Below are 56,872 nucleotides of genomic sequence, written 5' to 3' on the forward strand. Positions count from 1 at the left end.
GCTCCTGGAGGCGGGCGTACCGACCTACGTCGACAAGCCGCTCGCCTACGAACTCGCCGACTCCGAACGGCTGGTGGCGCTCGCCGAGCGGCACGACGTGTCCCTCGCGGTCGGCTTCAACCGGCGCTTCGCACCCGGGTACGCGCAGTGCGCCGACCATCCGCGCGAGCTGATCCTCATGCAGAAGAACCGGATCGGGCTGCCGGAGGAACCGCGCGCGATGGTCCTCGACGACTTCATCCACGTAGTGGACACCCTGCGCTTCCTGGTGCCCGGCCCGGTCGACGACGTGACCGTGCGGGCGCGCGTCGAGGACGGGCTGCTGCACCACGTCGTGCTCCAGCTGGCCGGGGACGGGTTCACCGCGCTCGGGGTGATGAACCGGCTGAGCGGTTCGGCCGAGGAGATCCTGGAGGTGTCCGGGCAGGACACCAAGCGTCAGGTGGTCAACCTCGCCGAGATAATCGACCACAAGGGCCAGCCGACGGTACGGCGGCGCGGTGACTGGGTGCCGGTGGCCCGGCAGCGCGGCATCGAGCAGGCCGTCCTCGCCTTCCTGGACGCGGTGCGCGCGGGCAAGGTGCTCAGCGCCCGGGACGCGCTGGCGACTCATGAGCTGTGCGAGCGGGTGGTACGCGCGGTTCAGGGCTCGGCCGCCTGAGCCGCACCGCCCGAGCGCCCTCGAACGCGCACCACAGGGCGAGCACGAGGATCGCGCCGTGCACCGGCCAGTCGCCGAAGCGGACGTACGCCGTCGTGCCGGTCGCCAGCGGAATGTCGTACACCCGGGCCGTGCTGTCGTCCGTGCCGAGCCACGGGCCCAGGCGCTGTCCGCTCGCGCCGTAGACGGCGGAGACGCCGGTCAGGGTCGCGTGGACCATCGGGCGGCCGGTCTCGGCGGCACGCAGGGCGGCCAGCGAGGCGTGCTGCTCGGGGGCCCAGCTGTGCTGGAAGGACGACGTGGACGACTGGGCGATCAGTACGTCGGCGCCGTCCTGGGCGAGATGGCGGCTCATGTCGGGGAACGCCGACTCGAAACAGACCATCGGGCCGACGCGCAGGCCGTGCCCGACGTCCATCACCACCTGCTCGGTGCCCCGCTTGCGGTCCTCGCCGGCCGCCTTGCCGACCGAGGTCGCCCAGCCGAGCAGGGAGCGCGCCGGGACGTACTCGCCGAACGGCACGAGCCGCATCTTGTCGTAGCGGTCGCCGGTGAGGCCCTCCGGGCCGACCAGCACCGAACTCTTGTAGATACCGGGCTTGTCGGAGCGCCGCGCGTCCACGTTCACCATGATGTCGGCGCCCGTCTCACGGGAGAGCGCGGCGATCCGCCCGGCCAGATCGGGCCGGCCCGCCAGGTCGTACCCGACGCTGCTCTCGCCCCACACGATCAGGTCCGGATGCTGCGCGGCGAGCGCGCGCGTGAGCTGTTCCTCGCGGTCGAAGCGTTTGTCGACGCCGACGATGACGCCCGGCTGGACGACGGCGATCCGCGTCCGCCCGTCGACGTCGGGGCGCGGTGACCACACCCAGGCCGCCGAGGTGGCGGCCGCCGTCGCGACCAGACCGGCGACGGCGGGCATCCGGGACTCGCGCACCGAGACGAGCACGGCGACGCAGACGTTGACGGCCACCACCAGGAAGCTGAGCAGCCACACCCCGCCCACCGAGGCCAGCCGCAGCGCGGGTTCCACCTGCCACTGACTGGACCCGAGCATGCCCCAGGGACCGCCGAGCCCCTGCCAGGAGCGGACCAGCTCGACCATCAGCCAGCCCGACGGCAGCACGGCGAGCGCGGCCAGCACCCGCCCGGGCCCGGGCACCCCACCGAGGAAGCGGTGCACCAGCCAGCCCCACGGGGCCCACAGGGCGCCCAGCAGCGCGGCGATGAGGAAGATGAACACATGCAGGCTGGGCAGCAGCCAGTGGTGCACGGCCACCAGGAACCCGAACCCGCCCCACCAGCCGTCGTACGCCGCCCGCTTCCCGGTCGGCGCGGAACGGACCAGCAGCAGCCACGGGACCAGGGCCACGTAGGCGAACCACCACAGCGCCGGGGCCGGGAAGGCGAACAGGGGCAGCGCGCCGGCCAGCACGGCGATCGCCGAGCGCCGCCACGGGGAGGCGAGCCACTGACCGACGGTCTTCATACGCGCCTCCCTACCCCGTGGGTGGCTTCAGTGTGCGTGTTTTCGATCATCCGGGCCAGAGTGCCCCGGGTTCAGTCCGTCACACCCGCCTTCGCCGGCTCGGGCAGCCTGCGCCACTTTTCCTGCACGACCACCTCGGACAGCCGCCAGCCGTCGTACGTCCGCAGCAGCCCGAAGGAGTAGCGCCCGCCGCACACGAAGTCCGGCGCGGCCGACTCCGTCCCGTCCGCCGCGAAGCGCATCGGGTTGACGTAGTCCGCCCGCACGCGCGCGGTGTCGCCGGTGTCCTGGTCCAGGGTCCCGAACGCGACCCGGCGGTTGACGATCAGATGCTGCCTCATCGAGAACAGCCGCATGCTCTCCTCCAGCCACGCGGCCACCTGCCGCGCGTCCCCCTCGATCCCGCCGGCCGAGCGGTAGTCCGCACGCCCCTCGGGGGTGAACAGTCCTCGATACGCCTCCCAATCACCGTCGTCCACGGCCACCGCGTACTCGGTGACCACCTCGTCGACGGCCAGCCGGTCCATCACGGTCGCCAACTCCACGCGCTGCGTCATGCGATCAGTGTTGGGTGTGACGCGTGCCGGGCCAAGGGGCGCGCGACGATATTCGGTCGGCGCTCGATCAGCGCTCGGACGCGCTTTCTATACTGGCGCGATGATCAGCATCCCGATCGGCGCGCTCGAAGTGGCCATGATCCAGGCGGGTGCCCGAGCCGTCGACACGGTACGAGACACCGCGGCCTTCGCCCAGGGCGTCGAACAACTCGGCTATCAGCGGCTCTGGTACGCCGAGCACCACCACTCCCCGGCGATCGGCGCGTTCCCGCCGGTCGTCCTGACCGCGCACGCGGCCGCGTCGACGGCGTCGATCCGCCTGGGTTCCGGGGGAGTTCTGGCGCCGAACCACGCCCCGATCATGCTGGCGGAGCAGTTCGGCACGCTGGCCGCGCTGCACGAGGGACGGATCGACCTGGGCATCGGCCGCGGCCCCGGCACCTTCGACGAGCCGACCATGCGGGCACTGCGACGCGGCGCGGGACCGACGACGGATGCCGAGTACCGCGAGGATGTGTCCGAGATCCTGCGCCTCCTGGTGGACGAGGTGCCTCAAGGACCGCTCCCCGAACCGTGGTTGCTGTCCTCCAGCACGGCGGGCGCGAGCCTCGCCGCCGAACTCGGCCTGCCGATCGCCTTCGCCCACCACATCCGCCCCGACAACACCCTTGCCGCGCTCGCCCATTACCGCGAGCACTTCACCCCGTCCCGCTGGTGCGAGCGCCCCCGCGTGCTGCTGTGCGTGGAGACGGTGTGCGCCGACACCCAGGAGCGGGCCGCCTGGCTGGGCGGCCCGATGGACGTTGTCAAGGCCGGACTCCTCAAGGGCCAGAGCGACATCCCCTTCCCCACGCCCGAGGAAGCGGCCGCCCACGTCTTCACCGAGGGGGAGGCCCAGGCCCTGGCGGGCTTCCGCGCCGCGCAGGCCAACGGAACCCCCGAGACCGTCGCCAAGCAGCTGAGCGACCTGGCGGCCCTGACCGGCGCGGACGAACTCATGCTGGTGACGCCGGTCTACGCGCTGGCCGACCGCCTCAGGTCGTACGAACTCGTCGCGGGGTACGGCACGTTGGAAGCGGCTTCCTAGCCGGTACGGCACATCGGAAGCGGCTGGCTAGCTGTCGGTTCCCCACGCGGTCGAGTGGGGACCGAACCTGTTCTCGGTCATGTAGGCCGCCATACGGGCATTCCGCGCCCGTGCCTCCGGTCCGTCGGGCAGGTGGTAATCGCCGCCCGCCCGCGCCGAGTTGGCCTGCACGCGCGTGGCGGTCGACAGCCGCCGGTGCACGTAGCGGTCGAGGGCGTCCGGCACTTCGGCCGGTGTCGCGTCAGTCAGGGTCTCGCCGAGTACGGCCGCATCCATGATCGCCTGAGCCGCGCCCTGGGCCTGGAACGGCACCATGGCGTGAGCGCTGTCGCCCAGGAGGGTCACCCGCCCGAGGTTCCACCGGGTGAGGGGCGTACGGGTGTGGATGCCGTAGCGGAACACCCGGCCCGCGCGTTCGAGAGCGGCGAGGACACGCGGGTCCCAGCCCGCGAACTCGCGTACCTGCTCGCCCGGTTCGGCCTGCGCGGTCCACGACTCCTGGGCCTCCTTCGTGCCGAACACGCCCACGAGGTTGAGCAGTTCACCGCGGCGCACCCGGTAGTGGACGACATGCCGGCCGGGTCCGAGCCAGCCCGCGTACTCCGGCAGGTCCAGATCGGCCACCGCGTCGGCCGGCAGCAGCGCCCGATAGGCGGCGGTCTCCGAGAAGACGGCCTCGTCAGCGCCGAAGAGCCACTGCCGGGCCGCCGACCGCACCCCGTCCGCGGCCACGACCAGGTCCGCGTCCAGGCGCTCGCCGCTCGCGGTCGTCACAGTGGCCGAGGTGTCGTCCTGGTCGATGCCCACGACAGCGGTGTCCAGACGCACGGACTCGGGCGGCACCCTGGCGGCCAGGGCTTGGTGCAGATCGGCCCGGTGGACCTGGAGATACGGCGCCCCGAACTCCTCCTCGACCGCGCGGCCCAGGTCGTAGCGGCAGATCTCGGACCCGTCGGACCAGGTGCGGAAGCTCAGGTGGGAGGGGCGGACGGAGTGCGCGGCGACCGCGTCGAGCAGGCCGAGCCGGCGCAGTACGCGCGTGGCGTTGGGCGCGAGCTGGATCCCGGCGCCGATCTCGGCGAACCGAGCAGTCTGCTCGACGAGCGTGACCTCGTGACCGGCCCGACGCAGACTCAGCGTCGCGGCCAGTCCACCGATGCCCGCGCCCACGACGATCGCTCTCATGGCGTGCCCCCTCGCCCGTCGGGTGGGGCAGGCTACCGAACGGAACTCCCTTGCCGTACCAGGCATTTCGGCCGCAGTCGCGCGCGGGGCGGGCTCGGGTGGATTCCGCGTGTGACGGGCGTCGCACAAGACAGTCGCCCAAGGGTTAGGGTGATCGATGATCGATCATCTGCCCGATGTCTGGAGGTCCCCATGACCCGTCCTGTCACGATCGTCACCGGCGGCAGCCGGGGAATCGGCGCCGCGACCTGCCTGCGGCTCGCCGCGGACGGCCACGACGTGGTCGTCGGCTACGTCCGGGACGCCGACGCGGCCGGGCAGGTGGCCGAGGGTGTGCGCAAGGCCGGCGGCCGGTGTCTCACGGTGCGGGTGGACACGTCCGTCGAGGCCGAGGTCGAGCACCTCTTCGACGTGGCCGAGCGCGAACTGGGGCCGGTGACCGGGCTGGTGAACAACGCGGGCGTGACCGGTCCGCTGGGGCGCCTCGCCGACACGAAGACCGCCGACCTGCGCCGGGTCGTCGACGTCAACGTCACCGGCACGCTGTTGTGTTCGCGCCGGGCGGCGCAGCTGATGGCGGCGCGGGGGAGCGGCGTCATCGTCAACGTGTCCTCGGGAGCGGCCACGTTGGGCAGCCCCGGCGAGTTCGTCCACTACGCGGCGACCAAGGCCGCGGTCGACGCGCTGACGCTGGGGCTCTCCAAGGAACTCGGTCCGGACGGGGTCCGCGTCAACGCGGTGGCGCCCGGCGCCGTCGACACCGACATGCACGCCACGATGGGCGATGCCGAGCGCGCCTGGCGGATGGCCCCCGGCATCCCGCTGCGCCGGCCGGGGCGGGCCGAGGAGATCGCGGCCGCGGTCGCATGGCTGATGTCGTCGGAGGCGTCGTACGTGACGGGGACGGTGCTGCGGGTGGCGGGCGGGCGTTGAGTCGGGGGCGCCGGCGGCGCCCTCTACCGCGCGTCGCGGAGCCGTTCGAACGCCGTCGGGCGGGGCCTGCCCGGCAGGAACTCCTTGATGCGGACGGCGCATTCACGGGCCGTCAGCTCGGCGGTGTCGCACTCGATGTCGTAGATCCCGTGCGCGTGCACCTGTTCCAGCTGGCCGGCGGCGAGGCCGACCGGGCGGTCGCCGCGTTCGCGTTCGCGGCGCTCCAACTCCTCGGCGGGACAGCGCACCCCGACAAGTACGACGTCCTGCGGCACCAGGACGGACAGACAGTCCCGCAGCCGCCATTCGGCGCTGAATATGTGGTCCACGACGACGTTGTTCCCGGCGGCGGCCATCCCGGCGACCGCCCGGTGGAAGCCCCGCCAGGTCCGGTGCAGGACGGTGGCGAGTTCGTCGGGCGGGATCGGGTTGCGGGAGCGCATGGCGTGGAACGCGTCGACCGGCAGATGGAAGTACGGCTCGTCGAGAAGAGGCAGCAGTTCGGCCGCGATGCTCGACTTGCCCGAACTGGACGTGCCGTTGAGGAAGATGACGAGCCCTTGCCGGGGTGGGACGCTGCTCAGATGCTCCACGGAGGGATCATCGCAGACACCCTCCGCTCGGCCGCGGCTCGGCCGGCGCTCAGGCCGCCTCGATGACGGCGCCCCGGATCGCGGCCGCCCACTCGACCACCAACAGCTCGTACTCCGCGCGCTCCTGGGCCGACAGGGAGCCGCCGGCGCGGAGCCACAGGGCGCGGATCCGCTCGTTCACCTCGGCAGCGGACCGCACGGAACCAGGGGTCAGGGAATCGGGGGACATGCCGACAAGCCTAGGGGCAAGCACTGACAGTGCGCTACCAGGTGGCTACTCAACTCGTATGTCATTGGTCACGGGCAATGGATCACGGCCCCGCGTACTGACTCCAGGGTCAGCTCAAGTCCCTTGCCCCGCCCGGCGGTTCAGCCCGCGGACTCCGCGGCGTGCGGGCTCAGCGCGCCCGTCGAGACCAGCGCGATGATGACGATGCCGAGCGCGATGCGGTACCAGACGAACGGCATGAAGCTCTTGGTCGAGATGAACTTCATGAACCACGCGATGACGGCGTATCCGCAGAAGAAGGCGATCACCGTCGCGAAGATCGTCGGGCCCCAGTCGACATGGCCCTTCTCCAGCGCGTCCTTGGTCTCGAACAGGCCGGAGGCCAGCACGGCCGGGATGGCGAGCAGGAAGGAGTAACGGGCCGCGGCCTCACGCTTGTAGCCCATGAACAGACCGCCGCTGATGGTGGCGCCGGACCGGGAGACACCGGGGACCAGCGCCATCGCCTGGCAGATGCCGAAGATCAGGCCGTCCCGGACGCCCAGGTTCTCCAGCGACTTCCGCTGCTTGGGGGCGCGGTGCTTGCCGCCCGACTCGTCGCGCGCCGCGAGCCGGTCGGCGATGCCGATGACCACGCCGATGACGATCAACATCGTCGCGGTGATCCGCAGATCGCGGAACGGCCCCTCGATCTGGTCCTTGAACAGCAGCCCGAGCACGCCGATCGGAATCGAGCCGACGATCACCAACCAGCCCATCTGGGCGTCGTGGTCGGCCCGCATCTCCTTGTTGACCAGCGAACGGGCCCACGCCGAGATGATCCGCCCGATGTCCTTGCGGAAGTAGATCAGCACCGCCGCCTCCGTGCCGATCTGCGTGATCGCCGTGAAGGCCGCGCCCGGGTCCTTCCAGCCGGAGAAGGCCGCGGTCAGCCGCAGATGCGCGCTGGAGGAGACGGGAAGGAACTCGGTCAGCCCCTGGACGAGTCCGAGGATGAGGGATTCAAACCAAGACATGAAGTTACGGAGTCCAAGCGCTGATCGTGACGGGGCGAGGGGCACACCGCGCCGCCGGGCGCGGTGATCACGGTGAGTCCAAGGAAGCCTAGCGTCCCGCGAGGACAGGCCCGGCACAGGGTCTTCACCAACAGCTCCGGCGGATACCGGTCCTGGTTGCCGGCCGGCCGACCGCTCCCGCAACAGGGTGTTGACCTGCGATGGGGGCGCAGCTTACGTTTCAGGGGAGGGGAAAGCGCTTGCTGCGCGGTCGTCGTGACAACGGCCGTGCCGTTCGTCCTGCCCTCTCGTCGGCTCGTCGTCCCCGAGGAGTGCTGATCTCGTCCATGTCCACACCTGCGACCCCCCTGGCCGGCCGGCGCGTCCGGGCCGCCGTCATCGGTACCGGCGCCATCGGCCGCGGCTCCCACCTGCCCGCGCTCGCGCAGCTCGCCGAGGAGGGGGAGACGGAGGTCGTCGCCGCCGTTGACATCGATGCCATCGCGGTCGAGGAGTTCTGCCGGGAGGGCGGTGTCCCGAACGCGTACACCGATCTGGACCTGATGCTCCGGGAACAGCGCCCCGACCTCGTCACCATCTGCACCCCGCCGACCCTGCACCGCGCGCAGACGATCGCCGCGCTGCGTGCCGGGGCCTGGGTGTGGTGCGAGAAGCCGCCGGTGCCGACGCTCGCGGACTACGCGGCGGTGGAGGTCGAGGAGGGTACGGACGGCGGTCCGTACGCCTCGATCGTCTTCCAGCACCGCTTCGGCTCGGCGTCCAGCCATGTACGCGGGCTGCTGGCGAGCGGTGCGCTGGGCCGGCCTCTCGTGGCGCACTGCCAGACCACCTGGTACCGGGACACCGCCTACTACGCGGTGCCCTGGCGCGGCCGCTGGGCGACCGAGGGTGGCGGGCCCGCCATGGGACACGGCATCCACCAGATGGACCTGCTGCTCGACCTGCTCGGCCCGTGGCGCGAGGTGCGCGCGATGGCCGGCCGTCTCGTGCACGACGTCGAGACCGAGGACGTCTCGACCGCGCTGGTCCGCTTCGAGAACGGCGCAATGGCGACGGTCGTCAACAGCGTGCTGAGCCCCGACGAGGTCAGCCGCATCCGCATCGACTGCGAACGCGCCACCGTCGAACTGACCCATCTCTACGGCCACTCCAACGCGAACTGGCGCATCACCCCGGCTCCGGGCGTGCCGGCCGACGAGCTCGCCGGATGGCGGGACTTCGGTCCGGACGTGCCCAGTTCGCACCTCGCGCAACTGCGGGAACTGGTCGCGAGCATGCGCGCGGGGGAGCGGCCGCGCAGCAGCGGGGCGGACGGGCGCACCAGCCTGGAGCTGATCGCCGCGCTCTACAAGGCGGCGTTCACGGACGCGACGGTCGAGGCGGGCGAGATCGGCCCCGGCGACCCCTTCCACACGGCGATGCACGGCAACGCGCCCGGCTGGGCTCCCGCCGCCGCGAAGGCGGTGTCCGCATGACAGGACTGCGCCTGGTCCACGCCCACGGCGACCGGATCACCCTCACCGAACCGGCCACCGGCGTCGAGCTGTTGAGTTACGTGTACGCCGCCGAGGCCGCCTGGGAGGCGCCGAAGCCGTACCTCCACCCGATCCGCACCCTGGCCGGCGACATCGTCACCGACTACCGGCCCAACGACCACCGCTGGCACAAGGGTCTCCAGCTCACGGCCTCGCACCTGTCCGGCGCCAACCTGTGGGGCGGCAACTCCTACGTCCACGGCGAGGGCTACCTCGAACTCCCCGAGCGTGTCGGCTCGATGACGCACGTCGGCTTCGACGAGGTCGCCGCGCACGAGGACCGGGCCGTGATCGCCGAACGGCTCACCTGGCACCCGTACGACGGGGAACTGTGGGCCGAGGAGGAGCGCCGGATCGAGGTCCACGACGTGGATCCGGGCGCCGGCTCCTGGGCGCTGACCTGGACCAGCGCGGTCACCAACCGGCGTGACGAGCCGCTGCGGTTCGGCAGCCCGACCACCGCGGGGCGTGAATCGGCGGGCTACACAGGGCTGTTCTGGCGCGGCCCGCGCGCCTTCCGTGACGGCCGCATCATCGGGCCCGACGGCGAGGGACCGGACCTGATGGGCACCCAGGGGCCCTGGCTCGCCCTCTCCGGCGAGCACGACGGCACCGACGGCCACGCCACGCTCGTCTTCGCGCACGCCCCGGAGAACGACCACACGGGCGCCGAAGGCGCCCACCCCGCCCACTGGTTCGTCCGCAACGAGCCCTTCGCCGGCATCGCCCCCTCGTGGTCCTTCTACGACGAACTGGAGCTCGCCCCCGGCGACACCCTCACCCGCCGCTACCGGGTCGTCGTGGCCGACGGGGCGTGGGAGCGCGAGGAGATCGCCAAGTACCTCGCGGCGCACCCCTGGTGAGTCATCGTCGGTAGATCTGGATCGGACAGCCGCGGCGCTACGCAGCCGTAGGACCCTTCACCGTCCATCCCGGAACCTGGGGGTGGGCGGTGAGGTCTTCGTGGCGCACTTCGTCGCCGCAGGCCCGGCAGGTGACGACCGGGACCAGTTCGTTGCCGCAGACGTGCTCTATGACCATGGGGCGTTCGTCCTCCGTGCGGAGATGGCGGTCGCCCCACTCCATGAGGGTCATCAGGACCGGCTCCAGCTCAAGTCCTGCCTGCGTGGGTCGGTACTCGAAGCGCTGCGGACGCTCGCTGTAGACGCGCTTCGTCAGGATCCCCACGTCGACGAGCCGACGCAGCCGGGTGGTCAGGATGTCGCGCGGGGCGCCGATGTTGCGCACCAGCTGGTCGAAGCGGCCGTTGCCCAGGCAGACCTCGCGCAGGACGAGCAAGGAGTACTTCTCGCCGACGAGCGCCAGGGTGTCGGCGATGGAACAGGGGCGCGGGGTTTTGGCGGCGGACATACGCCCAGTGTAGGGGAGGGTTTGATTTTCCAACTCACGGAGCTATGGTGAGTTTGGATTTCCTACTCACTAGTAGGCGGCGTAGTCACAGGAGGCCGGCACCATGCGCGACGCAGTCATCGTCGAAGCCGTACGCACCCCCGTGGGCAAGGGCAAGCCGAACGGCTCCCTCGCCCACGTCCACCCGGTGGAACTCCTCGCCCACACCCTGCGCACCCTCGTCGAGCGCTCCGGCGTCGACCCGGCGCTGATCGACGACGTCATCGGCGGCACCGTCGACCAGGTCGGCGAGCAGGCCATGAACACCACCCGCTACGCCCTTCTGTCGGCGGGCTTCCCGGACACGGTCCCCGCGACCACCGTGGACCGGCAGTGCGGTTCCTCCCAGCAGGCGGTGCACTTCGCGGCCCAGGGCGTCATCTCGGGCGCGTACGACCTCGTCGTCGCCTGTGGCGTCGAGTCGATGAGCCGGGTGCCGATGTGGTCGAACGTGCCGCCCGGCAAGGACCCCTTCGGCCCCGGAGTCGCCGAGCGCTACCCGGAGGGCCTGGTCCCGCAGGGCATCAGCGCCGAGCTGATCTCCGCCAAGTGGTCGATCACCAGGGACCGGATGGACGCCTTCGCGGTCTCCTCGCACCGGAAGGCGGCGGCCGCCTGGCAGGCCGGCCTGTTCGACGCGGAGGTCGCGCCGCTGGACGGGGTGGCGCGCGACGAGTGCGTCCGGCCCGACAGCACCACCGAGGTCCTCGCCGGCCTCAAGCCCGCGTACTACGACCCCGCCTTCGCCGAGCGCTTCCCGCAGATCGAGTGGAACGTCACCGCGGGCAACGCCAGCCCGATCAACGACGGCGCCTCGGCCGTGCTCGTCACCTCCAGCGAGACCGCGGCCCGTCTCGGCCTGCGCCCGCTGGCCCGGCTGCACAGCTTCGCCGTCACCGGCTCCGACCCGCTGCTCATGCTCACCGGCGTCATACCGGCGACCGAGAAGGTGCTGCGCAGGGCCGGCCTGAACCTCGACGACATCGACCTGTTCGAGGTCAACGAGGCGTTCTCCAGCGTCGTGCTGGCCTGGCAGCAGGAGACGGGTGCCGACCTCGCCAAGGTCAACGTGCACGGCGGCGCGATCGCCCTCGGCCACCCGCTCGGCGCCAGCGGCACCCGGCTGACGACCACTCTGGTGCACGCGATGCGCGAACGCGGCACCCGCTACGCGCTGCAGACGATGTGCGAGGCGGGCGGGCTCGCCAACGCGATGATCCTGGAAGGGATTTGAGGGATCGGAGCAGGATGAGGGGGCGTCAGGGCTTGCGCAGGTGGTGGCGCTTGCGCCAGGCCATCACCGCGCCCGCCACCGTCGGCAGCGCGATGGAGGCCAGCGCGATCAGGAAGATCGGCGAGGTCGGTGCGGAGGCGCGGGCCCCGGCGACGACGTAGGCGGCCGTGTTCGGGATCGAGCCCAGCGCGGTCGCCACCAGGAAGGACGTCCACCCCATCCGCGAGACGGCGGCGGCGTAGTTCACGCCCCAGAACGGCAGCCCGGGGAACAGTCGCGCCGCCAGCATCGAGCGCATCCCGTGCCGGCTCAACTGCCCGTCCGCCGCCGTCAGCAGCCGCCCGCGCAGCAGGGGCCGCAGGGCGTCCTGGCCCAGCACCCGGCCCAGTCCGAAGGCGAGTCCGGCGCCCAGCACGGTGCCCACCAGCGCCGTGCCCAGACCCACCGCGGAGCCGAACACCGCACCCGCGGCCAGGTTCAGCAGCGGACGCGGTACGAACGCCACCGTGACCAGCCCGTACGCCGCGGCGAACACGAGGGCCGCCATGAGCCCGCCCACGTGGGGTGGCCACCCGTCGGCCAGCAGCTTCTGCGGCTTGAAGAGCAGCACGCTCGAACCGGCCGCCGCGAGCAGCGTGAGCAGCAGCGAGAACCGGGACCAGGGCGAGCGCAGCACTCTTCCGCAGCGCGCGAGCGGGCTCGTCGGTGCTGGGACGGTGACTACGCGCACGGGAAGGAGAAGCTCCGTGGCGGTGGCCCGGGGAGAGACCGTGGCGGTGTCACCAGAGCGGGTGGTGGCATCGAGCATGCCCGCGACACTAACGGACGCATGTGTGTGATCGCCGTATGGTTCGTCTCATGAACGTCACAGACACGAGCACATCGGACGTGCCGTTCAGCACACTCGCGGACACCGTGCTGGAACGGCTGACGGCCGCCTACGCCGGCGCGGCCGATCCGGAGCGCGCCGCTGCGATGCGGGCGTACATGAAGGACGTGGCCCCCTTCCTGGGCCTGACCACCCCCGTGCGCCGCGCCCTGTCCCGCACCGTCGAGGACGGCCTGCCGCGCCCCGCCGAGGCCGACTGCACGGCGATCGCCCTACGCTGCTGGCAACTGCCCGAGCGCGAGTACCAGTACTTCGCCGTCGACTATCTGCGCCGCCACGCGCGCGTGTGCACGTCCGGCTTCCTGCCGGTGGCCCGGCATCTCGTGTCGACCGTCCCCTGGTGGGACACCGTGGACGCGCTCGCCGCCCATGTCGTCGGCGGCCTGGTCGCGGCCGACCGGAAACTGGCCCTGGACATGGACGCCTGGATCGGCGACGACGACCTCTGGATCGCCCGCACCGCCCTGCTCCACCAGCTGCGCTACAAGGAACGCACCGACACCGAACGCCTCTTCGCGTACTGCCTGCGCCAGTCAGGACACCCCGACTTCTTCATCCGCAAGGCCATCGGCTGGTGCCTGCGCGAGTACGCCAAGACCGACCCGGAGGCCGTACGGGAGTTCCTGGCGCGGGAGCGGGAGCGGTTCGCGCCGCTGTCGGTGCGGGAGGCGCTGAAGAACATCGGCGGGGCCTGAACCGGGCGGGAGCCTGAAGCCCACGGGGTTCGAATTCGCCCGTGGAGAAAACCATTCGCCCCTGCGCGGGGCGTCGGCAATAATCGGAGCCATGTTCCGGTACGCCTTCCCTCTCGCAGCATCCGCAGGTGCGGATGCCCCGAAGGCTGCCGTTCCCGTCATCGTCGCCGCAGTCGACGGCGCTCGAAGCTGACCCTCTCCGGATCGTCCGGCGGACCCCGCAGGGGGAGGGTCGGCGAGTCCTTGGGGTCCCCGCTTTTCACCACTGAAGAGGCTTCGAGGTACAGCCATGCCCAAGACGGCATACGTGCGCACCAAACCGCATCTCAACATCGGCACCATGGGCCACGTCGACCACGGCAAGACCACTCTGACCGCCGCCATCACCAAGGTGCTCGCCGAGCGCGGCACCGGCACCTTCGTGCCGTTCGACCGCATCGACCGCGCCCCGGAGGAGGCGGCCCGCGGTATCACCATCAACATCTCGCACGTCGAGTACGAGACCGACACCCGGCACTACGCGCACGTGGACATGCCGGGCCACGCCGACTACGTCAAGAACATGGTCACCGGCGCCGCGCAGCTCGACGGGGCGATCCTCGTCGTCTCCGCGGTCGACGGGATCATGCCGCAGACCGCCGAACACGTCCTGCTCGCCCGCCAGGTGGGCGTCGACCACATCGTCGTCGCCCTCAACAAGGCCGACGCGGGCGACGAGGAGCTCACCGACCTCGTCGAGCTGGAGGTCCGCGAGCTGCTCACCGCGCAGGGCTACGGCGGCGACGCCGTACCCGTCGTACGGGTCTCCGGACTGAAGGCGCTGGAGGGCGACCCGCGCTGGACGGCGTCCATCGAGGCGCTGCTCGACGCCGTGGACACGTATGTGCCCATGCCCGAGCGGTACTTGGACGCGCCGTTCCTGCTGCCGGTGGAGAACGTGCTCACCATCACCGGCCGGGGGACGGTCGTGACGGGCGCGGTCGAGCGTGGAGTCGTGCGGGTGGGCGACCGGGTCGAAGTGCTCGGCGCCGGTGTCGAGAGCGTCGTCACCGGCCTGGAGACCTTCGGCAAGCCCATGGACGAGGCGCAGGCCGGCGACAACGTGGCGCTGCTGCTCCGCGGGGTCCCGCGGGACGCCGTGCGGCGCGGGCATGTGGTCGCCGCGCCGGGGAGCGTCGTGCCCAGTCGGCGCTTCGCCGCCCAGGTGTACGTCCTGTCCACGCGTGAGGGTGGGCGGACGACGCCGGTCGCGACCGGGTACCGGCCGCAGTTCTACATCCGGACCGCGGATGTGGTGGGCGATGTCGACCTCGGTGAGGTGGGGGTCGTGCGGCCCGGGGAGACGGTCACGATGACCGTCGAGCTGGGGCGGGACGTTCCGCTGGAGCCGGGTCTGGGGTTCGCCATCCGTGAGGGTGGTCGGACCGTCGGGGCCGGGACGGTGACCGCCCTTGTGTGAGGGGGGTTGAGGTGAGTGGGGGACTGCGGGCCCGCTGTGGCTGGTCGCGCCCGCGCGGCGGAGCCGCATGTGGACCGCAGTCCCGCGCCCCTTTCAGGGGCGTATCCGCGACGTCGACTTCCAGCACCGGAGACAATGAGGGCGTGAGCGAGCCCATACCCGTGATGCGCGATGTCGATCACGGCACCGCCAAGCTGATGCCCGACGTCGACCGGAAGCGGGCGTGGTTGCTGACGGTCGACGGGGCGCCGCAGTCGTACGTCGATCTGGACGAACCGGCGTACCTGGAGTTCGAGTACGTACGACGGCTGGGGCATGTACTGGACACCGTCGCCGAGCCGGGGCGTCCGCTGGACGTCCTGCACCTCGGCGGCGGGGCGCTGACGCTGCCGCGGTATGTGGCCGCGACCCGGCCGGGCTCCCGGCAGCAGGTCGTCGAGAGGGATCAGGGACTGCTGGACCTGGTCGTGGAACACCTGCCGCTTCCCGCCGGCGACGACATCGCCCTGCACACCGCGGACGCGCGAGCCTGGCTGGAATCGGCCCCAGCGGACTCCGCCGACGTCCTCGTAGCCGACGTCTTCGGCGGCTCACGGGTCCCGGCGCAGTTCACGTCCGTGGGTTACGCGCGCGAGGCCGACCGGGTGCTGCGCGGAACGGGCGTCTATCTGGCGAACCTCGCCGACGCCACGCCGTTCGCCTTCCTGCGCTCCCAACTCGCGACGTTCGCCACGGTGTTCGAGGAACTGGTCCTGATCGCCGAACCGGCCGTCCTGCGCGGCCGCCGCTTCGGCAACGCGGTCCTGATCGCCGCCCACCACCCCGTGAACACCGCCACCCTGACCCGCCTCACAGCCGCCGACGCGTTCCCGGCCCGGGTCGAACAGGGCGCCGCCCTACGGGATTTCATGCGCGGAGCACAGCCGGTACGGGACGAGGACGCGGTGCCGTCGCCTGAGCCACCAGAGGGGGCGTTCGGCATCGGCTGAGCCGGTTGCCCGTCGCCCTCGCTGTAGCCGCCGTCGATGGAGGCCCTACTGACCCATGACCCACCCGCGATAGGCCTCTCCATCGACGTTGCTCCCGCACACCACGGTGACCACATGGCGTCCGGCGAAGCGGGTGGGGTTTTCCAGGAGGGCTGCGATGCCGAGGGCGGCCGAGGGTTCGACGACGAGGCCGGCCTGGTTGAAGAGCATGCGCATGGCGGTGATGATCGAGGACTCCTGGACCAGGACGGCGTCGTCGGCGACCAGGAGGAGGTCGTCCAGGACGGCCGGGATGGGGCGGCGGCCGTCGACGCCGTCGGCGATCGTGTCGGTGGACTCTGTGGTGATGACTCGGCGGTTCCGCCAGGAGTGGGTCATCGCCGGTGCGCCCAGGGGCTGGACGCAGATCAACTCGACTTCGGGGGCGAAGGTCTTGAGGACATGGCCCACTCCGGTGGCCAGTGCCCCGCCGCCGAGCGCGATCAGGACGGTGTCGAACTTCGGCTCGGTGTCGACCAGTTCCAGGCCGATGGTCGCCGCGCCCTCGCAGGTCTCGATGTCCAGGCTGTCCTCGACCAGCCGGATGCCGTCGGCCCGCGCGATGTCCGCCGCCCGCTCGCGGGCCAACTCGTGGTCGCCGTCCACCAGTTCCAGCCTGGCGTCCAACGCGCGGATGCGATCCAGCTTGGCCGCGGTCGCGAAGCGGGACGACACGACGGTCACGTCGAGTCCTCGGGCACGGCCGGACCAGGCGAGGGCCTGGCCGAGATTGCCCGAGCTGGCGCACACCGCGGCTCGCCGGCCGCTGTCGGCGAGCAGACTCGCGACCACTTCGGTGCCGCGGGCCTTGAAGCTGCGGACGGGGTTGGCCGTTTCGAGCTTGATGCTCACCGCGCACCCGAGAGCGGGCTCCAGCGCCTCGCAGCGGTACAGCGGAGTGTCGAGGAAGGTCGGGTCGATCAACCGGCGGGCTGCTCGGATCCGTTCGGTGTCCAGGCGCGTCTTCTGCACGGGACGGAGCGTAGTGCCGACGGCGCCTCAGGCGGTGCTGTCGGTTCGTATGTCCGCGACCAGTGCGTCGAGTTGGCCCCGGACCCGGGCCCCGGTGAGGTGGTCGAAGTAGTCGCGGGACTCGATGATCTGGCCGTCGCGTACCCGTAGGACGAAGATGCCCGGCAGCCTGAAGGGTTCGCCGGTCTCCGCCACCGTTCCCTCGTACGCGAACTCGGCCACGATGACCTCGGGATCGGTCGTCTCGTGGATCGTGATGTCCGTTGCCCGGCGGTGCAGTTGGGGCACCTCGTCGGTCGGGGTGAAGTGCTCGCGCAGTTCCTCGCGGGTGCGGAGGGCGGCAGCTCGGAGCGGGTGGAAGGGGTGGACCACGTCCGTCCGCTCCGCGTACAGATCGGGCAGTTCGCTCCAGCGGCCCTCCGCGACGCCGTTGACGAGCGCGAGGAACACCTCGCGCGGGCTGAGGACTTGGGTCATGGCACTCTCCTGACGTCTGCGCCGACGGGCGGTGGCATCGAACTACTATCCGGAGTACGGACTCCGAGTATACGGAGTCGCGACTTCGGATAACGGCGTACGAAGGAAAGCGCGATGAGCAGCACCCCGGGCAAGCAGGAGACGGGCGGCCGGCGGCCGCAGCGCGTCGACGCGCGGTCCAACCGTCAGCGGATCCTGACCGTCGCCGAGGAGGTCTTCGGGAAGGGCGGACAGTCCGCGTCCACCGAGGAGGTCGCCCGCCTGGCGGGCGTCGGTATCGCCACCGTCTTCCGCCATTTCCCCACCAAGGCGGCGCTGTTGGAAGCCGTACTCGTGCAGCGCTTCGACCGCCTGCGCGAACAGGCCGAGACGCGGCTGCACGCCACGGACCCGGGCCCGGCGTTCTTCGACTTCTTCGGCCACCTCGTCGCGGACGCGGCCGGCAAGATCGCGATAGGCGAGGCGCTGCTCGACGCCGGTGGTGACCACGGCGGCGACGCCGCCCGTGCATCGGACGGACTGCGTGGAGCCGTCGGCGCGCTGCTCCGGCGCGCCCAACGCGCGGGCGCCGTCCGGGACGACGTCGAACTGCCCGAGGTCTACGCCCTGCTCGTCGCCACCTCACAGGCCTCCGCGCGCGCCCACCTTCACGAGGAGGTACGCGCGCGGATGCTCACCATCGTCTTCGACGGCCTCGCGCCACAGAAGGCGACGGTCACCCTCCGGTCGGCGTCCCCGCCAGACGTACCGTGCTGAGGATCTTCATGATCGTCGCGTCCGGGACCTCGCCCTTGACGCCCGTCGCCCCGTACAGGCTCCAGGCCACGAAGTCACCGGCGGAGTTCTTGAAGCCGAACGTGATGGCCTTGCCGTCGCTGTTGCACTTCGACTTGCCGATCTGCGGGCTGTTCTTGGAGCGGGCCCAGGCGTAGCTGCCCTCGATGCCGGCCTTCGTCGTGTACGCCTTGGCCTTCTTGTCGAAGGTGAGGCTCTTCTTGTCGGGCTGCGTGTAGCCGCCGAAGACCCACCAGGGCACCTGGTTCACGGCGACCTCGTTGGTGTCCTTGGCGCCGTCCGAGCCCTTGGTGCCGACGGCGGCGAGCGGGGTGTCGTCCGTCCGGCCGTCCTTGTCGTCGTCGGAGGTGCACCACTTGGACTTGAAGTACGCCGGCGCGGACATCACGATGAGCGGCTTGGCGTCGGCGTTCTTGGCGCTGTCCTCGAAGCCGATCGTCAGGCCGGGGGACTGCACCTCCCAGTCCGCCGGTACGTCGAAGGCCGTGCCCCACTTCGGGTTGGTGACGACCTTCCAGCCCGGGATGGTCGCCTTCACCGTGTCTCCGCCGCGCGGGTTGGCGTCGGAGACCGACGGGCTCGGCTCGGCGGGCGCGCTCGTCGAGGGCTTGGTGTCCTTGTCCTTGGCGTCGTCCGCCTTGTCGTCCTTGTCGCCGCCCAGGACCAGGAACCCGGTGACGCCCGCCGCCACGACGACGGCCGTGGCGGCCACGATCGCGACCAGTTTCGTACGGTTGCCGCCGCCACCGCTCGGCGGCTGGGGTGGGCCGACCGGAGCCGGAGAACCCCACTGCGGCTGCTGCGCATAGGGGTTGGGCTGCTGGAATCCCGGCTGCTGATACGGATTCGGCTGCTGATACCCCGGCTGCTGGTACGGGTTGTTCTGCGCTTGCGGGTTCTGCTCGCCCCCGGGCGGCTGCTGTCCTGGCCACATGGTGAGCCACCCTAGCCCCGCCCAGGACACGATTCGGTCACCGCGGCTTGTCAGGGCCGTAGCAAAACGAGGGCCCTCGGGTGCGGCATCGGGCACGGCATCGAGACAGGAGTCACCGCGCATATCTGGCCACCCGTCGCTACTCGTGGGTAACATGCCGGTCATGAGCGCAGATCAGATGTCCATCGGCGAGTTGCTCGCCGCCACGGTGCCGATGGTTCGCACGCTGAACCTGGAGTACCTGGAGACCACTCCGGAGCGTGCCGTCCTGGCGCTGCCGGACCAGAGCGAGTACCGCAACCACGTGGGCGGGCCGCACGCCGGAGCCATGTTCACGCTGGGCGAGTCGGCCAGCGGCGCGATCGTGCTGGCCGCGTTCGGCGACCAGCTCTCGCGTGCCGTGCCGCTTCCGGTCAACGCCGAGATCGCGTTCAAGAAGATCGCCCTCGGCCCGGTCAAGGCCACCGCCACCCTCGGGCGCCCCATCGCCGACGTCATCGCCGAACTCGACGAGGGCAAGCGCCCGGAGTTCCCCGTGACGGTCGCCATCCAACGCGAGGACGGAGCGGTCACCGGCGAGATGACGGTGCTCTGGACGTTGCGTCCCAACGGCTGAACTCGTGTTCGGCGCCCTCTACCAGCGGATTGCGTCCGGTGGCAGGGCCGGGTTCATGGCCGCCGCGAAGGCCAGCTCCTCGTCGTCGAGGAGTTCGGCCAGCCGGGACCATGGAAGATGCGGGTGGCGCGTCGCCGCGGCCCGCACGGCAGGGTCCGGATCCCGGGTGAGCCGCTCGACGACGGCCGGTTCCGTCCCGGGATCGCGGGCGGCCAAGGCCCGTACCTCCGGGTCCTCGTGGTCTGCGAAGGCGGCCAGTCCGTCGGTCGGGAAGTTCGGCCGGCTGGTGAGGTGGTCGCGCTCGGGGCCGGTGTATTCGAGGAAGCTGCGCAGCAGCAGGGGCGCGGGGGCGTCCGGGTGGTTCTGGGCCAGCAGGACGCGTACGCCGAGGTCGTCGTCGGTGGCGAGGCGTGCGACGAGGTCCGGTGGCAGCAGGTGGTCCCGTGCCGCCTCCCGGCGCAGCAACGGGTGGTTGGAGAGCGCGTTCCGGCGGACGGTCCCTGGATCCCGGGACACCTCGTACGCAGGGTGGAAGACGAAGGGGCGGTCCATGGGGACCGCGTAGTCGATCCGGGCCCGTTCCTCCTCGCTCAGCGCGGGGTGGACGGACACCGCCAGGCGGACCCGCGGGTCCGAGTCCGTCGCGAGTGTCCGGCGCTCGGCCGGTCCCAGGTCGGCGCGGCGCGCGACCGTCACGCGTACCTCCGGGTCCGGGTCGGTGGCGAGTGCGTGGCGCTCGGCGGCTCCAAGGTCGGCGCGGTGCGCGATCTCGCTCCGTACCTCCGGGTCCGGATCGGCGGCCAACAGGACCACCACGTCGGGCGGGAGGCTGGGGTTACCGGCGATCATCGCCCTGTCCTCCTTGCCGACGGGACTCGTGAGGACACCGTCCACCACAGCTCTGCTGAGGGGGGCGTGCAGCAGCATGTCGGTACGGCCGTGGCACGACCGGTCGGGGAGTTCGGCCTCCACCCACGCCGGATCGTCGAATTGAGCGCTCCGCCGCGCACTCTCCCGGACCTCGTCGTCAGGGTCCGTGAGCAGTGCGGCCCGGACGTCGGCGGACAGCGACCGCCACGCCATGCCGATGCCCCAGCAGCGAGCCTTCGGGACGGGGTGCGTGGGCAGGGATCGACGCAACCCCGGGGAGAGCTGCTGGTAGAGCAAGCCCCCCAGGGACTCGTTGTCGTACGTGCTCATCATGTGGACGACGGTCTCGTCGGGCAGGGGTCTGGGCTCGGCGGGGGCGTCCCACCGTGGTCCGTCGGCGAGGTGGGCGCGCACGAACCACTCGGGATCGTCCACCAGCCGTGCCCGTTGGGCCGGATCGACATGGGGATTACGGGCGAAGAAGCTGCGGGTGCGGGTGTCGGGGTGCGCGATCACCGCGTCGACGACGGCGTCCGGCAGGACCCGGTCCCGGCACAGCACCATCCGCACCGCCAACGGCGCGTCGGCGAGCAGCCGCAGCAGGACGGTCTCCGGCGTCGCCGGGTTGAGCGCCAACCCGGCGAGCCGACGAGCGGGGAGATCGGCGTCCGCCCAGATCTGCTCAGGCGTAGGCATGCCTTGTGCCCCCCCCATGTGTGTCGACCGGTCCCGTGAAGCTCCTGGTCGACGACCCTATCCGGGGGTGGGACGGGGGCAGCTCGGGACGGTACGAGGCTCCGGTCGGCTGCGCCACCAGCCGACCGCGCCCTCGACCGACTAGGCCACCAGCCGTCGCCCCGCCGCCGTACTCCTTCCCTCCCCGCTCTCCAGTCCCGCCACGAACTCCTTGAGCCACGCGGTGAATTCGGGGCCCAGGTCGTCGCGGTCGCACGCGAGCCTGACCACCGTGCGCAGATAGTCCGCCTTGTCGCCGGTGTCGTAGCGCAGGCCGTCGAAGACGACCCCGTGGACGGTGCCCTCGGCGGCCAACTGCTGGAGCGCGTCGGTGAGTTGGATCTCGCCGCCGCGGCCCGGCGGGGTGCGTTCCAGGGTGGCGAAGACGGCCGGGTCGAGGACGTAGCGGCCGATGACCGCGTACCTGCTGGGGGCGTTCTCGGGGGACGGCTTCTCCACCAGGCCGGTGACGCGGACCACGCCGTCCTCGTCGGTGGGCTCCACGGCCGCGCAGCCGTAGAGGTGGACCTGCTCCGGCGGCACCTCCATCAGCGCGACCACGCTCCCCGCGTGCCGGTCGCGGATGTCCAGCATCCGGCTGAGCAGGGTCTCGCGGGGGTCGATCAGGTCGTCGCCGAGCAGGACGGCGAAGGGCTCGTCGCCGACATGGCGGCGGGCGCAGAGCACGGCGTGGCCGAGGCCGAGCGGCTCGCCCTGGCGGATGTGGTGGATGTTGGCCAGCCGGGCCGGGTCGCGCACGGCGTCCAGACGTACGGCGTCGCCCTTGGCCGCGAGTGCCTGCTCCAGTTCGAAGGCGTTGTCGAAGTGGTCCTCGATGGCCCGCTTGTGGCGACCGGTCACCATCAGCACGTCGTCGAGGCCGGCCGCGGCGGCCTCCTCGACGACGTACTGGATGGCCGGCTTGTCGACCACCGGCAGCATCTCCTTGGGCGTGGCCTTGGTCGCGGGCAGGAACCGGGTGCCGAGGCCGGCCGTCGGGACGACGGCCTTGCGGACCGAGCGGGTCGTGCCGGCCGTGCGAGCCGGAGCGGGGACTGACGTCGGGGTGTTCGACGTGTGGGGGGTGATCATGCGGCCCATGCTTGCGCGGGCGGATGAGAGCGGGCCGAGAGGCACCTCGGAGGTCGCTGTGGAGCCGTCCGGGAACTTGGAGATTTGGTGTGCCAACCGTCTTTGCGTGCACACATGTGGAGGGCCAACCGGCAGGTAACTCGAATATGGGTGCGGATACCGTCGGTAACTTATCTGAAGTTTCCGCGTTTTGAACTTTGGTCACTCGAACTTCTTGTTTCCTGTGAAGCGATTGTGCGAAGGTGAGCGGCCTTATAGCACACCGCGTCAGGCGTGTCGTAGGTATGCACCATTCAGGCAACCTGCTTTCCGGTGGACAGGCATTTGCCTTGCCGGTCCTGCGGCTTGGAAGGAATTGGTTCAGTGCAATCCCCTTACCCCCCACTCCCTCCGTACGCGCCCCGCCCCGGGTCGGACCCCGGCGAGTCCGACCGCGAGCTCCTGGCGCAGGCGGCTCAGGGCCCGGCGAGTGTTCCCGGCGCCCGCGCGAGCGCGTTGCTGCTGGCCCGGCACTGGAGGGCGACTTACGAGTACGCCGTCATATGCCTGGCCACGGTGGAGCACCCCGCGTCCATGGCCGCCACCGCCGCCTTCCACCGGGTGCTCGACAAGACGTCGGGCGGCGCCCTGCGCCCCCAACTCCTGGTGGCTGTGCGGGAGACGGTCAAGGAGTGGGTCGCGGACGACCGGATATCCGCCGCCCTGCCGGAACTTCGCAAGCCCACCGGCGGTCGCGGGCTACGGGCCGCGCGGGCCGAGACGTCCGAAAGGCGGCGGCTCGCCGAGCGTGCTTTCCGCAAACTTCCGGGCGCTTCCCAATGCCTCCTGTGGCATGTGGAGGTCGAGGCCGAACCCATAACCGTACCGGCCGGTCTGTTGGGTGTGGACCCCGGTACCGCCTTGACCGCGCTGGACCAGGCGCGCGAGCAATTCCGCGTCGGCTGCGTCCGCGCCCACCACGATCTCGCGCCCTCCAAGGAATGCCGTTTCTACAACCGTCTCCTCGATGTCCCGCTGCGCCGGGGCGGCGCCCTGCTGCCGGACGTCCGTCAGCATCTGGTGCACTGCCGTTACTGCCGCTTCGCCGCCGAGCAACTCAGCTATTTCGAGGGTGGGTTGGGGGCGCTGCTCGCGGAGACCGTGCTCGGCTGGGGCGCCCTGCGCTATCTCGAATCGCGTCCCGGCCGCAGTGCCGAGCGGGTGGCGCCCGGGCGACCGGCCCCGGCCGCGGTCATCGGCCGGCACCGTCCCGTCATGCCGCGCAGGCACACCAAGGCGGCCGTTGTGGGTGTCGGTCTGACCTCACTCGCCCTGCTCGCGACGGTCCTCGTCGCCAAGGGCTGGTCCGACGACAACGGTGTCCCCGACCCGCACGCCACCTGGGGCGCTCCCAGCGGCAACACCACCCTCCCGCAGCGCTCGGCGGAAGGTGCCTCGGCCGACGGATCGTCACCCTCGGCCGCCTCGGTGGGCCAGCCCGTGGAGGTCGGCCGCGGCCGGCTGCGCAACCCCGCCGACGATCTCTGCCTCGACATCAAGGGCGGCCGGGCCCTGCCGGGCGTCGCCGCGGTGCTGGCGGACTGCTCCACCGCCGCCTCCCAGCAGTGGTCCTACCAGGACGACGGGCTGCTGCGCAGCGGCGCCGACCCGACGCTGTGCCTGGACGCCGAAACGGGTTCCGGCGGCGGCTCGGTCGTCGTGGCCGGCTGCCTCGTTCACGCGGGCGAGGTGCGCTACGACCTCACGGTCCGCGGCGAGTTGCTGCTGCGCGGCGGCAAGGGGCTCCTCGTCGCGGCCGGCCAGGGCAAGAAGGCGGGGGACGTCGTCGTCGCCGGACGGGACGGGTCCGCCCGGCAGCGGTGGGTGCTGGAGGCGGGCGTCGGCGGCGACGGCAGTGCCGCCGCCGGGAACTCCGGGGGCGCGGAGACCGAGAACGGGGGGCCGGGGGCGAACGGCCGGCCCGAGGGGGATTCCGCCGCGGGCGGTGCCGAGGGGTCGCCCGGCATCGAGGGCCAGCCGCAGCCGTCCCAGAGCGGGCTGCCCGGTGACGGACAGTCCGAGGGTCAGCCGTACGAGACGCGGGTCGCCCAGGTCGGCGACGAGTCCGGGTCCGGGGGAGCGGTCGATCCGGCCCCCGCGCAGGCCCCCGCCGTCCTGTCCGACACCACGGACGGTCTCCGCAAGCTCCCGGCCGAACTGCTGGACACGGTCGCCGCGATCACGACCCCGCTGACGACAGGGCTCGGCTCGGCACTCCGTCTGCACTGAGCCACGGCACGGCCAGCCACCCCGGGACGCTCTCCGCAGCGCCTCCCGGGGTGGCCCCGTTTCCGGTCCCGTTTCGGCCCAGTTTCCGGCCTCGCTTCCTGTTCACCTTTCCTGTTCACCTTCGGGTCTTGTCGGCATCGCGCCCTTTCTCGTTCAGGTCATTGACACGAGTCACCACCGGTCATAGTTTTCCCGCCGCGCCAGTGGTGTCTAACGGGGTGTCAAGTCGGTCCTGACGCATAGTGCGTTCAGTTGCCGAACACGGACACGGACCGGGGGCGCCGGGCGCACTGCGGTCCACATCGTCGTGCCCGCACACCGAAGGAGTGACGGCCCATGTCCGACACCGTCTCCCGGCGGTCCGCCCTGCGTCTGCTGGGCGGATCGATCGCCGTCGCCGCGGCGGCCACCGGCGGTCTCACGCCTCCCGCCCGCGCGCTGGACAGACCCGACGCGGGGGCCGGCCCCCGCGTCGAAGGCCTCGTCGCCAAGCTCACCCTCGACGAGAAGATCTCCCTGCTGCACGGCGCCACCGACCCGGCCTCGCTCGGCCAGGCGGGCTACGTCCCCGGAGTGAAACGCCTCGGCATCCCCCCGCTCCGCCTCGCCGACGGCCCCGCCGGCGTCCGCGTCACCCGGCACGCCACCGCCCTGCCCGCCCCCGTCCTGCTGGCCTCCGCCTTCGATCCCCAACTGGCCCGCCGCTACGGCCAGGTCATCGGACGCGAGGGCCGCGCGCTCGGCCAGGACGTCCTGCTCTCCCCGATGGTCAACCTGATCCGCACCCCGTACGCGGGCCGCAACTTCGAGACCTTCAGCGAGGATCCGCTGCTCGCCTCCGGACTCGTCGCCGCCGAGATCCAGGGCATCCAGGGCGAGGGACTCATCGCGACCGTCAAGCACTTCGCTCTCAACAACCAGGAGAAGGACCGCGACTCCATCGACGTGCGGGTCGACGAACAGACCCTGCACGAGATCGAGTTGCGCGGCTTCGAGGCGGCCGTCGACGCCGGCACCGGCGCGGTGATGGGCGCGTACAACAAGGTCAACGGCACCTTCTCCTGCGAGAACAAGACCCTGCTCACCGACATCCTGCGCGAGCAATGGGGCTTCGAGGGCTGGGTGATGACCGACTGGTTCGCCGCCCACAGCACCGTCAAGGCCATCACCGCGGGCCTCGACATGGAGATGCCCGACGGAACCCATTTCGGTACGGCGCTCAGGACCGCCGTACGCAACGGCAGCGTGCCCGAGCGTTACGTCGACCGCGCCGTCCGCCGCCTCCTCGCCGTCATGGACCGCTTCGGGCTGCTCGACGGCAGCGCCCCGCCACGCCCCGACCGGGACGCGCGGGCGGGCGCGGCCGTCGCCCTGGAGATCGCCAAGGCGGGCGCGACCCTGCTGCGCAACGAGCGCCGCACCCTCCCGCTGTCCCCGGGCGGCAGCGTCGCGGTCGTCGGTCCCACCGGCGCCCTGCCCTTCGTCAGCGGCGGCGGCAGCGCGCACGTCGTCCCCGACCACGCCGACAGCCCGCTGGACGTCATCAAGTCCCGTGCGGGGAGCGTCACTTACGCCCTCGGCGAGGACCTGTTCGGCAAGGCGATCCCCGCCTCGGCCCTGAGCCCGGCCTTCGACAGCGAAGGCCAACAGGTCGGCGCGGGCGCGAGTTGGACGTACGACGGCACGCTCACCGTCTCCGACGCCGAGGAGTGGACCTTCGTCATCCACTACTCCGCCGTCCCCACGCTGCGCCCCAAGGTGCTCCTCGACGGCGCGGACCTCTTCCCGCTCGCCCCCGGCTACGGCGAGTACTTCTCCGGCGGCCTGGTCTCCGCCGCGCCGGACGGGCTGGCGGTGCGCCGCAAGACCCTGAGCCTCACCAAGGGCGCCCACCGGCTCCAGATCACCGCGCAGGGCGGGGACGCCGGGCAGCTCTTCCGGCTGCGCCGCATCACCGCCGCCACCCGGGCGCAGGATGTCGCTGAGGCCGTCGAGGTCGCACGCGCCGCCCGTGACGTCGTCCTCTTCGCCCACGAGGACGCCACCGAGGGACTCGACCGCACGAGCGTCGCGCTTCCCGGCAACCAGGCGAAACTCATCGCGGCGGTCACGGCGGCCAACTCCCGTACGACCGTCGTCCTCAACACCTCGTCCTCGACCTCGATGCCGTGGCTGAGCGGCACGGGTGCCGTGCTTCAGATGTACTACCCGGGCCAGGAGGGCGCCGCCGCCACCGCCGCCGTCCTGTACGGCGACTGCGACCCCGGCGGCCGGCTCACCCAGTCCTTCCCGGTCGACGACAACCACCACCCCGTGGCGGGAAACCCGCGCCGCTACCCGGGAGTCGGCGGCATCGAGGAGTACTCGGAGGGCATCCACGTCGGCTACCGCTGGTACGACGCGGAGGGCGTGCGGCCCCTGTTCCCCTTCGGCCACGGACTGTCGTACACCTCCTTCTCCTATGGGGACCTGGCCGCGCACTGGACCCGGCAGGGTCTCGACGTGAGCTTCGCGGTGCACAACACCGGTCGCCGTGAAGGGATCGCCGTGCCGCAGGTGTACGTCGGGCGGTCGCCGGAGCTCCGACTCGACCAGGCGGTACGGGTGTTGGGCGGTTACCGGCGGCTCGCGCTGCGGGCGGGGGAGCGGCGTCGGGTCACCGTGCGGGTCGACGCGCGCACGCTGTCGTCCTGGGATCCGAAGCGGCACGGCTGGGTGCTCGGGACCGGACGCCGGGCGGTGTGGGTCGGGGCGTCGTCGGGGGATCTGCGGTTGCGGACGAACGTGGAGGTGGCGCGGTGACACGGATGTTGCGGCGTTTCGGTATCGCTCTCACGGCCCTCGCAGTCACGCTCGTCTCGCCCTTGCCCGTCGCCTCGGCCGGCGAGTCGGGCGCGGCGCACGGCGGACCGGTCGTGCACACCGACGCGGGTGCGGTGCGTGGTCGAATCACCGCCGAGGGACGGCAGTTCCTCGGTATCCCGTACGCCGAACCGCCGGTCGGCAAGCTGCGCTGGCGGAACCCGGAGCCCGTCCGGCCCTGGCAAGGGGTGCGCTCCGCGCTGGACTTCGGCAGCAAGTGTGTACAGACGTCGAGTTGGGACCCCGGATACGAGCAGCCCTCGTACACCGAGGACTGTCTCGACCTGAACGTGTACGTCCCGAAGGGGTCCGGGCGGCGCGCGGTCATGGTCTGGTTCCACGGTGGCGGGCTCACCGCGGGCGCCGGGCAGGACGTCGTGCCGGACGCCTTCGCGCGGCAGACCGGGACCGTCGTCGTGACCGTCAACTACCGCCTCGGAGCGATGGGGTTCCTCGCCGCGGCGGGCCTCGACGACGAGGTGCGCGACGGTGTCTCCGGCCACTTCGGCCTGCTCGACCAGCAGGCCGCCCTGCGCTGGGTGCGCGCCAACATCGGCCGCTTCGGCGGAGATTCGGGCCGCGTGACCATCGCCGGCGAGTCGGCGGGCGGCCGTTCGGTCTGCACGCAGCTCGCCTCGCCGACCGCGAAGGGTCTGTTCCGGGCCGGGATCATCGAGAGCGGGGCCTACGACGACTGCGGCGCCCGTACGCATCGGACGGCCGTGTCCGAGGGTGCCGCCTTCGCGCGGAAGCTCGGCTGCACGACCGTCGCGTGTCTGCGCGGCAGGTCGGCCGCCGAGATCCTCGCCGCCCAGGACGACTTCGACTGGGCGCCCGTGGTCGGCGGGACCTTCCTGCCACGGCAGCCCGAGGAGGCACTGGCGAAGGGGGCCGCCGCCGGGGTGCCGGTGCTGAACGGGGCGAACCACGACGAGGGACGGCTGTTCGCGTTCTCGCGATTCGACCTGAACGGCACCCCGCTCACCGCCGAGCAGTACCCGGACGTCGTGCGCGCCGATTTCGGAGAGGAGGCGCTGGCCCGCTACCCGGTCTCGGCCTACCCCTCGCCGACCATCGCGTACGCCACCGCCCAGGGCGACACCCTGTTCGCCTGCCCGGCGCTGCGGCTCGACGGCCTCCTCGCGAAGCGCGGACCGGTCTACTCGTACGAGTTCGCCGACCTCACCTCGCCGCCCTTCGCCTCCCTGCGCAACCTGCACACCGACTTCGACTTCGGCGCGACCCACGTGAACGAAGTGCAGTACCTGTTCCGGCACTTCGGTCTGGAGTCGCCGCTCAATGCCGAACAGCGGGCGCTGGCGCGGCAGATGGTGGCGTACTGGGGATCCTTCGTACGGGACGGTGTGCCGCGGGCCGTCGGACAGCCGCCGATGCCCCGCACACCGGGCGTGGTGCTCTCGCTGCGCACGGCGTCCAAGGGCGGGAACGTCCTCAGCACCTCCGTCCACCGGGACCACCGGTGCGACCTGTGGGACGGTGCCGCCGCGCGGTGACCCGGTAGGCTTCCCGGCGTGCGCCTCGCGCGGCGCGCGCCGGGAATGCCCGCGTACGCAGGGTACGAGCAGGGCACGAACGGTCACGAATCGGGAGGAACCGGCGTTGCACGTCCAGGAATGGCTCGACACGGTACCCGCGGCAGCCGTCTATGCCGTGGTGGCACTGGTCATCGGTCTGGAGAGCCTGGGCATCCCGCTGCCGGGCGAGATCGTCCTGGTCTCGGCGGCGCTGCTGTCCTCGCAGCACTCAGGCATCAACCCGGTCGTCCTCGGCGCCTGCGCGACCCTCGGTGCCGTGATCGGCGACTCCATCGGCTACGCGATCGGCCGCAAGGGCGGACGGCCGCTGCTGGCCTGGCTCGGCAAGAAGTTCCCACGGCACTTCGGTGAGGGACATATCGCCACCGCCGAGCGGTCCTTCGAGAAGTGGGGCATGTGGGCCGTCTTCTTCGGCCGCTTCGTCGCCCTGCTGCGGATCTTCGCCGGGCCGCTCGCGGGCGTCCTGCACATGCCGTACTGGAAGTTCCTGATCGCCAACGTCCTCGGCGGGATCTGCTGGGCGGGCGGCACGACGGCGGTCATCTACTACGTCGGCGTGGTCGCCGAGGACTGGCTGAAGCGGTTCTCCTACCTGGGCCTCGCGGCGGCCGTCCTCTTCGGGCTCGCGTCGATGCTGGTGATCAGGCGCAAGGCGAAGAAGGCGGCGGCACAGCGGGAGGCGGCCGAGGCGGAGCCCGTCCCGGCCGTCGACTGAGATGTGCCTGTCCCTCGACTGAGGTCTACGGCTTCTCGTACAGCTCGTTGTGCGACTTGGCGAGCTCCGCGTAGAGCGTGCCGTTGAGGGTGAGGCCCTCGCGCTCCTCGACGGTCAGCTCCCGCCGCACCTTCGCCGGGACGCCCGCGACCAGCGAACCCGGCGGTACCTGCATTCCCTGCGGCACCAGCGCCTGCGCGGCGACGAGTGAACCGGCGCCGATCACAGCGCCGTTGAGGACCGTCGCGCCCATGCCGATCAGGCAGTCGTCCTCGACGGTCGCCCCGTGCACCACCGCGTTGTGCCCCACGGACACCCGCTCGCCGACGCTCACCGGGAAGCCCGGGTCCGCGTGGAGCGTGCAGTTGTCCTGGATGTTGGCCCGCGCGCCGACGGAGATCCGCTCGACGTCACCGCGCAGGACGGCGCCGTACCAGACGCTCGCCCCGGCCCCCAGCGTCACGTCCCCGATCACCGAGGCCGTGGGCGCCACGAACGCCGTTTCGTCGATCCTCGGCTCCCTGCCGCCGATGCCCGTGATGAGTGCCTCGTGCGTCATCGACCTCTCCTCGTCGTCGGTACTCAGCGCACCGTACGCCACCCGGTAGGGCGAAGATCACAGCCCCTCGACCTCATGGGTGCACCTCGCCGTCAGTACGGTGAGCGGGTGCCGAAGCGCAAGAACACGTTCTCATCCTGGCGTCACCGTCTCGTCCAGCGCGCCGTGCACGCGGGCTGGGCCTGGGTGCAGCGCACGGGCTCCGTGACCGCCGACTCCCCGGGACGGTTCCGCTTCGGGGCGATAGGAACCGGTACCAGACTCGCCTTCCCGCTCGGCACGGTCTTCGGCGAACCCTGGATCCATCTGGGCGCCCACTGCATCGTCGGCGAACAGGTCACCCTCACCGCCGGCCTGATGCCCGACCTCGACCTCGGCCCCGACCCGATCCTGCGCCTCGGCGACGGCGTGGTCCTCGGCCGCGGCAGCCACGTCATCGCCGACACGACGGTCACCATCGGCAGCGACTGCTACTTCGGGCCCTACGTCTACGTCACGTCCACGAACCACTCGTACGACGATCCCCACGAGCCCATCGGCAAGCAGTGGCCGCGGATGGAACCGGTGGAGATCGGCCCGGGCTGCTGGATCGGCACCGGCGCGGTGATCCTGCCGGGCGCGCGGATCGGCCGGAACGTGGTGGTGGCCGCCGGCGCGGTCGTCCGCGGCGAGGTGCCCGACCACGCGGTGGTGGCGGGGGCACCGGCCCGGGTCGTACGCCGCTGGACGGCCGCGGAGGGCTGGCAGCCGCCGCTCAGGACCCCCGCGCCGGTCCCGATCCCCGACGGCGTCACGCCCGAACAGCTGCTGGCGCTCTCGGAGTTGGACGAGGAGACGGTGGAGCGCCTGGCGCAGCTCGACGTGGAGTAGTGACCTGCCTCGCTCACCCTGCGGCCAGCAGCAACGTGCCGAGGAGGGCCAGGCCCGCTCCCGCCGCCTGGACCGTGCGGAGGCGTTCGTGGAGGAAGCCGCGGGCGGCCAGGGACGTCACCACCGGGTAGAGCGAGGCCAGGACCGCGGCCACGGTGATCGGGCCGTGCTGGGCGGCGATCGAGTACGTGCCGTTGGCCGCCACGTCCGCGAGGCCGACGAAGGCGAGGGTCGGCAGGGAGGCCCAGGGGAAGCCGCTCGGCGGGAGGGCCTCGGCGCCACGTCGGACGGAGACGTACAGGGCGATGCCGCCCGCGGCCACGTTCGTCAGACGCTGCACGAAGAGGGCGAGGAAGAGACCGGTGACGGTCGTCGAGGCCTCCGCGATCAGGGCGAAGACCGCACCGAAGCCGAGGGCCGCGACGAGGGTGAGCACGATCGCCTGGCGCTGGACCGGCGCGCCGCGCAGTTGGGGGCCGCCGGCGAGGACGACTCCGGTGACGGCCACCGCGATCCCCGCGAACTGCGTCAGACCGGGGCGTTCGCCGAGGAACAGGCCCACGCTGACCGGGACGGCCACGCTCAGGGTCGCGAGCGGGGAGACGACGCCCATCGGGCCCAGTGCGAGCGCCTTGTAGAAGGAGATCATCGCGACCGGCCCCGCCAGCCCGGCCGCGACCGCGAACCAGAGGCGCGGTCCCGCCTCGCTCCAGCCGCCCGTGGCCACCACGACCGCGCCGAGCACGGCCGCCGCGATCACCTGCGAGACCACGACCACCGTCAGCGCCGAGAGACGCCGGGTGAGCAGGCCGCCGCCGAAGTCGGCCATGCCCCACAGGAGGCTGGTGGCCAGGGCGAAGAATGCTGTCACGGTCGCCTCGCAGTACAGTTCGGTGAACGATCCGGTGCACCACACCGTAGTTCACTGCATTGAACTCTGTCATTCAGAATATTGGACGTATAGTGGCGGACCTCGACCTGCTGAACCAGTCCCTGGCGCGCAACGTCAAGCGCTGGCGCAACGAACGCGGCTTCACCCTCGACGCGCTCGCCGCCCGGGCCGGAGTCAGCCGCGGCATGCTCATCCAGATCGAGCAGGCCCGCACCAACCCCAGCATCGGCACGGTCGTGAAGATCGGGGACGCGCTGGGCATCAGCATCACCACGCTGCTCGACTACGAGCAGGGCCCCCGGGTCCGGATCGTCCCCGCCGACCAGGCGGTGCGGCTCTGGCACACCGACGCCGGCAGCTACAACCGCCTCCTCGCCGGCACCGAGGCCCCCGGCCCCCTCGAGATGTGGGACTGGCGCCTCATGCCCGGCGACCACAGCCCCTCCGACCCGCACCCCACCGGCACGGTCGAGCTCGTGCACGTCACGGCGGGCGAACTGACCCTCACTGTCGACGGCGAGAAGTACCCCGTCCCGGCCGGTTCGAGCGTCTCCTTCGAGGCCAACAGCCCGCACACGTACGGCAACGAGGGGCAGGCGCCGGTCGAGATGATCATGTGCGTCTCGGTACCCGGCGTGCGCCCCTGAGACCCCGAGGGGTTTGTTAGCGTGCCGCCATGGACGCACCCATCGGACGCTTCGACCACGCCACCCCCGCCCCCGACGCCCTCGACGACCTGATCGGCCCGGTCGCCGACGCCGTGCGCCGGTGGCGCGGCAGCGTCCCCGCCGAGCAGATCCTGTACGTCGAGACGGACCCCCAATGGGCCGACACCGCTGTCTTCGTGGAGCACTACGGCCAGGAGCTGCTCGAGCAGTCGGCCAACTGCGTGGTCGTCGCCGGCAAGCGGGGCGGCGAGACCACCCTCGCGGCCTGTGTCGCCCTGTCCACCACCCGGGTCGACGTGAACGGCACGGTCCGCCGCCAACTCGGCGCCCGCAAGGCCTCGTTCGCGTCGATGGACACGGCGACGGGCGAGACCGGCATGGAGTACGGCGGCATCACCCCGATCGGACTGCCGGAGAGCTGGCCCCTGTTGGTGGACTCGGCCGTCGTCGACCTGCCCTACGTCCTGGTCGGCAGCGGCCGGCGGCGCGGCAAACTCCTCGTGCCGGGCAAGGCGTTCGCCGAACTGCCCGGCGCCGTGGTCCTGGAGGGGCTGGGAGTGGCGGTCTGACCGGGGTGTCCGGTCGTCAGTACGGCTGACCGGGGTCTCTCGTCAGCACGTCCAATCGGAGTGTCCCTCAGCGCCCTGTCAGGTCGCCGAGTCCGCGCCGAGGTACTGCTCCGCGAACGCGCCGGCCGCCGCGGGTGAGGTGAACAGGCGGCGCAGCCGAGCGAGTGTGGTGCCGGCGCGGAACGGGTCGCCGGAGGACGTGCCGTGGTAGATGTCCGACAGCCACAGCGAGAACTCCTGGTAGTCCCACACCCGTTGCAGACACGCGTCCGAGTAGCCGTGCAGGCCGGCCGCCTCGCCCTTGGTGAGGTAGGAGACCAGTCCGTCGCCGAGCAGGAAGGCGTCGTGCAGGGCGAGGTTCATGCCCTTGGCCGCGATGGGGGCCGTGAGGTGGGCCGCGTCCCCGGCGAGGAAGAGCCGGCCGAACACCATCGGTTCGACCACGTAGTTGTGCATGTCGAGGACACGCTTCTCGATCAGCCGCCCCTCCGTAAGAGGCGGCCGGTCGGCGGCACCGAGCCGCTCCTGCAACTCGCTCCAGACCCTGTCGTGCGACCAGTTCTCCGGATCGTCGCCGGGCGGACACTCCAGGTAGTAGCGGGTGATCTCGGGGCTGCGTGCCATGTGCCCGGCGAACCCGCGCGGATGGATGCCGAACACCACGCAGTCCGAGGAGGGCGGTGCCTCGGCGAGCAGCGCCAGCCAGCCGATGCCGTAGTCGTGTCGCGCGATGCGGGCCCGCTCCGGCAGCACGGTCCGCGTCACCCCGCGTGCCCCGTCGCAGCCGGCGACGAAGTCGCAGTGCACGACGTGCCGTTGACCGGTCTCCGGGTCGGTGTACGACACCGAGGGACGGTCCGAGTCCATGTCGTGCAGCTGCACGTCCCGCACGTCGAACCGGATGGCCCCGCCGCGCACGTCCGCGTACTCGCGCACGAGGTCCGTCACGAGCAACGGCTGCGGGTAGACGAAATGGTGATGCCCCGTCAGCTCTTGGTACGAGAACCGGTGGCGCCGGGCCTCGAACCGGAACTCGCACTCGGTGTGCAGCTGCGCCCGCGCCAACAGGTTGTCCGCGAGGCCCCGTTGCTCCAGGCCCCGCACCGCCCACTCCTCGATCACACCGGCCCGGGGCCGGCGTTCTATGAACTCGCGGGTCTCCACCTCCAGGACCAGGCAGTCGACGGAGGCGGCGCGCAGGATGTTGCCGATGGTGAGGCCGGCGGGTCCGGCGCCCACGATCACCACCGGGAAGCGCTGCGCGGACGGAGGCTCGGAGTGGGCGGAGTCGGAGCCGGTGTGGGGGTACTCGGCGTGGGGGGAGGCGAAAGTCACCCGAGCATTATGACGGTGGCCCGTCAGACGCGGCAGGGTTCACCGCGGCCGACGGGCATCGCCGTCCGTCAGTGCGCGGGCGCGTCCGTCACCACGACCTCCTCGATGCTCCGCTCGATCTCCTCGGCCGGGGACGCGGTCGCACGTGCCCAGTAGTAGATGCCGACCGAGAAGGCGGCGATGAGCAGCATGTCCCACCACAGGGCGATCCGGCCCGAGCCGCCGAAGCCGCCCTGCGAGGAGATCACTCCCATGCCCAGCAGATAGACCGGCAGCCACTGGGCGGCCTTGAAGTCCAGCCGGGGCGCGTCCGGTTGGCCGGTCGAGGTCGCGTACCAGGCGTAGCCGCCGAGCAGTACGTAACCGAGGACGATCGCGATGCCCAGCCGCCACAGGGTGTCCCAACCGGCCCAGTAGATGATGAGGTTGGCCACCACGAACGACAGCGGCGAGAGCACCTTGCCGGCCGGCAGCCGGTAGGGACGGTCGTGCTGCGGCAGCCGGTCGGCGAAGACGCCGTACGCCAGGGGCGCGCCCGCGTACATCAGCACGCTCGCCGAGGTGATGAAGCCGACCAGCTCCTGCCAGCTCGGGAACGGCAGGAAGCAGACCACACCGGTCACGAACGAGACGATCAGGCCGAACCACGGCACGCCCCGGGCGTCGGTGCGCGCGAAGAGCTTGGGCGCGTAGCCGTTCTTGGCCAGGCCGAAGGAGACCCGGGAGGTGGCGGTGGTGTAGATCAGGCCGGTGCCGCCGGGGGAGATGACGGCGTCGAGGTAGAGCACCACGCTCAGCCAGCCGAGGCCCACCAGGGTCGCGAGACCGGCCCAAGGGCCGCTGATCCCCTGGAAGTTGAGGTGCGCCCAGCCGTGCGCGAACGTGCTGTGCGGCAGCGCGGCGATGAACACGACCTGGAGCAGCAGGTAGATGACCGCGCCGATGGCGACCGAGCCGAGCGTCGCCCGGGGCAGGTCCCGTTTGGGATTGCGGCTCTCGCCCGCCAGTTGGATGGCCTGCTCGAAGCCGAGGAGCGCGAAGATGATGCCGCTGCCGCTGATGGCGCTGAGCACGCCCTTGGCGCCGAACGGGGCGAAGCTCTCCGAAGTGAAGTTGCCCGGATGGAAGTTGCCGACCGCGATGATGAAGATGGCGCCCAGGGGGACGGCGATCTTCCACCAGGTGGCGGCGCTGTTGGTGTGTGCGAGGGCGCGGACGCCGAAGAAGTTGACGGCGACGAACACGGCCATCAGGACGACGGCCGTGGCCAGGCCGCTCGGGGTCAGCGTGCCGTCGGTGTGCTGGAGGCCCTGGGCCCAGTGCCAGTGACCGGCGTAGCCGATCATCGCCTCGACCTCGATCGGGGCGACGGTCGCGGCCTGCAGCCAGGAGAACCAGCCGAAGGACATGCCGGCCAGACCGCCGAAGGCGTAGTGCGGATAGCGTGCGGTGCCGCCCGCGACCGGGAACATGCCGCCGAGTTCGGCGTGCACCAGGGCCAGCAGCACGATCGCGATCGCGCCGATCACCCACGAGATGATCGCCGCGGGTCCGGCTGCCACGACCGCCTTCTCGGCGCCGTACAGCCATCCCGAACCGATGATGGAACCGACGGAGGCCCACATCAGACCGATGAGTCCGACGTCCCTCCGCAACCCGCTCGGGCCTCTTGTCTCCGCTGCGGGGGCGTGTTCGACGCTTACCATTTTCTCAGCGCCCTCTCATGAAATGTATATAAACTTTCAGTGCCTGAGAGGTTGCATGTTAGGAATCAGAAAAGGGCGCGCAGAAGACCCCTGGCGCAAACTTGACCAGGGTGAGGGGGGATCGTGGACCGCGCCTAACGCAGGCGCGGGATTTCGATCGCGGGGCACCGGTCCATGACCATCTCCAGGCCGGCCGCGCGGGTGCGGTCGAAGGCGCCCTCGTCGATCACGCCGAGTTGGAACCAGACGCCCTTCGCGCCGATGGCGACGGCTTCGTCGGCGACGGCCCCGGCGAGATCGCTGTTGACGAACACGTCCACGACGTCGACCTCGAAGGGGATCTCCGCCAGCGACGCGTAACCCTTCTCCCCGTGCACCGTCTCCGCCTTCGGGTGCACCGGCACGATCCGCTTCCCGAAGCGCTGCAGGACGGCCGCGACACCGTAGGCCGCGCGCTGCTGGTTCGACGACAGGCCCACGACCGCCCAGGTGTCGCCGAGTTCGGTGAGGATCTTGCGGACTGTCGCTGAGTCGCCGTACACGCTCGGTCTCCTCGGATTCGGGGCCTGTACAGGACACAGGACCTGTTACTCAGGCACAACAGGAGCCGGGGCGTGATGATTCCTCGATTACATGTGCTGTTCTTGACCTTCGGCTTACCATGCGAACGCTTATGTGAACGGCTCTTGGGGGAGGCGCGTTTGTTCGGCAGTGCAGGTGAAGAGGGGTCCGGGCTGCCGCTGGGGGTCCGGCTGTACCGGCTGAGCGCCGACGGCTCCGTCGTCCTCGCCGATCGGGACGGCGCCCGGGAGCTGGGGCCCGAGCGGGACCTGCTGCGGTTCATCGACGACGGACAGTTCGCCCACTATCTGGTCGGGGACGCCGCCACCTCGCCCGAGCGGCCCTCCAACGCCACCGTCAAACTCGGCATCGTCGGCCCGCGCAGCGCCTTCACCCCGCACGCGCACGGCGGCGAACACTTCGTCCTCAGCCTCGGCTACGCGGCCTGCGGGCTGTACGACAGCGAGCGCGGCCGCGTCACCGAAGTCCCGCTCATCCCGGGCGAGTTGATCCGCATCCCGGAGATGATGCCGCACTCCTTCGCCAACCGGGGCCCGGCCCCGCTGACCATCCTGGCCGCGAACACCGGCTACGGCATCGACCACGAGGACTACGCGATCACCGCGCCCGAGGCGGAACGCAGGGCCGGCGGGTCGGCGTACGACGACCTCTGTACGGCGTACGAGGATCTCGGCTCGGCGGGCGCGCGCACCAGCACCCTCGCCGCCACCGACTACCTCCAACTGGCCGCGGCCCTGCGGGACATCGAGCGGGTCCAGCAGGTGCGCGGGCCGGGTGCCACCACCGCGCGGGAACGGCTGGCGGCCCGGCTGCGCCGGCTCGCGCAGGGACTGGAGGGACGTCGGTGATCTGTCCGCACTGCGAGCAGTCCCTGCTGCGCAAGGAACGTCCCGGCAACGTCTGCGGCAAATGCGGGCGCAGGTACGCCCTGGACCCCAAGACCAACCCGCTGAAACTCAACGACCTCCGGGTCCGCCGGATCGTCCTCAAGCTCGGCCAGGAAGGACAAGTGCCCTGCACGCCGGGGCAGTTGTGGTACGCCCTGTCCCGCAAGACGCTGCGCAGCACCCGGGTCGAGACGGGCTGCATCGTCGCGTTGGCCGTCGTCGGGTTCTTCCTCGGGATCATCGGGCTCAGCTCGGACACCGGGGGCTTCGCCGTCGTCGGCGGTCTCTCGCTGCTCGCGGCGCTCGGTTTCGTGGTCGCCGCGGTGGCGGGCGTGGGCCGGGGGCGACCGCGGCTTGCCCGGGAGGCCTTCCGCACCGGTCCGATGGCGGAGTGGCGGAGCGTCTACGGGGCGCTGCCGGACGGAATGGTCGACGACCGCACCTATCCGGCGACCACACCGCCGGGCGGTGCCGCTGTCGGCCCGTCCGACGGGATCGTCCTCGTCTGCCCCGACCGTTCCGTCGCCGTCTTCCTCGACGCGGCGGGCCTGACCGCGCGGTACGGCGTCACGCTCGTGGTCGAGCCGTACTCGCTGCCCGCCGCACCCGATCGGACCCTGCTGGTACTCCATGACGCCGACGCCCAGGGCCTGTTGCTCACCCACCAGATCCGTTCCGCGCTGCCGGCCGGCCGGATCGTCGACATCGGCCTGCCCCTGGGAGCCGTGCAAGGGCTCACTCGCGCGGTGCCCGTGCGGGGCGAGGCGCCGGAGGCGTGGGTCATGGAACAGCTCGCGGCGAAGGGGGAGTTCAGCCCCGCGCAGCTGAAGTGGCTGCGCAAGGGGTGGGGATTCCCCCTCGTCGGGGTGCCGCCGGCCAAACTGCTGGCCGTCGTCTCCCGGGCCGTGGAGCGGGCTCGCGCGACCGACGATCCGGTGCGGCGACGCGCCGCCGCCGTCGGCTTTCTGACCTGGCCGGAGGAGGGGAGATGATCTGCCCCAACTGTCAGGCCTCTTTGCTGGCCAAAGAACGTACGGGCAACGTGTGTTCGCGCTGCGGGCGCCGGTACGCCGTCGACCCCAAGGTGTACGGCCAGGGAATGAACGACACGCGCATCCGGCGTATCGCCGACAAGGTCACCGACGGAGGCCGCCGACAGGTCACCGTCACCCAACTCTGGTACTCCGCCAGGACCGTGAACAACTCCTGGACCACGGTCCCGAGGAGCGGACGACCGCGGTGGGTCGGGCGCACGGTGGGCTGGATCCTCGGCGTCGGGCTCGTGGTGCTCGGCTTCCTCGTACAGGACGTGCCCTACGCCTGGCTCCTGTGGTGGGGGTGCGTGGGTGCGGCCGCCCTCGTACATGCGGTGGCGAAGGGGGAGCCGTACCGGCCGGAACGCCGGGCCGGTTGGTATCTGGCTCCCTCGCTGTCGGACTTCAGGACGATGGTCTGCGCGCGGTGGGTGCACACGTACGGAGAGCTGCCGTCAGGGATCGTGGACGACCAGAAGTATCAGGAGGCACGCGATCAGGAGCCACGCGAGCGGGCCGGCCTGCGCAAGGGCGGCGACCGGCAGTCGGAGCCCGTCGAGGTGCTCTGTCCGGACCAGGCCGTCCGCGTCTTCCTGGCGGCCAACGGATTTCCGCGACGCCTGAACCTGACACTCACCGCCGGACTCTCCCAACTGTCCGGCACCGGACCCCTGGTGGTGCTCCACGACGCGAGCGCGCGCGGCCTTCAACTGGTCGCCGACGCCCGCGCGAGCGAGACCTGGCGGGTGGTGGTGGACGCGGGACTGCCGGTCCGGTCGGTTGTCGACAACCGCAAGTCCGTGCGGCTCTACGAGGATCCACCCGCCGGTGTGCTCGGGGAACCGGAGCAACAGCCGGACTGGCTGCGGAAGTTGAGGCGGCACGCTCCCAAGGAGGCCGAGTGGCTGACCCAGGGCTGGCTCAGCCCGGTCGCCGCGGTGCCGCCCGCGCTGCTGGAGTCGGCGGTCGAGCGAGCCGTGAGCGAGGTTCGCGGCACACCGGACACGGAGCGGCGCCGGGCCGCCGAGGTCGGCTTCATGAGCTGGCCGCCGCCTTCGAAACCACCGGTGAGGGACGGGAACTGACATGCCGACGACCATGAACCCGGTCGGCCGGCTGCTGCTGGAGCGGGCGATCACCATCGCCGCGCAGCGCGCCGCCGCCCCCGGGAACCTCCGCTTCACCGAACGCCAGCTGTACTACGAGACCTGCCGCGTCCTGCGGCCGACACCCGCGCCGGTGCGCCGCATCCCGCACAGCCCGGCCCCGCCGTTGCGGCTGTCCCGGTTCACCGAGGTGCTGCGCGGCGCGGAGTGGGCCGCGGGGTTGCCGGGCCTGCTGCCGGCTCCCGCCGACGCGCAGGCCGCAGCCGTCCCGACGATCGGCGGGCCGGCCCGAGAGCCCGACCTCTACGACTACGCGCTGCCCCGACTGCTCGTCTGCCAGGACCGTGCCATCGCTCACATGCTGCTGGCCAACCACGTGCACCTGGAGGCGGCCTGTCCCGTTTTGAGTGCCGAGGACGATCTGCCGCTCGACCCCCGGCTGGTCACCGCCCTGGAACGGGCCGAGGGCGCGACCGTGCACGTCCTGCACGACGCGAGCCCTGCCGGCATCGCGCTGCCGGGTCGGCTGCGCGAGGAAGCGGGGTCGGCGTCCGTCAGGGTCGTCTCGCTGGGACTCGTACCCCGGCACGCACAGACGCTCCGCCTGGTGACCGGGCGCAGGCCCCGCCCGGTGCCGCCGCTCGGACCGCTGCCGCCCGGGCTGCGGCCCGCGGAGGTCGACTGGCTGGCCGCGGGCCGGTTCGCCGAGGTCGCCGCGGTACCGCCGGCCAAGCTCCTGCGTGCCGTGCTGCGCCTCACCCGGGGGCCCCGGCCGACCCGTCACTCCGTCTGGGGCGAGCTGCGCGGTCTGCGCACCGCCGGGTTCATGACCTGGCCCGACGCATGATCCGCCGCCGCCCCGAGGACCGTATGCCCTTCCGCCGCAGACCCGAGGACCTACGACGATGATCCGCCCACGCGAAATCGGCTACACGGACGAACTGCTCGCCGACGGCAGCGTCCACCGCACCTACGAGGACGGCCGGCAGGAATGGCGTCGGCGCGGCCCGGCAGGCCAGGTGCTCTGGCGGGACGACCGCGAGAACGCCGGCACGGACGAGCTGCTGGGCGACAAGATCGTCAAGCGGACCCTCGCCGACGGCACGGTCACCTATGGGCGCGACATCGGGTACGGCCGCACGCTCTGGGGGCGCGGCGAGACCCTCATGATCAACCGGACGTCGTTCGGCGGCCGGATGGGCGCGATCCTCGTCGGCCTCGGTGTGGCCGGACTCGCCATCACCGCCTCGCAGTTGCCGCCGCTCACCCTCTCGCCGGAGGAGGAAGAGGAACTGCGCCAGCAGGCACAGAGCGCGTCCTCCGGAGGCGACGGCGGTGGGGGAGGGGACGGCGGCAGCGGCGGTGACGGTGACTGGGACGGCGGGGACTGGGGTGACGACGGGGGTGGCTGGAGCGACGACGACTTCGGGTGACCGAGCCTTTCGACCGGTGGACAAGAAGGCGTGCGTACGGGGCTGTTCGCGTACGCGGCAACAGGAAAGGACTCTCCGATGACGCGCTTCTGCGTCAGCCTCGCGTCGGACACCGCGCCCGTCGACAGTCGTCCCGGTCCCGGTCCCGGTGCCGGTGACGGTCGGGCCGGCGCCGCCGACGCGCACCTCGCCGCCATGGGCGCCGTCGCGGTCGCGCCCGGTCTCGCCCTCGTACGGGACGAACCCGGGCATGCCCAGGGGCCGTTCGAGGCGTACGGGATGCGGGCCGTCGGAGAGGTCACCCTGCACAACCGCGCCGACCTGCTGGCCGCCCTGGCGGCCGACGGGGTCCCCGTCCCCCAGGACACCGGTGACGGCGAGCTGTTGCTGCGCTGCTGGGCGCGGCTAGGCGCGGAGGGCGTCTCGCTCGCCGAAGGCATGTTCGCCCTGGCCGTCCTCGACGGCCGCGACCTCGTACTGATCCGCGACCACGTCGGCGCCCGCACCCTCTTCTACGCCCGTGCCGCCGACGCCTGGGTGGCATCGACCTCCCTGCGCGCACTGCGCCGTTGGCCCGCGCTGGGCACCCGTATGAACCTGTCCGCCGTGCGTTCGTTCCTCACCTTCGCCTATCTGCCGGGCGACGAGACGCTGTTGGAGGGCGTGCGCGAGGTGCTGCCCGGCCGGGTACTGCGGCTGGCGGCCGACGGGACGGTGACGGAGACGGTCCACTGGGAGCCTCAAGAGCGGCTCGGGGAGGGGGAGTTCGACGGAACCGGCGACCACGTCCTCACCCTGCGCGCACTCCTCGAAGAGGCCACCGCCCGGCGGCTCCCGGAAGCCGAGGCGGTGGGCGTGCTGCTGTCCGGCGGGATCGACAGCTCGCTCGTCACCGCGCTCGCCGCGAAACTGCACGGCCACCCCGTGCACACGTACTCCATCAGCTTCGGCGACGAACTCCCCAACGAACTCGGCTACTCGGGCCTCGTCGCCTCGCACTGCCACACCCGGCACCGGGTGTTGACGGTCTCCGGTACGGAGGTCGCCGCGCGCCTCGCCGAGGCGGCCGCCCTGCTCGACAGTCCGGTCGGCGACCCGCTGACCGTGCCGAACCTGTTGCTCGCCGAAGCGGTCGCGGGCGACGGGCTGCGGACCGTGCTCAACGGGGAGGGCGGCGACCCGGTGTTCGGCGGACCGAAGAACCTTCCGATGCTGGTCCAGGAGATGCACGCGGGGGCGCCGGGAGCGCTCGGTTCGCCCTGGTACGAGGACCGGGCCACCGCCTATCTGCGGTCCTACCGCAAGTGCTGGACCGATCTCCCGGACCTGTTGACCGCCGACGCGCTGTCCGCCCTGGAGTCCGCGCCGGCCCCGCAACGCTTCGTCGAGCCCTACCTCACCGGCCCGGACCGGATGAGCCACCTGCTCAACCAACTCCTGCACTGCAACCTGCGGACCAAGGGCGCCCACCACATCCTCACCAAGGTCGAACGGCTCACCGCCTCCCAAGGGCTCCAGGGCCGCGCCCCGCTCTTCGACCGCCGGGTGATCGACCACGCCTTCGCGACCCCGCCCACGCTCAAGCTCCGGGGCACGAGCGAGAAATGGGTCCTGAAGGAAGCCGTGCGTGATCTGCTGCCCGCGACTGTCGTGGACCGGCCCAAGAGCGGGATGCGGGTTCCGGTGCAGCAGTGGCTGACCGGGCCGCTGCGGGAGTTGGGCGGTGATCTGTTGCTCGGCCGGGCCGCGCGGCAACGGGGGCTGTTCCGGCCCGAGACCGTACGGACCTGGCTGCGCGGCGAGGGCACGCTGCTGCCCCGACAGGGCGGGAAGCTGTGGCTGGTGCTCACGCTGGAGCTGTGGCTGCGGGCGTACGACCTGTGAACCGGGTCAACGCGGGCGCGCTGTGAACCGGATCAACACTGGCGCTGTGAGCCTGTGAACAGGGCCAATCCGGACGCTGTGAACCGAGTCAACACGAACAGGCCCTGTGAAGGCCGATGCGATCCAACCGGTCGAATCCGCCGGTGTCTTGTGAACAGCACGATGGAGGCAACCGCACTGTGAACACCACCCTCATCGACCCCCGCACCGGCCGGGACCGAGGCACCGCCCCCGTCGCCCGCGAGAGCGAGGTGCGGGCCGCCGTCGAGACCGCCCGCGCCGCGCTGCCCGGCTGGCGCGGCCTTACCCCCAGGGAACGGTCCCGCCGACTGGAGCGGCTGGCCGCGCTGGTGGAGGAACACGCCGACCAGTACGTGGCCCGTGAGGCCGCCGGCACCGGCAAGCCCGCGAGCGAGACGACGGGCGAGGTCGCGCAGGTCGCCGACCTCTTCCGGTTCTACGCCTCCGCCGTCCGCGCGCAGTCCGTACCGGCCGCCGGACGCCTGGTCGACGGTCACGAGAGCTGGGTGCGCTGGGAACCCCTCGGGGTCGTGGCCGTCGTCGTGCCCTGGAACTACCCGCTGATGATGGCCACTTGGCGGTGCGCGCCGGCCCTGGCCGCCGGCAACACCGTGGTCGCCAAGCCCGCCGAGACGACCCCCGACACCCTTGCCCTGCTCGCAGAGCACGCCGCCGAAGCGCTCGGCCCCGGCGTCCTCACCACCCTTCCCGGCGACCGGCAGACCGGCCGGCTGTTGGTGGAGGCGCACGTCGACATGGTCGCGTTCACCGGCAGCGCGGCGGCCGGCGCCGATGTGGCCGCACGGGCCGCCGGGCGCCGGGTCAGTCTCGAACTCGGCGGCAACGCCCCCGCCCTCGTCCTGCCCGACGCCCCCGACGACACCTGGGACCAGCTCGCCCGCGCCTGCACCTACAACGCCGGGCAGAGCTGCGCCGCGCCCGCCCGGGTCATCACCCTGCGCGAGAACTACGAGGAGACGGTGGAGCGGTTGGCCGCCGCGGCCCGGAGTTGCCTCGCGGGCCGGGACTTCGGTCCGCTCAACAACCCGGACCAGCTGGCCCGTTACGACGGCATCGTCAAGTCCTCCGCCGCCGGACGGAACCTCGCGGCCGACCTCGCCACCGGGCCCGGCGAGGAGAACGGCTTCTGGCGCCCCACCCGGATCCTGGCCGACCTCCCCGACGACGACCCGGCGGTGGTCGAAGAGGTCTTCGGCCCGCTGCTCACCGTGCAGTCGGCGGAGACCCTGGACGAGGCGGTCGCCCTCGCCAACGGCGTGCTCCAGGCGCTGGCGGCGAGCGTGTGGACCCGCGACCTGACCACAGGGCTAGATCTCGCCGGCCGGCTGAACGCGGGGGAGGCCTGGCTCAACTGCCACCTCGTCCAGACCGCCGAACTCCCGCACGGCGGCCGGGGCGCCTCGGGCCACGGCACGGACCTGAGCACCCTGGCCCTGCCCGAATACCAGCGCCCGAAGACCATCACCGCCCGGCTGGTACGGGGGAACTGACGGCCTCGGCCCGCGCACCTGGGGGAATCCGGGACCCCGATCCGGGACCTCACTCCTGGTCCCCTATCCGGGGCCTCACTCCGGGTCCCCGGTCCGTGATCCGTGTCCGTGATCCCTGTCCGGAAAACGCGCAGGATGCCTGCGCCCGGCCCGCCGCCCGCCTACGCTCGCTGCGTGCTCCGCATCACCGACGCCCGAACCGGCCGCCCCGTCGACGCCGCCCCTGTCCGCCGACGGCTGACCAGGGTCGAGGCCCATGTGCGGGGCCACGACACCGGCGCGCTGCGCGTGCTGCTGGTCGCCGATCTCCTCGTCCGCACGCTGGAACTCGGCGGTACTCCGGTCTGGCCCCTGCTGACCGGCGACCGGGACCTGGCGGAACTGCGGGCCGACGGTGCCGCGCTGGGCATCCACCCCTTCGAGGACACTCGGGACGTCGGCTCCGGACTGGGGGAGTCGCAGGTCGTGCATGTGCTGGAGGCGGACGGCACGGCCCCCGGGGACGGGGTCCTGGTCGCCGTAGCACCTGTGGACGTGGCTGAGGATGATCTCGGCCATCCGGAGGCGCTGCGGCCCGGGCACCCGAGTGCGAACCGCACCGACCCCGCCGTCCTGCGCCTCGCCCTCCTCTCCCTGCCCCGCGCCACCCCCGCACTGCTCGACAAGGCCGCCCTGACCGAGGCCGGTGACACGCTCAGGCGGTGGCGTCGGGCGGTCGCGGCGTGGGCGCGGCAGCCCTCGCGGCCGGTGCCCGACCAGGTGCGTGCGCGGTTGCGCGCGGCCTGGGAGGACGACCTCGACGTGCCCGAGGTGCTGCGCGTGCTGGCCGACGTGGAGGCGTCGACCGAACTGCCCGAGGGGGCGCGCTTCGAGACGTACGTCTACGCCGACCGGCTGCTCGCTCTCGAGCTCTCCCGCGACCTGGGATCGCCGGCGTGATCGCCCGCGCGGGCGTCGGTCCGCTGCGTCGGCTGGTCGTGCTGCGGCACGCCAAGTCCGCCTGGCCGGCGGGCGTTCCCGACCACGAGCGACCGCTCGCCCCGCGCGGCATCCGGGACGCACCCGCCGCGGGCCGCGCGCTGGCCGAGCACGACCTCCTGCCGGACCTCGCCCTGTGCTCCACCGCCGTACGGGCCCGCCGGACCTGGGAGTCGGCCGCGGCCCAGTGGGGCACCCCGCCGCCGGTCCACCACGACCCGCGCCTGTACGGCGCCGACGTCCCCGAGCTGCTCGACGTCGTGCACGAGGTGTCCGCCGAGGTGGAGACGCTGCTCCTGGTCGGGCACAACCCCGGCCTGGAGGACCTCGTCCTGGAACTCGCCGAGGACGGTCTCGACGACGCGCTGGACGAGGTGCGGCTGAAGTTCCCGACCTCCGCGATCGCCGTACTGGTCTGGCACGGCACCACCTGGGAGGCCCTCGCCCCCGGCACGGCCCTGCTGACGGACATGCTCGTGCCGCGCGGCAGGAAGCACTGAGGCGCCGGGCGCTCCCGCCGACCTACCCCACGTGCACCCACGGCCGCCGCGCCGGATCCGGCTCCGCCCGGCGCAGCACCTCGCGGGTGACCGGCGCGACCTCGCCGTGGCCGAAGACCAGGAACTGGAAGAGGTGGCTGACCGGGTTGCCCTCGGTCCAGCTGAAGTAGGCGTGCGGAACCTGGCCCGTGCGGTCGCGGATGGACAGCAGGACCGCGGCGATGGTGTTGGGCACGGTCGGGCCCGACACTCGCAGCCGCCGCACCCCGTGTTTCTCGTCGCCGTGCACGGTGACGTCCGACAGGAAGTCGGAGGAGTCCCGCACGAACACCTCCAGGAACAGCGGCGGTTCACCGTCGGGGATGTGCGTGTGGGCCCGCTGCTCGTACTCCTTGGCGCGGTACTGCCCGGTGGTGTGGTCGTCCGGCTCGTTGGCGATGAGCCGGACCGGTCCGCGGCCCGCCGCCTCGTCCACCAGGCGGGCCGCCGTCTCGTCGAACGTGACCTCCGTGGCCCGCAGTTCGAAGGCCCGGTGCACCCGTGAGACGAACGAGGTCATCAGGATGGCGAGGATGAAGATCAGCGCGATCTTGAGGCCGTCGGGCCGCTCCACGACATTGGTGACCAGGGTGTACGCGAAGACCGCGGTGATCACCCCGAAGCCGATCGCGGCCCGCCGGTGCCCCCGCTTGTGCACGGCCACCGTCGACGCGAACGCCGCGGACAGCATCAGCACCAGCACACCGGTCGCGTACGCCCCGCTCTGCTTGTCGACGTTCGCGTCGAACCACAGCGTGATAAGGACGGCGGCCACCATGAACACCAGCACCAGCGGCCGCACCGCCCGCGTCCACTCCGGAGCCATGCCGTAGCGCGGCAGATAGCGCGGTACGAGGTTCAGCAGACCGGCCAGCGCCGAGGCGCCCGCGAACCACAGGATGGCGATCGTCGAGACGTCGTACACCGTGCCGAAGACCTGGCCCAGGTGCTCGTGCGCGAGATAGGCGAGCGCGCGTCCGTTGGCCGGGCCGCCGGTCTTGAAGTCGTCCTGCGGGATCAGGATCGTCGTCGCGAGGCTCGACAGGAGCAGGAAGCAGCTCATGATGACGGCGGCCGTGGTGAGCAGCCTGCGGGTCTCCCGGATCCGGCCGGTGGGCTTGGCGTACGTGTCCGTCGGGTCGCCCTTGACCTGGGGCATCACCGCGACTCCGGTCTCGAAGCCGGACATGCCGAGCGCCAGCTTCGGGAACACCAGCAGCGCCACCCCGACCATGGCGAGGGGCGAGGAGTGCTCGGCGGTCATCGCGTCCGTCCAGTCCCCGATCCGCACCGGATGGCTCAGCACCTCCCAGGCGGAGACGGCGAGCACGACCACGTTGAGGGTCAGATACGTCCCCACCAGCACCACCGCGATCCCGATGGCCTCCCGGAAGCCCTTCAGGAACACCCCGCCGAGCAGACCGACCAGCACCAGCGTGATCCAGAGGTTCTCGCCCTCCAGCCAGTGCGGGGCGAAGGGGTTCTCGACGACGTGCGCGGCGGCGTCGGCGGCCGACAGGGTGATCGTGATCATGAAGTCGGTGGCCGCGAACCCGAGCAGCACCAGCACGAAGATCTTCCCCGACCACCACGACAGCAACCGCTCCAGCATGGCGATCGAGCCCTCGCCGTGCGGGCTCTCGTGCGCCACCCGACGGTAGACGGGCAGCGCGCCGAGCAGGGTGAGCCCGATCAGCACCAGCGTCGCCAGCGGGGAGAGCAGTCCGGCGGCGAGGGCGGCGATGCCCGGCTGGTAGCCGAGCGTGGAGAAGTAGTCGACGCCGGTCAGACACATCACCCGCCACCAGGTGTGGCCCTTCTCCTCGGGCTGCGGGGCGGCATGCGGTCCCTGGTGCCGGGCCGTCTGCTGACTGAGTCCGTCCAGGAGCCACGAGCGCAGCCGGGTCTTGACACCGGGGGACGGGGAGGCCGGTGCGGTCGGTGAGGCAGGGGAAGCCGGGGAGTTCACGCTGCCACTCTTGTCCACCTGGCCGAAGAGGGCGACAACACCAGGTCATAGGGTGGACGGATGCAGGACGAGTACCGCACAGTCGCCCGCGCGGGGGTGCACGAGACCGAGGTCAACCGGTCCCGCTTCCTGTGCGCGCTCGCCCCGGCGGCCACCGAGCAGGAGGCCCAGGCCTTCGTCGCCGCGATCCGCAAGGAGCACGCCGACGCCTCCCACAACTGCTGGGCCTACGTCATCGGCGCCGACGCCTCCGTCCAGAAGGCCAGCGACGACGGCGAACCGGGCGGCACCGCGGGCGTCCCCATGCTCCAGATGCTGCTGCGCCGCGAGATGCGGTACGTGGTCGCGGTCGTCACCCGCTACTACGGCGGGGTCAAGCTCGGCGCGGGCGGACTGATCAGGGCGTACGGCGGCGCGGTCGGCGAGGCCCTGGACGAACTCGGCACCCGCACCCGCCGCCGTTACCGCCTCGCCACGGTCACCGTCGACCACCAGCGCGCCGGCAAGGTGCAGAACGACCTGCGCGCGACCGGCCGCGAGGTCCGGGACGTGCGGTACACGGAGGCGGTCACGATCGACATCGCCCTGCCGGATGCCGATGTGGACGCCCTCCGCTCCTGGCTCGCCGACGCGACCGCGGGGACGGCGGTGTTGGAGCTGGGCGGGGAGGCGTACGGGGACGCGTGACCGGTCGCTGCCCCCATCGGGTCAGGGGGCGTCGCCGTGGACTCCGGCGTCCCGCAGCCCCAGCCACACCCGGTCCCGGGTCAGCGGCAGTTCCGTGAACCGGACGCCGGTCGCGTCGCGCAGGGCGTTGGCGAAGGCGGGGGCGACCGGGTTGAAGGGGCTCTCGCTCATCGACTTGGCGCCGAGCGGGCCGATCGTGTCGGCCGTCTCCATGAAGTGGACCTCGGTACGCGGCACGTCGGCGTACTGCGGCAGCCGGTAACGGCGGAACGCGGCCGTCTCCACCGCGCCCCTGTCGTCGATCCGGACGTGCTCGAAGAGGGTCGCGCCGAGCGCCTGGGCGACCCCGCCCTCGACCTGGCCCCGGCACTGCATCGGGTTCATCACCTTGCCCGCGTCGGCCGCGTGCACGCTGCGCAGGATGCGGATCTCACCGGTGCCGGGATCGACGGCCACCTTGAACCACTGCGCGTTGAAGGCGACCGAGCGCGGGGTGCCGCCGAAGTGCCCGTCGGCGGTGCACTCGACGCCCACCGCCCGTGCGGCGGCGTGCAGTTCCTTGAGCGCGAGCCGGCCGCCCGGGTGCAGCACGGCTTCCTCACCGAGCCGGCACTCCGCCCGCGGGACCCGCAGGTGCGCGGCGGCGAAGTCGAGCAACAGGTCGGCCAGGGCGCGGGAGGCACGCAGGGTGGCCTTGCCCGCGACGACGGTTCCGGTGGAGGCGAAGGCGCCCGTGTCATGGCGTACGACGTCGGTGTCGGACTGGCGGATCGTGATCCGGTCGACGGTGGTGGCGAGTTCGCCCGCCGCGATCTGGCGGTGCACGGTGGTGGTGCCGTTGCCGAACTCGGCGGTGCCGACGGCGAGATCGAAGGTTCCGTCGGCGAGGAGGGTGGCCTTCGCGTCGGCGAGGTGCCCGCCGGGCGGACCGGTGGCGATCATCGCGAGGGCCGCGCCCTCACCGGTCAGCCAGCCCTCGGGGATGTCCTCCGTTCCGGTCGCGGTCTCCTCGGCCTGGGCGCGGCGGACGACGGCGAGACACTGGTCGAGTCCGTAGCTGGCGATGTGCAGGTCCTCCTCCTCGCCACCCGGGGTCACCATCGCCTCGCCGGGACCGATGATGTTGCGCGCCTTGAACTCCAGCGGATCCAGGCCGAGTTGCCGGGCCAGTTCGTCGAGGGCCGACTCGACGGCGAACATCACCTGACCGAGCCCGTAGCCCCGGAAGGCGCCCGCCGGGACGGTGTGCGTGTAGACCGAGTAGGCGTCGACCTTCTTGTGCGGGGCGCGGTAGACGGCCATGGACTCGCCGACGCTGTGGAACATCACGGCCGGCCCGTGATTGCCGTACGCCCCCGTATTCGACACAACTCGCAGGCGCAGCGCGGTCAGTGTGCCGTCGCGGCGGGCGCCGATCTTCACGGCGATCGTGAACGGGTGCCGGGTGGTGGCCCCGTAGAACTGCTCGGCGCGGGTGTACTCCAGCTTCACCGGGCGGCGCAGGCGCAGCACGGCGAGGGCCACGATGTCCTCGACGAGCATCTCCTGCTTGCCGCCGAAGCCGCCGCCGACCCGCCCGGCGACGACCCGCACCCGCTCCTCGGGGAGGTCGTACAGCGCGCACAGGGCACGACGGGTCAGGAACGGGGTCTGTGAACTGGTGCGCACGGTAAGCCTGTTGTCCTCGTCCAACCACGCCACCGCCCCGTGCGTCTCCAGGCTGGCGTGCTGCACGCGCTGGGTGCGGTACGTCTCCTCGTACACGGCGTCCGCCTCGGCGAACCCGGCCTCGACGTCACCGATCTCGCCGTGCGCCTCGCCGACGACATTGTCCCGGGGACGCGAGATCCGGGCGGTGGCCGCGTCCTTGTCGTGCACGACCGGCGCACCGGGCCGCATCGCCTCCTCCGGGTCGAGGACGGCAGGCAGTACCTCGTACGTCACCTCGACGCGTCGGCAGCCCTCCTCGGCGGCGGCCTCGCTGTCGGCGACGACGGCCGCCACCCGCTGGCCCACGTACCGCACGGTGTCGTCCAGGACGCGGGTGTCGTCCGGGTCCTCCGTGGGGTGCTCGTGGCGGGCGGTGGAGAAGTGCCGTTCGGGGGCGTCGTGGTGGGTGAACACGGCGTGGACGCCCGGGAGTTGGAGCGCCGCCGTGATGTCGATCGAGGTGATGCGGGCGTGCGCGTGCGGGGAGCGCAGCAGCTTCATGTGCAGCAGCCCGGGCACGTCGACGTCGAAGGTGTAGCGGGCGGTGCCGGTGACGACCTGGGGGCCGGCCGGGGCGGGGAGGCTGCGGCCGACGGACTCGCCGGCGTCGGGTGTCTCGACGTGACACACCCCCCGTACCGCGTCCTCGATCGCGCGATAGCCGGTGCAGCGGCACAGGTTGCCTTTGAACGCCCGTGGCAGATCGATGAGTTGGTCCTCGTCCAGGGTGGCCGTGGTCATCAGGAACCCGGCGGTGCAGAAGCCGCACTGGAAGCCCTGCGCGTCGAGGAACTTCCGCTGGACGGGGTGGAGTTCGCCGTCGGGCGAGGCCAACCCCTCGACGGTGGTGACGGATCGGCCGTCGGCGCGGAACGCGGGGTAGAGGCAGCTGTGCACCGGCTCGCCGTCCACGTGGACCGTGCACGCCCCGCAGTCGCCCGCGTCACAGCCCTTCTTCACCCCGAACCAGCCGTGCTCGCGCAGATAGGTGCGCAGGCACTGTCCGGGACGCGGCTCCTCGGCGAAGGAGCGCCCGTTGACCTCGACGTTCATGGTGCGACCCCGACCTTCATCGTGTGACCTCGGCTCTCATCGCGCGGTCCCTCCGAGCTCCCGGCGGATCTCCTCCGCGAACCGCACGGTCATGTGCCGACGCCACGCGGGCAGCCCGTGGATGTCGTCGAACCACTCGTCGTCGGCGACCGCCGAGTCGACCGCGGTACGCAGCTCCCGTGCCGTCGGCGGCAGCGGGAACCACAGCCGCACCGGCCGCACGGTGGCGGCGGTCACCGTGACGGAGAGGGAGTGGTCGAGCGGGTCCAGCGCGCCGATGACCAGGGCACCGGAGCGGCCCAGCCCGTACAGCGAGGCCTGCCGGAACGCGGTACGGCAGCCCAGCGCCCGGGCGGGCAGCGTGATCGAGCGCAGCAACTCGCCCTCGGCCAGGACCTGGTGGCCCGCGCCGGTCACGAAGTCGGCGACACGCACCCGGCGTCGTACCCCGTCCTGGGCGAGCAGCAGGCACTCGCCGTCCAGCGCGGCCGTGAGGGAGATCATCGGGCCGGCCGGGAGGGCGTTGCACAGGTTGCCGCCCACGGTGGCCATGTTCCAGATCTTGAACGAGGCGAGGAAGGCCCGGCAGCACCGCTCGAAGAGGGGAGCCGCTTCGGTCGTCAACGTCCGCGCGAACCTGGACAGTTGGGCGATCGTGCAGGTGGCGGCGATCTCCACCGAGCCGTCCGGGTGCAGTCGCACGGGCGGCCAGCCGGTGCGGCTCAGGTCGACCAGGCGGCGCAGGTGCGGCTGGGGCTCGGAGAACAGATAGGTGCCGCCGCCCAGCCAGGCGTCGCCCGGCCGCCAGGGCGCCGGATGCCGGGCGTCCCGGATCTCGACCACGGTGTTCAGGTCCATGACCGCCAGTGAAACAACGCGGACCCGGCCCGGACGACTGGTGCGGAGCACGGAATATCCGAGCCCCGCGGGGCCGGTCCTGGAGGATTCACCAAGAGGCGTTCCCTGCCGTAAGGCTTGCATTTACGATGCTGGGACTCGGATTCACCTCGTGAATGCGAGGAAGGAACGAGGAGTCTGAGCACATGCACGTCGAACACCTCCTGGGGGACGAGTCCCTCGGCCTGCGCCTGCTGTGGGCCGAGGACGCGTCGCTGCGACGGGAGATCAGCGGGGTCACCGTCACGGATCTGGAGGACCCGGCGCGCTTCGTGCGGCCCGGCGAGGTCGTGCTGAGCGGCCTGGTGTGGTGGAGCCCGGTCGGCGGGCGGGCCAAGGCGGAACGGTTCGTCGCCGGGCTGAAGGGCGCGGGCGCGGCCGTACTCCTGGCCGGTGAGGAGACCCACGGCTCGGTCCCCGACGACCTGGTCGAGGCCTGCGTACGACAGGGCGTCCCGGTGGCCGGGGTGCCCGCGCACATCATGTTCCGGGCGATCACAGACACGGTCTATCTGCGCCAGTGGGGCGAACTGAGCCGGCACCAGGCGCTGCCCGAGAGCGCGCGGGGCCGGCTGAACCGGCTGGTCGCGCAGGAGGCCGGACCCGAGCAGGTGCTCGCCGCCGCCTTCGCGCACCTCGACCGCACCACCGCCCACCTCGTCACCGCGACCGGCCGCACCGTCGCCGCCACCCCCGGCGCCGACCCGCTCCCGCCGCACGAGGCAGCCGCGCTGCCCGCCGCCGACGCCGGAGTGACGGTCGCGGTCGAGGCCGACGCGGCCACCCCGTACGAACGCTGGTGGCTGCACCTGCCCGACGCCGCCGCTGCGCCACCCCGCCTGCTGCACGAGATCACCGCGGTTCTGGGCCGCTGCCAGGAGTCATGGGCCCGGCGCCGGGCCGCCGAGCATCAGACCGCGGACGAGTTGGGGGCGGTGCTGGCCACCCCCGGCTCCGCGCCGGACAGCGCGCTGGCCGCCTGCGGGCTCCCGTCCGAGGGCCCGTACCGCGTGCTGGTCGCCGACACGGGCGCGGGCACGCGGTACGAGGGGCTCACCGAGGGCGCGCTGACGGAGGCCGTCGCGCACGCGGCCCCGGACCGTGCCGCCGTCGGTCGGCTGCCCGACGGCACGGCCTTCGCGGTCGTGTCCGCGGACACCGCCGAGGGCCTTGCCGCGTGCTGGCAGCTCGTCGCCGGCTGCCGACCGGACGTGCCCCTGCACGGCGGGATCGCCGCACCGGCCGCCAACGCCTCCGCACTGCCCGGCGCCCTGGCCGAGGCCCGCTACGCCCTCAACTCGGCCCGGACGACGGCGCCGGACGCCTCCGCCCTGACCGACGCCACCACGCTGACGGCGCTCGACACCCTGCTCACCGGCATACCGGCCGAGGTCCGCACCGCCTACAGCCGCACCGTCCTGGGCCCGCTGCACAACCCCGAGAGCGCCTCCGCCGTCGCCCTCCTGCACACCCTGGAGACCTTCCTCGCCCACGACGGCTCCTGGGCCCGCGCGGCCGAGGCCCTGCACCTGCACGTCAACACCGTCCACTACCGCGTCCAGCGCATCGAGCACTTCACCGGCCGCGACCTCTCCCGCCTCCAGGACCGCCTCGACCTGTGGGCCGCCCTGCTGTGCCGGGTGGCCGACGAGCGCGGCCGGTAAGCGTCGCTTGCCGCAGAAGTCGGGGTCTGTGGGGGATCAGGTGCCGAAAGGCGTTAGCGTGGTGGCTGCTGACCACGGGTCGGCACAGGTGTCCGGGCATCAGGCAGGGGGAATCGTGCGGGTCGGAGCGGGTTCTTGAGGTTGTTGCACACTTCCGACTGGCACCTCGGGCGGGCCTTCCACCGGGTCAACATGCTCGACGCCCAGGCCGAGTTCATCCGCCACCTCGTCACCACCGTCCGCGAGCACGACGTGGACGCGGTGGTCGTCTCGGGAGACGTGTACGACCGGGCGGTACCGCCACTGGCCGCGGTCGAGCTGTACGACGACGCCCTGCACCGTCTCGCCGACCTCGGTGTGCCCACGGTGATGATCTCCGGCAACCACGACTCGGCCCGCCGCCTCGGCGTCGGCGCCGGACTCATCGACCGCGCCGGCATCCACCTGCGCACCGAGCCTGCGGCCTGCGGGACGCCCGTGGTGCTCTCCGACGCGCACGGTGACGTGGCCTTCTATGGCCTGCCATACCTCGAACCGGCCCTGGTGAAGGGCGAGTTCGGGGTCGAGAAGGCCGGCCACGAGACGGTCCTCGCGGCGGCCATGGACCGCGTCCGCGCCGACCTCGCGGTACGTGCCCCCGGCACCCGGTCCGTCGTCCTCGCGCACGCCTTCGTCACCGGCGGCGAGGCCAGCGACAGCGAACGGGACATCACCGTCGGCGGGGTCGCCGCCGTCCCCGCGGGTGTCTTCGACGGCGTCGACTACACCGCGCTCGGCCACCTGCACGGCTGTCAGACCATCACCGAGCGCGTCCGCTACTCCGGCTCTCCGCTCCCGTACTCCTTCTCCGAGGCCGACCACCGCAAGACGATGTGGCTCGTCGACCTCGACGCGACCGGCGCGGTCACCGCCGAACGCCTGGACTGCCCGGTGCCGCGCTCCTTGGCCCGCCTGCGCGGCACCTTGGAGCACCTGCTCGCCGACCCGGCACTCGCCCGGCACGAGGAGGCGTGGGTCGAGGCCACGCTCACGGACGCGGTCCGCCCGGCCGATCCCATGGCCCGGCTCGCCGAGCGCTTCCCGCACACCCTCAGCCTCGTCTTCGACCCCGAACGCTCCCCGGACGACCCCGACGCGACCTACGCCGGACGGCTCGCGGGCCGCAGCGACCAGCAGATCGCCGAGGACTTCGTCGCCCATGTGCGCGGCGCCGGACCCGACGAACGCGAACAGGGCGTCCTGCGTGACGCGTTCGACGCCGTGCGCGCCGACGAGACCGTCCGGGAGGTGGCACGGTGAGGCTGCACCGGCTCGACATCACGGCCTTCGGCCCCTTCGGTGCCGCCCAGTCCGTCGACTTCGACGAACTCTCCGCCGCCGGACTGTTCCTGCTGCACGGACCGACCGGCGCCGGCAAGACCTCCGTCCTCGACGCCGTCTGTTACGCCCTGTACGGCACCGTGCCCGGTGCCCGGCAGAGCGGCCAGGGCCTGGCCCTGCGCAGCGACCACGCAGCCCCCGGCGCCCGCACCGAGGTCACCCTCGAACTGACCGTCGCAGGACGCCGGTTGGAGGTCACACGCCAGCCACCGTGGGAGCGCCCCAAGAAGCGCGGATCCGGTACGACGCTGGAGAAGGCGCAGAGCTGGCTGCGCGAGTACGACGCCACCGCCGGCGCCCCGAAGGACCCCGGAGCGTGGAAGGACCTCAGCCGCTCGCACCAGGAGATCGGCGAGGAGATCACCCAGCTGCTCGGCATGAGCCGCGAGCAGTTCTGCCAGGTCGTGCTGTTGCCCCAGGGCGACTTCGCGCGGTTCCTGCGCGCCGACGCCGAGGCGCGCGGCAAGCTGCTCGGGCGGCTCTTCGACACCCACCGGTTCGCCGAGGTCGAGCAGCGTCTCGCCGTGCTCCGACGGACCGCCGAGGCCCAAGTCCGTGAAGGCGACGCCGAGTTGCTCGCCGACGCGCACCGCATGCAGCAGGCCGCCGGCGGTGCGATGGAGCTGCCGGAGCTCCAGCCGGGCGAACCCGGTCTGGCCGAGGCCGTCCTCACCGCCGCCGCGATCGCCCGCAGCACCGCCCGGGAACAGCTCACGGTCTCCCGGTGCCGGCTCACGACCGCGGAGTCCGCGCAGGCGGGCGCCGAGCGTGCGTTGGGCGACGTACGTGAACTGGCCCGGTTGCAGGGGCGGTTCGCGCAGGCGCGGGAGCGGGCGGCGCAGATGGAGGCGCGGGCCGACGGGTACCGGGACGCGCAGGTCCGGATGGAACGGGCGCGCAAGGCGGAGGCGGTGGCGCCCGCGTTGGACCTGCGGGAGTCGGCCGAGAGTGAGCACCGGAGGGCGGCGGCCCGTGAGAGCGATGCGCGGGCGTTGCTCCCGGATTCCTTCGCCGGCGCCGGTGCGAGCGGGCTCGCGGCTGCCGCA

The 56,872-nt window shown here is 71.8% G+C and carries 52 protein-coding genes (2 of these 52 cut by a window edge); 31 read left to right on the forward strand and 21 right to left on the reverse strand.

The genetic code is table 11. From position 1 onward, the window contains the following. Positions 1-661 carry the 3' portion of a Gfo/Idh/MocA family protein gene (locus ACWD5F_RS31800; protein WP_451259631.1) on the forward strand. The gene continues 245 nt to the left of window position 1, outside the view, so 661 of the gene's 906 nt are visible here — the last part of the coding sequence; its start codon lies off the left edge, out of view; its stop codon occupies positions 659-661. Here the strand turns inward: ACWD5F_RS31800 and lnt are convergent. Further along, the gene (lnt, locus tag ACWD5F_RS31805; RefSeq protein WP_451259633.1) at positions 585-2,150 is read right to left on the reverse strand and encodes an apolipoprotein N-acyltransferase; all 1,566 of its coding nucleotides are present in this window, start codon (positions 2,148-2,150) and stop codon (positions 585-587) included. The genes ACWD5F_RS31800 and lnt overlap by 77 nt on opposite strands. A gap of 71 nt (positions 2,151-2,221) precedes the next feature. Then, positions 2,222-2,707 carry a nuclear transport factor 2 family protein gene (locus tag ACWD5F_RS31810; RefSeq protein ID WP_401725761.1) on the reverse strand — a complete coding sequence of 162 codons (486 nt, stop codon included), beginning with the start codon at positions 2,705-2,707 and terminating at the stop codon, positions 2,222-2,224. 100 nt (positions 2,708-2,807) lie between these two features. Here ACWD5F_RS31810 and ACWD5F_RS31815 point away from each other — a divergent pair, with 100 nt between their 5' ends. Beyond that, on the forward strand, positions 2,808-3,794 hold the full coding sequence (locus tag ACWD5F_RS31815; protein WP_451259635.1) for an LLM class flavin-dependent oxidoreductase: 987 nt from the start codon (positions 2,808-2,810) through the stop codon (positions 3,792-3,794). A gap of 27 nt (positions 3,795-3,821) precedes the next feature. Here ACWD5F_RS31815 and ACWD5F_RS31820 read toward each other — a convergent pair whose 3' ends face one another. Then, positions 3,822-4,979: an FAD-dependent monooxygenase gene (locus ACWD5F_RS31820; protein WP_451259637.1), complete on the reverse strand. Its 1,158-nt coding sequence runs from the start codon at positions 4,977-4,979 to the stop codon at positions 3,822-3,824. Between the two features lie 192 nt (positions 4,980-5,171). On the opposite strand from ACWD5F_RS31820, the gene ACWD5F_RS31825 reads away from it, so the two are divergent. Beyond that, the gene (locus ACWD5F_RS31825) at positions 5,172-5,912 is read left to right on the forward strand and encodes an SDR family NAD(P)-dependent oxidoreductase (RefSeq protein WP_451259639.1); all 741 of its coding nucleotides are present in this window, start codon (positions 5,172-5,174) and stop codon (positions 5,910-5,912) included. Between the two features lie 23 nt (positions 5,913-5,935). Here the strand turns inward: ACWD5F_RS31825 and ACWD5F_RS31830 are convergent, their stop codons facing one another. The 3 genes from ACWD5F_RS31830 to ACWD5F_RS31840 all read right to left on the reverse strand — a co-directional run bounded on the left by ACWD5F_RS31830 (position 5,936) and on the right by ACWD5F_RS31840 (position 7,750). Continuing rightward, positions 5,936-6,505 (reverse strand): chloramphenicol phosphotransferase CPT family protein, encoded by a 570-nt coding sequence (locus tag ACWD5F_RS31830; RefSeq protein WP_451259641.1) that lies wholly within the window; start codon positions 6,503-6,505, stop codon positions 5,936-5,938. A gap of 49 nt (positions 6,506-6,554) precedes the next feature. Beyond that, positions 6,555-6,734: a hypothetical protein gene (locus ACWD5F_RS31835; RefSeq protein WP_402361143.1), complete on the reverse strand. Its 180-nt coding sequence runs from the start codon at positions 6,732-6,734 to the stop codon at positions 6,555-6,557. Positions 6,735-6,874: 140 nt separating this feature from the next. After that, positions 6,875-7,750 carry an undecaprenyl-diphosphate phosphatase gene (locus ACWD5F_RS31840; RefSeq protein ID WP_451259643.1) on the reverse strand — a complete coding sequence of 292 codons (876 nt, stop codon included), beginning with the start codon at positions 7,748-7,750 and terminating at the stop codon, positions 6,875-6,877. A gap of 326 nt (positions 7,751-8,076) precedes the next feature. Here ACWD5F_RS31840 and ACWD5F_RS31845 point away from each other — a divergent pair, with 326 nt between their 5' ends. Both ACWD5F_RS31845 and ACWD5F_RS31850 read left to right on the forward strand, forming a co-directional pair. Next, positions 8,077-9,225, forward strand: a complete 1,149-nt coding sequence (locus ACWD5F_RS31845) for a Gfo/Idh/MocA family protein (RefSeq protein ID WP_451259645.1) — start codon at positions 8,077-8,079, stop codon at positions 9,223-9,225. Beyond that, positions 9,222-10,148, forward strand: coding sequence for a DUF6807 domain-containing protein (locus ACWD5F_RS31850; protein ID WP_451259647.1), 927 nt, complete (start codon positions 9,222-9,224; stop codon positions 10,146-10,148). Before ACWD5F_RS31845 ends, ACWD5F_RS31850 begins: the two co-directional genes overlap by 4 nt. Before the next feature lie 37 nt (positions 10,149-10,185). Here ACWD5F_RS31850 and ACWD5F_RS31855 read toward each other — a convergent pair whose 3' ends face one another. After that, positions 10,186-10,656 carry a winged helix-turn-helix transcriptional regulator gene (locus ACWD5F_RS31855; RefSeq protein ID WP_401725781.1) on the reverse strand — a complete coding sequence of 157 codons (471 nt, stop codon included), beginning with the start codon at positions 10,654-10,656 and terminating at the stop codon, positions 10,186-10,188. Between the two features lie 103 nt (positions 10,657-10,759). On the opposite strand from ACWD5F_RS31855, the gene ACWD5F_RS31860 reads away from it, so the two are divergent. Beyond that, positions 10,760-11,929 carry a thiolase family protein gene (locus ACWD5F_RS31860; protein ID WP_401725783.1) on the forward strand — a complete coding sequence of 390 codons (1,170 nt, stop codon included), beginning with the start codon at positions 10,760-10,762 and terminating at the stop codon, positions 11,927-11,929. Between the two features lie 25 nt (positions 11,930-11,954). Here the strand turns inward: ACWD5F_RS31860 and ACWD5F_RS31865 are convergent, their stop codons facing one another. Beyond that, a complete protein-coding gene (locus ACWD5F_RS31865) occupies positions 11,955-12,737 on the reverse strand; it encodes a TVP38/TMEM64 family protein (protein WP_401725785.1) in 783 nt (260 codons plus the stop codon). Between the two features lie 50 nt (positions 12,738-12,787). On the opposite strand from ACWD5F_RS31865, the gene ACWD5F_RS31870 reads away from it, so the two are divergent. From ACWD5F_RS31870 to ACWD5F_RS31880, 3 genes are all read left to right on the forward strand, one after another. Further along, entirely contained in the window at positions 12,788-13,513 is a 726-nt protein-coding gene (locus tag ACWD5F_RS31870; protein WP_451259650.1) for a DNA alkylation repair protein, read from the forward strand. A 289-nt stretch (positions 13,514-13,802) separates the two neighbouring features. Continuing rightward, positions 13,803-14,972 (forward strand): elongation factor Tu, encoded by a 1,170-nt coding sequence (gene tuf, locus ACWD5F_RS31875; RefSeq protein WP_451259651.1) that lies wholly within the window; start codon positions 13,803-13,805, stop codon positions 14,970-14,972. A gap of 143 nt (positions 14,973-15,115) precedes the next feature. Continuing rightward, positions 15,116-15,961, forward strand: a complete 846-nt coding sequence (locus tag ACWD5F_RS31880) for a spermidine synthase (RefSeq protein WP_451259653.1) — start codon at positions 15,116-15,118, stop codon at positions 15,959-15,961. Positions 15,962-16,006: 45 nt separating this feature from the next. Here the strand turns inward: ACWD5F_RS31880 and ACWD5F_RS31885 are convergent, their stop codons facing one another. Then, positions 16,007-16,972: a threonine ammonia-lyase gene (locus ACWD5F_RS31885; RefSeq protein ID WP_451259655.1), complete on the reverse strand. Its 966-nt coding sequence runs from the start codon at positions 16,970-16,972 to the stop codon at positions 16,007-16,009. 27 nt (positions 16,973-16,999) lie between these two features. Further along, positions 17,000-17,449 (reverse strand): nuclear transport factor 2 family protein, encoded by a 450-nt coding sequence (locus tag ACWD5F_RS31890; protein WP_451259657.1) that lies wholly within the window; start codon positions 17,447-17,449, stop codon positions 17,000-17,002. A gap of 114 nt (positions 17,450-17,563) precedes the next feature. Here ACWD5F_RS31890 and ACWD5F_RS31895 point away from each other — a divergent pair, with 114 nt between their 5' ends. After that, entirely contained in the window at positions 17,564-18,205 is a 642-nt protein-coding gene (locus ACWD5F_RS31895; RefSeq protein ID WP_451259659.1) for a TetR/AcrR family transcriptional regulator, read from the forward strand. On the opposite strand, the gene ACWD5F_RS31900 is transcribed toward ACWD5F_RS31895, so the two are convergent. Further along, positions 18,165-19,178: a hypothetical protein gene (locus tag ACWD5F_RS31900; protein WP_401725798.1), complete on the reverse strand. Its 1,014-nt coding sequence runs from the start codon at positions 19,176-19,178 to the stop codon at positions 18,165-18,167. The two genes, ACWD5F_RS31895 and ACWD5F_RS31900, sit on opposite strands and share 41 nt — an antisense overlap. Before the next feature lie 178 nt (positions 19,179-19,356). Here ACWD5F_RS31900 and ACWD5F_RS31905 point away from each other — a divergent pair, with 178 nt between their 5' ends. Further along, on the forward strand, positions 19,357-19,794 hold the full coding sequence (locus ACWD5F_RS31905; RefSeq protein ID WP_401726178.1) for a DUF4442 domain-containing protein: 438 nt from the start codon (positions 19,357-19,359) through the stop codon (positions 19,792-19,794). 18 nt (positions 19,795-19,812) lie between these two features. Here ACWD5F_RS31905 and ACWD5F_RS31910 read toward each other — a convergent pair whose 3' ends face one another. Further along, a complete protein-coding gene (locus tag ACWD5F_RS31910) occupies positions 19,813-21,360 on the reverse strand; it encodes a hypothetical protein (RefSeq protein WP_451259661.1) in 1,548 nt (515 codons plus the stop codon). 141 nt (positions 21,361-21,501) lie between these two features. Continuing rightward, a complete protein-coding gene (gene galU / locus ACWD5F_RS31915; protein WP_451259663.1) occupies positions 21,502-22,491 on the reverse strand; it encodes a UTP--glucose-1-phosphate uridylyltransferase GalU in 990 nt (329 codons plus the stop codon). Positions 22,492-22,854: 363 nt separating this feature from the next. Between galU and ACWD5F_RS31920 the strand changes: the two genes are divergently transcribed. From ACWD5F_RS31920 to ACWD5F_RS31935, 4 genes are all read left to right on the forward strand, one after another. Continuing rightward, a complete protein-coding gene (locus ACWD5F_RS31920) occupies positions 22,855-24,759 on the forward strand; it encodes a ricin-type beta-trefoil lectin domain protein (RefSeq protein ID WP_451259665.1) in 1,905 nt (634 codons plus the stop codon). Between the two features lie 336 nt (positions 24,760-25,095). Next, complete coding sequence (locus tag ACWD5F_RS31925; RefSeq protein WP_451259667.1) at positions 25,096-27,561, forward strand: beta-glucosidase; 2,466 nt, start codon at positions 25,096-25,098, stop codon at positions 27,559-27,561. A 5-nt stretch (positions 27,562-27,566) separates the two neighbouring features. Beyond that, complete coding sequence (locus tag ACWD5F_RS31930; RefSeq protein ID WP_451260114.1) at positions 27,567-29,135, forward strand: carboxylesterase/lipase family protein; 1,569 nt, start codon at positions 27,567-27,569, stop codon at positions 29,133-29,135. 106 nt (positions 29,136-29,241) lie between these two features. Beyond that, a complete protein-coding gene (locus ACWD5F_RS31935) occupies positions 29,242-29,892 on the forward strand; it encodes a DedA family protein (protein WP_124000551.1) in 651 nt (216 codons plus the stop codon). A gap of 25 nt (positions 29,893-29,917) precedes the next feature. Here the strand turns inward: ACWD5F_RS31935 and ACWD5F_RS31940 are convergent, their stop codons facing one another. Next, a complete protein-coding gene (locus ACWD5F_RS31940) occupies positions 29,918-30,451 on the reverse strand; it encodes a gamma carbonic anhydrase family protein (RefSeq protein WP_451259669.1) in 534 nt (177 codons plus the stop codon). Positions 30,452-30,526: 75 nt separating this feature from the next. On the opposite strand from ACWD5F_RS31940, the gene ACWD5F_RS31945 reads away from it, so the two are divergent. Next, positions 30,527-31,321, forward strand: coding sequence for an acyltransferase (locus ACWD5F_RS31945; protein ID WP_451259671.1), 795 nt, complete (start codon positions 30,527-30,529; stop codon positions 31,319-31,321). 13 nt (positions 31,322-31,334) lie between these two features. Here the strand turns inward: ACWD5F_RS31945 and ACWD5F_RS31950 are convergent, their stop codons facing one another. Next, the gene (locus tag ACWD5F_RS31950) at positions 31,335-32,192 is read right to left on the reverse strand and encodes an EamA family transporter (RefSeq protein WP_451259673.1); all 858 of its coding nucleotides are present in this window, start codon (positions 32,190-32,192) and stop codon (positions 31,335-31,337) included. Positions 32,193-32,284: 92 nt separating this feature from the next. Here ACWD5F_RS31950 and ACWD5F_RS31955 point away from each other — a divergent pair, with 92 nt between their 5' ends. Both ACWD5F_RS31955 and ACWD5F_RS31960 read left to right on the forward strand, forming a co-directional pair. Further along, positions 32,285-32,860 (forward strand): helix-turn-helix domain-containing protein, encoded by a 576-nt coding sequence (locus tag ACWD5F_RS31955; RefSeq protein ID WP_451259675.1) that lies wholly within the window; start codon positions 32,285-32,287, stop codon positions 32,858-32,860. Between the two features lie 29 nt (positions 32,861-32,889). Beyond that, a complete protein-coding gene (locus ACWD5F_RS31960) occupies positions 32,890-33,450 on the forward strand; it encodes a YbaK/EbsC family protein (protein WP_451259677.1) in 561 nt (186 codons plus the stop codon). Positions 33,451-33,528: 78 nt separating this feature from the next. On the opposite strand, the gene ACWD5F_RS31965 is transcribed toward ACWD5F_RS31960, so the two are convergent. The 3 genes from ACWD5F_RS31965 to ACWD5F_RS31975 all read right to left on the reverse strand — a co-directional run bounded on the left by ACWD5F_RS31965 (position 33,529) and on the right by ACWD5F_RS31975 (position 37,033). Next, positions 33,529-34,698, reverse strand: a complete 1,170-nt coding sequence (locus ACWD5F_RS31965; RefSeq protein ID WP_451260115.1) for a 4-hydroxybenzoate 3-monooxygenase — start codon at positions 34,696-34,698, stop codon at positions 33,529-33,531. A gap of 155 nt (positions 34,699-34,853) precedes the next feature. Continuing rightward, positions 34,854-36,491 (reverse strand): APC family permease, encoded by a 1,638-nt coding sequence (locus tag ACWD5F_RS31970; protein WP_451259679.1) that lies wholly within the window; start codon positions 36,489-36,491, stop codon positions 34,854-34,856. 134 nt (positions 36,492-36,625) lie between these two features. Then, positions 36,626-37,033: a CoA-binding protein gene (locus ACWD5F_RS31975; RefSeq protein WP_451259681.1), complete on the reverse strand. Its 408-nt coding sequence runs from the start codon at positions 37,031-37,033 to the stop codon at positions 36,626-36,628. A gap of 159 nt (positions 37,034-37,192) precedes the next feature. Here ACWD5F_RS31975 and ACWD5F_RS31980 point away from each other — a divergent pair, with 159 nt between their 5' ends. The 9 genes from ACWD5F_RS31980 (at position 37,193) to ACWD5F_RS32020 (ending at position 46,427) form a co-directional block, all read left to right on the forward strand. Continuing rightward, positions 37,193-37,921, forward strand: a complete 729-nt coding sequence (locus tag ACWD5F_RS31980; RefSeq protein WP_451259683.1) for a cupin domain-containing protein — start codon at positions 37,193-37,195, stop codon at positions 37,919-37,921. Further along, entirely contained in the window at positions 37,918-38,952 is a 1,035-nt protein-coding gene (locus tag ACWD5F_RS31985) for a hypothetical protein (RefSeq protein WP_451259685.1), read from the forward strand. The genes ACWD5F_RS31980 and ACWD5F_RS31985 overlap by 4 nt, the downstream gene beginning before the upstream one ends. Positions 38,953-39,059: 107 nt before the next feature. Further along, positions 39,060-40,079 carry a hypothetical protein gene (locus ACWD5F_RS31990; RefSeq protein WP_451259687.1) on the forward strand — a complete coding sequence of 340 codons (1,020 nt, stop codon included), beginning with the start codon at positions 39,060-39,062 and terminating at the stop codon, positions 40,077-40,079. Between the two features lies 1 nt (position 40,080). Then, positions 40,081-40,947 (forward strand): hypothetical protein, encoded by an 867-nt coding sequence (locus ACWD5F_RS31995; protein ID WP_451259689.1) that lies wholly within the window; start codon positions 40,081-40,083, stop codon positions 40,945-40,947. A 58-nt stretch (positions 40,948-41,005) separates the two neighbouring features. Continuing rightward, complete coding sequence (locus tag ACWD5F_RS32000; RefSeq protein WP_451259691.1) at positions 41,006-41,533, forward strand: hypothetical protein; 528 nt, start codon at positions 41,006-41,008, stop codon at positions 41,531-41,533. 78 nt (positions 41,534-41,611) lie between these two features. Then, entirely contained in the window at positions 41,612-43,417 is a 1,806-nt protein-coding gene (locus ACWD5F_RS32005) for an asparagine synthetase B family protein (protein ID WP_451259693.1), read from the forward strand. A 179-nt stretch (positions 43,418-43,596) separates the two neighbouring features. Beyond that, on the forward strand, positions 43,597-44,949 hold the full coding sequence (locus ACWD5F_RS32010; protein ID WP_451259695.1) for an aldehyde dehydrogenase family protein: 1,353 nt from the start codon (positions 43,597-43,599) through the stop codon (positions 44,947-44,949). Positions 44,950-45,084: 135 nt separating this feature from the next. Beyond that, a complete protein-coding gene (locus tag ACWD5F_RS32015; protein ID WP_451259697.1) occupies positions 45,085-45,888 on the forward strand; it encodes a hypothetical protein in 804 nt (267 codons plus the stop codon). Further along, a complete protein-coding gene (locus ACWD5F_RS32020; RefSeq protein ID WP_451259699.1) occupies positions 45,885-46,427 on the forward strand; it encodes a SixA phosphatase family protein in 543 nt (180 codons plus the stop codon). The genes ACWD5F_RS32015 and ACWD5F_RS32020 overlap by 4 nt, the downstream gene beginning before the upstream one ends. A 22-nt stretch (positions 46,428-46,449) precedes the next feature. On the opposite strand, the gene ACWD5F_RS32025 is transcribed toward ACWD5F_RS32020, so the two are convergent. Next, positions 46,450-48,366, reverse strand: a complete 1,917-nt coding sequence (locus tag ACWD5F_RS32025; protein ID WP_451260116.1) for an amino acid transporter — start codon at positions 48,364-48,366, stop codon at positions 46,450-46,452. A gap of 129 nt (positions 48,367-48,495) precedes the next feature. Here ACWD5F_RS32025 and ACWD5F_RS32030 point away from each other — a divergent pair, with 129 nt between their 5' ends. Then, positions 48,496-49,122, forward strand: coding sequence for a YigZ family protein (locus tag ACWD5F_RS32030; protein WP_451259701.1), 627 nt, complete (start codon positions 48,496-48,498; stop codon positions 49,120-49,122). Between the two features lie 21 nt (positions 49,123-49,143). Here ACWD5F_RS32030 and ACWD5F_RS32035 read toward each other — a convergent pair whose 3' ends face one another. After that, on the reverse strand, positions 49,144-51,885 hold the full coding sequence (locus ACWD5F_RS32035) for a molybdopterin-dependent oxidoreductase (RefSeq protein WP_451259703.1): 2,742 nt from the start codon (positions 51,883-51,885) through the stop codon (positions 49,144-49,146). Positions 51,886-51,921: 36 nt separating this feature from the next. Continuing rightward, entirely contained in the window at positions 51,922-52,743 is an 822-nt protein-coding gene (locus ACWD5F_RS32040; RefSeq protein ID WP_451259705.1) for an FAD binding domain-containing protein, read from the reverse strand. Positions 52,744-52,928: 185 nt separating this feature from the next. Here ACWD5F_RS32040 and ACWD5F_RS32045 point away from each other — a divergent pair, with 185 nt between their 5' ends. The 3 genes from ACWD5F_RS32045 to ACWD5F_RS32055 form a co-directional block, all read left to right on the forward strand. Next, entirely contained in the window at positions 52,929-54,446 is a 1,518-nt protein-coding gene (locus tag ACWD5F_RS32045; RefSeq protein WP_451259707.1) for a PucR family transcriptional regulator, read from the forward strand. Between the two features lie 135 nt (positions 54,447-54,581). Next, positions 54,582-55,745 carry an exonuclease SbcCD subunit D gene (locus ACWD5F_RS32050; RefSeq protein ID WP_451259709.1) on the forward strand — a complete coding sequence of 388 codons (1,164 nt, stop codon included), beginning with the start codon at positions 54,582-54,584 and terminating at the stop codon, positions 55,743-55,745. After that, positions 55,742-56,872, forward strand: partial view of an AAA family ATPase gene (locus ACWD5F_RS32055; protein ID WP_451259711.1) — the start only. Its footprint extends 1,878 nt past the window's final position; only the first 1,131 of its 3,009 coding nucleotides appear in the window; the start codon lies at positions 55,742-55,744; the stop codon falls past the right edge of the window. The genes ACWD5F_RS32050 and ACWD5F_RS32055 overlap by 4 nt, the downstream gene beginning before the upstream one ends.

This window comes from Streptomyces sp. NPDC002499, from assembly GCF_053595415.1.

Bases quoted from the DNA above. Each gene is read 5' to 3' on its own strand.
- ACWD5F_RS32035 (WP_451259703.1), bottom strand. From the start codon at position 51,885: ATGAACGTCGAGGTCAACGGGCGCTCCTTCGCCGAGGAGCCGCGTCCC.
- ACWD5F_RS31970 (WP_451259679.1), bottom strand. From the start codon at position 36,491: ATGGTAAGCGTCGAACACGCCCCCGCAGCGGAGACAAGAGGCCCGAGC.
- ACWD5F_RS32000 (WP_451259691.1), top strand. From the start codon at position 41,006: ATGATCCGCCCACGCGAAATCGGCTACACGGACGAACTGCTCGCCGAC.
- ACWD5F_RS31825 (WP_451259639.1), top strand. From the start codon at position 5,172: ATGACCCGTCCTGTCACGATCGTCACCGGCGGCAGCCGGGGAATCGGC.
- ACWD5F_RS31925 (WP_451259667.1), top strand. From the start codon at position 25,096: ATGTCCGACACCGTCTCCCGGCGGTCCGCCCTGCGTCTGCTGGGCGGA.
- ACWD5F_RS31860 (WP_401725783.1), top strand. From the start codon at position 10,760: ATGCGCGACGCAGTCATCGTCGAAGCCGTACGCACCCCCGTGGGCAAG.
- ACWD5F_RS32015 (WP_451259697.1), top strand. From the start codon at position 45,085: ATGCCTGCGCCCGGCCCGCCGCCCGCCTACGCTCGCTGCGTGCTCCGC.
- tuf (WP_451259651.1), top strand. From the start codon at position 13,803: ATGCCCAAGACGGCATACGTGCGCACCAAACCGCATCTCAACATCGGC.
- ACWD5F_RS31870 (WP_451259650.1), top strand. From the start codon at position 12,788: ATGAACGTCACAGACACGAGCACATCGGACGTGCCGTTCAGCACACTC.
- ACWD5F_RS31835 (WP_402361143.1), bottom strand. From the start codon at position 6,734: ATGTCCCCCGATTCCCTGACCCCTGGTTCCGTGCGGTCCGCTGCCGAG.
- ACWD5F_RS31840 (WP_451259643.1), bottom strand. From the start codon at position 7,750: ATGTCTTGGTTTGAATCCCTCATCCTCGGACTCGTCCAGGGGCTGACC.
- ACWD5F_RS32005 (WP_451259693.1), top strand. From the start codon at position 41,612: ATGACGCGCTTCTGCGTCAGCCTCGCGTCGGACACCGCGCCCGTCGAC.
- ACWD5F_RS31945 (WP_451259671.1), top strand. From the start codon at position 30,527: ATGGGTGCACCTCGCCGTCAGTACGGTGAGCGGGTGCCGAAGCGCAAG.
- ACWD5F_RS31815 (WP_451259635.1), top strand. From the start codon at position 2,808: ATGATCAGCATCCCGATCGGCGCGCTCGAAGTGGCCATGATCCAGGCG.
- ACWD5F_RS31810 (WP_401725761.1), bottom strand. From the start codon at position 2,707: ATGACGCAGCGCGTGGAGTTGGCGACCGTGATGGACCGGCTGGCCGTC.
- ACWD5F_RS31895 (WP_451259659.1), top strand. From the start codon at position 17,564: ATGAGCAGCACCCCGGGCAAGCAGGAGACGGGCGGCCGGCGGCCGCAG.
- ACWD5F_RS31960 (WP_451259677.1), top strand. From the start codon at position 32,890: ATGGACGCACCCATCGGACGCTTCGACCACGCCACCCCCGCCCCCGAC.
- ACWD5F_RS32045 (WP_451259707.1), top strand. From the start codon at position 52,929: ATGCACGTCGAACACCTCCTGGGGGACGAGTCCCTCGGCCTGCGCCTG.
- ACWD5F_RS31850 (WP_451259647.1), top strand. From the start codon at position 9,222: ATGACAGGACTGCGCCTGGTCCACGCCCACGGCGACCGGATCACCCTC.
- ACWD5F_RS31865 (WP_401725785.1), bottom strand. From the start codon at position 12,737: ATGCTCGATGCCACCACCCGCTCTGGTGACACCGCCACGGTCTCTCCC.
- ACWD5F_RS31995 (WP_451259689.1), top strand. From the start codon at position 40,081: ATGCCGACGACCATGAACCCGGTCGGCCGGCTGCTGCTGGAGCGGGCG.
- ACWD5F_RS32030 (WP_451259701.1), top strand. From the start codon at position 48,496: ATGCAGGACGAGTACCGCACAGTCGCCCGCGCGGGGGTGCACGAGACC.
- lnt (WP_451259633.1), bottom strand. From the start codon at position 2,150: ATGAAGACCGTCGGTCAGTGGCTCGCCTCCCCGTGGCGGCGCTCGGCG.
- ACWD5F_RS31930 (WP_451260114.1), top strand. From the start codon at position 27,567: ATGTTGCGGCGTTTCGGTATCGCTCTCACGGCCCTCGCAGTCACGCTC.
- ACWD5F_RS31820 (WP_451259637.1), bottom strand. From the start codon at position 4,979: ATGAGAGCGATCGTCGTGGGCGCGGGCATCGGTGGACTGGCCGCGACG.
- galU (WP_451259663.1), bottom strand. From the start codon at position 22,491: ATGATCACCCCCCACACGTCGAACACCCCGACGTCAGTCCCCGCTCCG.
- ACWD5F_RS31845 (WP_451259645.1), top strand. From the start codon at position 8,077: ATGTCCACACCTGCGACCCCCCTGGCCGGCCGGCGCGTCCGGGCCGCC.
- ACWD5F_RS32040 (WP_451259705.1), bottom strand. From the start codon at position 52,743: ATGGACCTGAACACCGTGGTCGAGATCCGGGACGCCCGGCATCCGGCG.
- ACWD5F_RS31890 (WP_451259657.1), bottom strand. From the start codon at position 17,449: ATGACCCAAGTCCTCAGCCCGCGCGAGGTGTTCCTCGCGCTCGTCAAC.
- ACWD5F_RS31940 (WP_451259669.1), bottom strand. From the start codon at position 30,451: ATGACGCACGAGGCACTCATCACGGGCATCGGCGGCAGGGAGCCGAGG.
- ACWD5F_RS31900 (WP_401725798.1), bottom strand. From the start codon at position 19,178: ATGTGGCCAGGACAGCAGCCGCCCGGGGGCGAGCAGAACCCGCAAGCG.
- ACWD5F_RS31855 (WP_401725781.1), bottom strand. From the start codon at position 10,656: ATGTCCGCCGCCAAAACCCCGCGCCCCTGTTCCATCGCCGACACCCTG.
- ACWD5F_RS31990 (WP_451259687.1), top strand. From the start codon at position 39,060: ATGAACGACACGCGCATCCGGCGTATCGCCGACAAGGTCACCGACGGA.
- ACWD5F_RS31910 (WP_451259661.1), bottom strand. From the start codon at position 21,360: ATGCCTACGCCTGAGCAGATCTGGGCGGACGCCGATCTCCCCGCTCGT.
- ACWD5F_RS31905 (WP_401726178.1), top strand. From the start codon at position 19,357: ATGTCCATCGGCGAGTTGCTCGCCGCCACGGTGCCGATGGTTCGCACG.